The 45,331-nt window shown below is 64.6% G+C and carries 37 protein-coding genes; 9 read left to right on the forward strand and 28 right to left on the reverse strand.

Translation table 11 applies throughout. The annotated features are described in order from the left end of the window. Positions 1 to 390: 390 nt before the first annotated feature. From HV765_RS30715 to HV765_RS30795, 17 genes are all read right to left on the reverse strand, one after another. Complete coding sequence (locus tag HV765_RS30715; protein WP_175172021.1) at positions 391 to 804, reverse strand: RidA family protein; 414 nt, start codon at positions 802 to 804, stop codon at positions 391 to 393. Between the two features lie 51 nt (positions 805 to 855). Continuing rightward, positions 856 to 1,281 carry an acyl-CoA thioesterase gene (locus tag HV765_RS30720; RefSeq protein ID WP_054423257.1) on the reverse strand — a complete coding sequence of 142 codons (426 nt, stop codon included), beginning with the start codon at positions 1,279 to 1,281 and terminating at the stop codon, positions 856 to 858. 21 nt (positions 1,282 to 1,302) lie between these two features. After that, a complete protein-coding gene (locus HV765_RS30725; RefSeq protein WP_175172022.1) occupies positions 1,303 to 2,943 on the reverse strand; it encodes an AMP-binding protein in 1,641 nt (546 codons plus the stop codon). A 68-nt stretch (positions 2,944 to 3,011) separates the two neighbouring features. Then, positions 3,012 to 4,181 (reverse strand): acyl-CoA dehydrogenase family protein, encoded by a 1,170-nt coding sequence (locus tag HV765_RS30730; RefSeq protein ID WP_054423370.1) that lies wholly within the window; start codon positions 4,179 to 4,181, stop codon positions 3,012 to 3,014. Between the two features lie 2 nt (positions 4,182 to 4,183). Continuing rightward, positions 4,184 to 5,041, reverse strand: a complete 858-nt coding sequence (locus HV765_RS30735; protein ID WP_054423255.1) for an enoyl-CoA hydratase family protein — start codon at positions 5,039 to 5,041, stop codon at positions 4,184 to 4,186. Positions 5,042 to 5,085: 44 nt separating this feature from the next. Then, positions 5,086 to 5,877 carry an SDR family NAD(P)-dependent oxidoreductase gene (locus HV765_RS30740; protein ID WP_175172024.1) on the reverse strand — a complete coding sequence of 264 codons (792 nt, stop codon included), beginning with the start codon at positions 5,875 to 5,877 and terminating at the stop codon, positions 5,086 to 5,088. Next, positions 5,874 to 8,225, reverse strand: a complete 2,352-nt coding sequence (locus HV765_RS30745; protein ID WP_054423253.1) for a bifunctional salicylyl-CoA 5-hydroxylase/oxidoreductase — start codon at positions 8,223 to 8,225, stop codon at positions 5,874 to 5,876. Before HV765_RS30745 ends, HV765_RS30740 begins: the two co-directional genes overlap by 4 nt. A 1,164-nt stretch (positions 8,226 to 9,389) precedes the next feature. Beyond that, entirely contained in the window at positions 9,390 to 11,966 is a 2,577-nt protein-coding gene (locus tag HV765_RS30750) for a sensor domain-containing protein (RefSeq protein ID WP_254600789.1), read from the reverse strand. 39 nt (positions 11,967 to 12,005) lie between these two features. Beyond that, positions 12,006 to 12,803, reverse strand: a complete 798-nt coding sequence (siaD, locus tag HV765_RS30755; RefSeq protein WP_175172027.1) for a biofilm regulation diguanylate cyclase SiaD — start codon at positions 12,801 to 12,803, stop codon at positions 12,006 to 12,008. Further along, positions 12,800 to 13,177, reverse strand: coding sequence for a biofilm regulation phosphoprotein SiaC (gene siaC, locus HV765_RS30760; protein WP_175172029.1), 378 nt, complete (start codon positions 13,175 to 13,177; stop codon positions 12,800 to 12,802). Before siaC ends, siaD begins: the two co-directional genes overlap by 4 nt. A gap of 41 nt (positions 13,178 to 13,218) precedes the next feature. Beyond that, on the reverse strand, positions 13,219 to 13,758 hold the full coding sequence (siaB, locus tag HV765_RS30765; protein WP_054421327.1) for a biofilm regulation protein kinase SiaB: 540 nt from the start codon (positions 13,756 to 13,758) through the stop codon (positions 13,219 to 13,221). Positions 13,759 to 13,781: 23 nt separating this feature from the next. Then, positions 13,782 to 15,770, reverse strand: coding sequence for a biofilm regulation protein phosphatase SiaA (siaA, locus tag HV765_RS30770; RefSeq protein WP_217483409.1), 1,989 nt, complete (start codon positions 15,768 to 15,770; stop codon positions 13,782 to 13,784). Between the two features lie 232 nt (positions 15,771 to 16,002). Beyond that, on the reverse strand, positions 16,003 to 16,707 hold the full coding sequence (locus tag HV765_RS30775; protein WP_054421326.1) for an ABC transporter ATP-binding protein: 705 nt from the start codon (positions 16,705 to 16,707) through the stop codon (positions 16,003 to 16,005). Then, entirely contained in the window at positions 16,707 to 17,510 is an 804-nt protein-coding gene (locus tag HV765_RS30780) for an ABC transporter ATP-binding protein (protein WP_420840202.1), read from the reverse strand. Before HV765_RS30780 ends, HV765_RS30775 begins: the two co-directional genes overlap by 1 nt. After that, positions 17,507 to 18,466 carry a branched-chain amino acid ABC transporter permease gene (locus tag HV765_RS30785; protein ID WP_054421324.1) on the reverse strand — a complete coding sequence of 320 codons (960 nt, stop codon included), beginning with the start codon at positions 18,464 to 18,466 and terminating at the stop codon, positions 17,507 to 17,509. Before HV765_RS30785 ends, HV765_RS30780 begins: the two co-directional genes overlap by 4 nt. After that, the gene (locus HV765_RS30790; RefSeq protein WP_046807392.1) at positions 18,466 to 19,386 is read right to left on the reverse strand and encodes a branched-chain amino acid ABC transporter permease; all 921 of its coding nucleotides are present in this window, start codon (positions 19,384 to 19,386) and stop codon (positions 18,466 to 18,468) included. The genes HV765_RS30785 and HV765_RS30790 overlap by 1 nt, the downstream gene beginning before the upstream one ends. A 126-nt stretch (positions 19,387 to 19,512) precedes the next feature. Then, a complete protein-coding gene (locus HV765_RS30795) occupies positions 19,513 to 20,676 on the reverse strand; it encodes an ABC transporter substrate-binding protein (protein WP_054421323.1) in 1,164 nt (387 codons plus the stop codon). A gap of 328 nt (positions 20,677 to 21,004) precedes the next feature. Here HV765_RS30795 and HV765_RS30800 point away from each other — a divergent pair, with 328 nt between their 5' ends. The 6 genes from HV765_RS30800 to HV765_RS30825 all read left to right on the forward strand — a co-directional run bounded on the left by HV765_RS30800 (position 21,005) and on the right by HV765_RS30825 (position 26,655). Beyond that, positions 21,005 to 21,499 (forward strand): MarR family winged helix-turn-helix transcriptional regulator, encoded by a 495-nt coding sequence (locus HV765_RS30800; protein WP_054421322.1) that lies wholly within the window; start codon positions 21,005 to 21,007, stop codon positions 21,497 to 21,499. Between the two features lie 62 nt (positions 21,500 to 21,561). Next, positions 21,562 to 22,638, forward strand: a complete 1,077-nt coding sequence (locus HV765_RS30805; RefSeq protein ID WP_175172030.1) for a hypothetical protein — start codon at positions 21,562 to 21,564, stop codon at positions 22,636 to 22,638. A 155-nt stretch (positions 22,639 to 22,793) separates the two neighbouring features. Continuing rightward, entirely contained in the window at positions 22,794 to 24,020 is a 1,227-nt protein-coding gene (argJ, locus tag HV765_RS30810; RefSeq protein WP_175172032.1) for a bifunctional glutamate N-acetyltransferase/amino-acid acetyltransferase ArgJ, read from the forward strand. 6 nt (positions 24,021 to 24,026) lie between these two features. Beyond that, the gene (locus HV765_RS30815; protein ID WP_054421319.1) at positions 24,027 to 24,893 is read left to right on the forward strand and encodes an ATP-binding protein; all 867 of its coding nucleotides are present in this window, start codon (positions 24,027 to 24,029) and stop codon (positions 24,891 to 24,893) included. After that, positions 24,886 to 25,848 carry a Nudix family hydrolase gene (locus HV765_RS30820; RefSeq protein ID WP_175172034.1) on the forward strand — a complete coding sequence of 321 codons (963 nt, stop codon included), beginning with the start codon at positions 24,886 to 24,888 and terminating at the stop codon, positions 25,846 to 25,848. Before HV765_RS30815 ends, HV765_RS30820 begins: the two co-directional genes overlap by 8 nt. Before the next feature lie 141 nt (positions 25,849 to 25,989). Beyond that, positions 25,990 to 26,655, forward strand: coding sequence for a TetR/AcrR family transcriptional regulator (locus HV765_RS30825; RefSeq protein ID WP_175172036.1), 666 nt, complete (start codon positions 25,990 to 25,992; stop codon positions 26,653 to 26,655). A 12-nt stretch (positions 26,656 to 26,667) separates the two neighbouring features. Here the strand turns inward: HV765_RS30825 and HV765_RS30830 are convergent, their stop codons facing one another. From HV765_RS30830 to HV765_RS30860, 7 genes are all read right to left on the reverse strand, one after another. Then, positions 26,668 to 28,182 carry an efflux transporter outer membrane subunit gene (locus HV765_RS30830; protein ID WP_175172038.1) on the reverse strand — a complete coding sequence of 505 codons (1,515 nt, stop codon included), beginning with the start codon at positions 28,180 to 28,182 and terminating at the stop codon, positions 26,668 to 26,670. Continuing rightward, positions 28,179 to 31,292: a multidrug efflux RND transporter permease subunit gene (locus tag HV765_RS30835; RefSeq protein ID WP_054421315.1), complete on the reverse strand. Its 3,114-nt coding sequence runs from the start codon at positions 31,290 to 31,292 to the stop codon at positions 28,179 to 28,181. The genes HV765_RS30830 and HV765_RS30835 overlap by 4 nt, the downstream gene beginning before the upstream one ends. Then, a complete protein-coding gene (locus tag HV765_RS30840; protein WP_175172039.1) occupies positions 31,289 to 34,387 on the reverse strand; it encodes an MdtB/MuxB family multidrug efflux RND transporter permease subunit in 3,099 nt (1,032 codons plus the stop codon). The genes HV765_RS30835 and HV765_RS30840 overlap by 4 nt, the downstream gene beginning before the upstream one ends. Positions 34,388 to 34,399: 12 nt before the next feature. Continuing rightward, entirely contained in the window at positions 34,400 to 35,677 is a 1,278-nt protein-coding gene (locus HV765_RS30845) for an MdtA/MuxA family multidrug efflux RND transporter periplasmic adaptor subunit (protein WP_054421313.1), read from the reverse strand. Between the two features lie 140 nt (positions 35,678 to 35,817). Next, complete coding sequence (zapD, locus tag HV765_RS30850; protein ID WP_054421418.1) at positions 35,818 to 36,570, reverse strand: cell division protein ZapD; 753 nt, start codon at positions 36,568 to 36,570, stop codon at positions 35,818 to 35,820. Positions 36,571 to 36,641: 71 nt separating this feature from the next. After that, positions 36,642 to 37,259 carry a dephospho-CoA kinase gene (gene coaE, locus HV765_RS30855; RefSeq protein ID WP_175172041.1) on the reverse strand — a complete coding sequence of 206 codons (618 nt, stop codon included), beginning with the start codon at positions 37,257 to 37,259 and terminating at the stop codon, positions 36,642 to 36,644. A 176-nt stretch (positions 37,260 to 37,435) separates the two neighbouring features. Beyond that, positions 37,436 to 38,293: a prepilin peptidase gene (locus HV765_RS30860; RefSeq protein ID WP_175172043.1), complete on the reverse strand. Its 858-nt coding sequence runs from the start codon at positions 38,291 to 38,293 to the stop codon at positions 37,436 to 37,438. A gap of 193 nt (positions 38,294 to 38,486) precedes the next feature. Between HV765_RS30860 and HV765_RS30865 the strand changes: the two genes are divergently transcribed. Further along, complete coding sequence (locus tag HV765_RS30865) at positions 38,487 to 39,254, forward strand: copper resistance protein NlpE N-terminal domain-containing protein (RefSeq protein WP_054421311.1); 768 nt, start codon at positions 38,487 to 38,489, stop codon at positions 39,252 to 39,254. Positions 39,255 to 39,378: 124 nt separating this feature from the next. Here the strand turns inward: HV765_RS30865 and HV765_RS32085 are convergent, their stop codons facing one another. The 4 genes from HV765_RS32085 to HV765_RS30885 all read right to left on the reverse strand — a co-directional run bounded on the left by HV765_RS32085 (position 39,379) and on the right by HV765_RS30885 (position 42,020). Then, a complete protein-coding gene (locus tag HV765_RS32085; RefSeq protein ID WP_276529737.1) occupies positions 39,379 to 39,897 on the reverse strand; it encodes a response regulator transcription factor in 519 nt (172 codons plus the stop codon). 136 nt (positions 39,898 to 40,033) lie between these two features. After that, positions 40,034 to 40,888, reverse strand: a complete 855-nt coding sequence (gene panC / locus HV765_RS30875) for a pantoate--beta-alanine ligase (protein ID WP_054421309.1) — start codon at positions 40,886 to 40,888, stop codon at positions 40,034 to 40,036. 36 nt (positions 40,889 to 40,924) lie between these two features. Next, positions 40,925 to 41,815, reverse strand: coding sequence for a segregation and condensation protein A (locus HV765_RS30880; protein ID WP_054421308.1), 891 nt, complete (start codon positions 41,813 to 41,815; stop codon positions 40,925 to 40,927). 16 nt (positions 41,816 to 41,831) lie between these two features. Next, the gene (locus HV765_RS30885) at positions 41,832 to 42,020 is read right to left on the reverse strand and encodes a DUF3460 family protein (RefSeq protein ID WP_050447026.1); all 189 of its coding nucleotides are present in this window, start codon (positions 42,018 to 42,020) and stop codon (positions 41,832 to 41,834) included. A 99-nt stretch (positions 42,021 to 42,119) separates the two neighbouring features. Here HV765_RS30885 and HV765_RS30890 point away from each other — a divergent pair, with 99 nt between their 5' ends. Together HV765_RS30890 and glpK are read left to right on the forward strand one after the other, a co-directional pair. Then, positions 42,120 to 43,574 (forward strand): DHA2 family efflux MFS transporter permease subunit, encoded by a 1,455-nt coding sequence (locus HV765_RS30890; RefSeq protein ID WP_175172045.1) that lies wholly within the window; start codon positions 42,120 to 42,122, stop codon positions 43,572 to 43,574. Continuing rightward, the gene (gene glpK, locus HV765_RS30895; protein ID WP_175172046.1) at positions 43,561 to 45,090 is read left to right on the forward strand and encodes a glycerol kinase GlpK; all 1,530 of its coding nucleotides are present in this window, start codon (positions 43,561 to 43,563) and stop codon (positions 45,088 to 45,090) included. Before HV765_RS30890 ends, glpK begins: the two co-directional genes overlap by 14 nt. Positions 45,091 to 45,331 lie beyond the last annotated feature (241 nt).

The raw sequence follows: 45,331 nt of genomic DNA on the forward strand, positions 1-45,331 counted from the left end.
CACCGCCTCGAGCTTGAACTCCGCCGTAAAGGCACGCCGTTTTATCTTGGTCATGACTCACCTCCTAGGTTCAACCTATCTGGGTGTCCACCAAAATTAAACCACCACAGCCGGCATGGGGCGGGCCCCGCAAGATCATCCACCAGCCACCATTGACGAACGAAGCCCTAAGAAAGCCGCCCGCCCCCGCTGACGTCAAGTTTGCACTGGCGGAGCCTGGGGGTTCGGCGGCCTGGGGTGCGCGGGGCGTCGATAAGCCCGAGGGAATCGGAAGGCAGTCGCCAAAGGCGACAACGACGATGACAAGGGGGAAGTCCGGAGCGAAGGCTCCGGACCGCAATCGTTGCCCCGCGCACCCCAGGCCGCCGAACCCCCAGGCGTAAAAAGAACCTAACCCCCAACAGCCGGCACCACAGCAGTGACCTCAATCTCCACCTTAGCCCGATCCTCAACCAGATCCGCCACTTCCACCGCCGTCATCGCCGGAAAATGCCGTCCGATGAACTCCCGGTAGTGCTTCCCGATCGCCGGATACGCCGCCACGTACTCATCCTTGTCCACGACATACCAAGTCATCCGGACAATATGCTCAGGCTTCGCCCCGCCCTCGGCCAAGATGGCGACAATGTTCGACAGCGTTTGGCGGACCTGGTCCGCCAGATCATCCGATTCGAACTGCTGCTGCCCATTCCACCCCACCTGCCCGCCCACGAACACGAGCTTGCTGCCCACCGTCATTTCGGTGAGCACACCATTCGAATAGCCCCGTGGCGCCATCCAATCCGGCGGTTGCAGAATCTTCATAACGTCTCATCCTATTTTTAAGAAAACAAACTACAGGGTGGCCCCCGCCGCTTACGCCGCGGGCGCCAGATAATCCTGCATGCGTTCCCGCAGGTCCGCAGGCATGGGCATGGACTTCATCGTCCGCAAATCCACCGTCACAATCGTCAGCGTTGCCGACAAGCGCAACTGGCCGTCCGGCCCTTCGAAACGCACCAGCGCCTTGAACGACGCGCCGCCAATCCGCTGCACGGAAAGCGTCTGACGCAAGCGTTCGTGCCAGCGGCTGGGCGCGCTGAAATCGCACGTCACCGACGCCATCGGCGTACCGATGTGCCGGTCCACATGCAGCGCATGAAACGGCAACCCCATGCCCTTGTCGAACCATTCTTCGACAAAGTCATTGATCATCTCGAAATAGCGCGGGTAGAAAACAATGCCCGCCGGATCGCAATGACGGAAGCGGACTTCGACCTGGCTGGTGAAAGGTGCGGCCATGATGATTTCCTGATTGCCTGTTCAAGCCATATTGCGCAACGCAAACCGTTGCAGCTTGCCGGTCTCGGTACGCGGCAAGGCCGCCACGAATTCAATCGCGCGCGGGTACTTGTAAGGCGCAATGTTGGCCTTCACGAACGTCTGCATCGCCGCGACCAACTCATCGCTGGGCGCAAAGCCCGGCTTCAGCACCACGAACGCCTTGACCACTTGGCCGCGCTCGTCGTCCTGCGCACCCACCACCCCGCATTCGGCCACGGCTTCATGGCGCAACAACGCGTCTTCCACTTCCGGGCCGGCAATGTTGTAGCCCGCCGACACGATCATGTCGTCGTTGCGCGCCTGATAGAACAGATAGCCGTCATCGTCCTGCACAAACGTATCGCCCGGCAGATTCCAGCCACTTTGCACGAAACGGCGCTGGCGTTCATCGGCCAGATACCGGCACCCCGTGGGGCCCTTGATCGCCAGACGGCCCACCGTGCCATTGGGCACCGGGTTCATATCGTCGTCCACCACCTGCGCCACATAGCCCGGCACCACGCGGCCAATGGCCCCGCGCTTCACGGCTTCGGGCGGGCTGGACACAAACACGTGAATCATTTCGGTGCCGCCAATGCCATCGATCATCTCGATGCCGCTGGCCTGCTTCCACAGCTGGCGCGTCGCGTCCGGCAAAGCTTCGCCCGCCGATACGCTCTTCTTCAAAGACGACAAATCAAACTTGCCCACCAGCGCCGCCATCTGACGGTAGAACGTGGGCGCCGTGAACACGATGGTCGCGCGGAATTCCTGGATCAGTTCCAACAGGCTTTCCGGCGTCAGCTTTTCCGCCAGCACCGTGCTTGCGCCCACGCGCAGCGGGAAGCACAGCAAACCACCCAAGCCAAAGGTAAACGCCAACGGCGGCGTGCCGCAGAAGATGTCGTCCGGGCCGGGCTTGATCACGTGCTTGGGGAACAAATCGCACATCGCCAGCACATCGCGGTGAAAGTGCATGCAGCCCTTGGGCGAACCCGTCGTGCCGCTGGTGAAGGCGATCAAGCACACGTCGTCAGCCGCGGTGTCGCAGGCGGTGAAATCGTCAGGCTTGGCTGCGGCCAACGCGTCCAGCGCATCGGGCGCGGCGTCGTTGAAATACATGATCTGCGACAGGCCCGCGCAGTGATGTTCGTGCTCGGGCTGGGCGCAGAATTGGGCTTCGTCCTTCAGGCGCGCATCGCACAGCACCGCCTGAATCTGCGCCTTCTCGATGATCTGCTTGAGCTCTTTGGCGCGCAGCAGCGGCATCGTGGGCACCGTCACCAGGCCCGCCTTGATGGCGGCCAGCCACGATGCGGCCATCATCGGATTGTTCGGCCCGCGCAACAGCAGACGGTTGCCGGGAACCAGCTTCATGTCCTCGGTCAGCACGCGTGCGATGCGGTTGGTCAGCGCGGCCAGTTCGCGATACGTCATCGTGGCCGGCTTGCCGTCCTGGCGCCAGCGCAGCGCCACGCGGTCGCCAAAGCCGCGGTCGGCCATGGCGTCCACCAGTTCAACGGCGCAATTGAAGCGCTTGGGATACGCCACGTCGGGCCCGTCGAGCAAGAACTCTGGCCATTGTTCGCCCGGGGGCAGATTGTCCCGGGCAAAAGTGTCGATGTGGGCGGAGCTTTCCATGTCATTCCCCTTGGAGTGTGCGGTGCGGTGTGGTTTGCTTTGCGGAAGGTCGAGGGCTCGCTGGCCCCTTACGCCTTCAACAGTTCACGGGCGATGATCAACTTCTGCACTTCGGTGGCGCCTTCGTAAATACGCAGCGCTCTGATTTCCCTGTAAAGCTTCTCCACCGGCATCCCCGACACCACGCCTGCGCCCCCGAACATCTGAAGCGCGCGGTCGATCACGGTCTGCGCCGATTCCGTGGCCATCATCTTGGCCATCGCTGCTTCACGCGTGGTGCGCAGCTTTTGCACGTCGCGCATCCACGCGGCGCGATACGTCAACAACGCCGAGGCATCGATGGCCGTTGCCATGTCGCCCAGCGCCGCTTGCGTCAGTTGCAGGTCGGCCAACGTCTGGCCGAACATGCGGCGTGACTTGGCGCGCGCGAGGCCTTCATCCAGCGCGCGGCGGGCAAAGCCCAGCGCGGCCGCGGCCACCGACGCGCGGAAAATATCCAGCGTCATCATGGCCAGCTTGAAACCCTGCCCGGCATCGCCCAAACGGTGCGACAGCGGAACGCGGCAGTTGTCGAACGTGATCGTGGCCAGCGGATGCGGCGCGATCAGTTCAATGCGTTCGCTGACCTCGAACCCAGGCGTGTCGGCATCCACCACGAAGGCGCTGATGCCACGCGCGCCCGGCGCTTCGCCCGTGCGGGCAAACACCACATAGAAGTCGGCGATGCCGCCGTTCGAGATCCAGGTCTTGGCGCCGTTCAACACGTAGTGATCGCCGTCGAGCTTGGCTTCGCAAGCCAGCGCCGCCACGTCCGAGCCCGCGTCGGGTTCGGACAGCGCAAAGGCGGCAATGGCTTCGCCTTGCGCCACGCGCGGCAGATAACGCTGGCGCAATTCGTCCGAGCCCATCAGCGAGATAGCGCCGCTGCCCAAGCCCTGCATGGCGAATGCGAAATCCGCCAGCCCTTCGTGGCGGGCAAACGTTTCGCGCAAAATGCAGACCGCGCGGGAATCCACTTCAGGCAGCGCGCCGCCCCAGGCGCCGCCCGGGCCGCCCGCCACGGCGTAGCGCAGCCAGCCTGCCTGGCCCATGGCCTTCACCAGTTTCTTGCAGGCCGCATCCGCGTCGTGATGGTCAACATCGCCCAGCGACTTTTCGCACCAGGCGTCAACGTCATGCGCCAGCTTGCGGTGCGCGTCGTCAAAGAAAGGCCAGTCCAGCCAGCTTGCGTCACGCATCATCAGTTCCCCTCGAAGACCGGCTTTTGCTTGGCCACGAAGGCCTCGTAGGCGCGATGGAAATCGCGCGTCTGCATGCAGATGGCCTGGGCTTCGGCTTCGGCCTCGATGGCTTCGTCCACGCCCATGTTCCATTCCTGATGCAGCAGCTTCTTGGTGACGCCATGCGCAAACGTCGGGCCGGCGGCCAGTTGGGCGGCCAGCGTCTGGGCGGCATCCGCCAGCGCGCCGGATTCGTGCAGCGCGTTGAAGAAGCCCCAGCTGGCGCCCTCTTCCGCCGTCATGGCACGGCCCGTGTACAGCAGCTCAGACGCGCGGCCCTGCCCGATCATGCGCGGCAGCAAGGTGCATGCGCCCATGTCGGCGCCAGCCAAACCCACACGCGTGAACAGGAACGCGGTGCGCGCGGCGGGTGTGCCCAAGCGCATGTCGGCGGCCAGCGCGACCATCGCGCCGGCGCCGGCGCACACGCCATCCACCGCGGCCACGATGGGCTGCGGGCAGGCGCGCATGGCTTTGACCAGGTCGCCCGTCATGCGCGTGAAGTCCAGCAGTTCAGGCATCGTCATCTTGGTCAGCGGACCAATAATCTCGTGCACGTCGCCGCCCGAGCAGAAGTTGCCGCCCGCGCCCGTCACGACCACAACCTTGACGTCGGTGGCATACACCAGCGAACGGAACAGGTCGCGCAGTTCAGCGTAGGAATCGAACGTCAGCGGGTTCTTGCGTTCCGGACGATTCAGCGTAACCGTGCCGATCTTGCCGTCGGCCGACACCTGCCACAGGAACGTCTTGGCCTGATAGCCGGCCATCGGACGTTTGTGGTGCTTCATGGTGTGCTCTTCGGACTGGGTGCTCATGGTGTCTCCGTTCGTTATCCAGGGGTTGATGGGGCGCGCCAGCCTTAGCCGGTCATGACTTCGCCGCCGTCCACGGCGATCGCCTGGCCGTTGATGGAGGCGGATGCCGGCAACGCCAGCCAGGCCACCGTCTCGGCCACTTCCTCGGGCTGCACCAGGCGGCCCTGCGGGTTGCGCTCGGCGAGTTTTGCCCGAGCGGCTTCCGGCGTCATGCCGGTCTTGTCCACGATGTTCGTGACCGCGCCGCGCACGATGTCGGTCTCGGTGTAGCCGGGGCACACCGCGTTCACGGTGACGCCCTTCGTGGCGGTTTCCAGCGCCAGCGAACGGGTCAGCCCGATCACGCCGTGCTTGGCGGCGCAGTAAGCGCTGACATAGCCGTAACCGATCAGCCCCGCCGTGCTCGCCACGTTGATGACGCGGCCCCATTTTTCTTGCAGCATGCCCGGCAGCGCGGCCTGGATGCAGTGGAACGTGCCGGTCAGGTTGACGGCAATCATCTGCTGCCACAGCGCCGAATCCGTGCGGTCAAAGCGCTGGCTGACGGCTTGGCCGGCGTTGTTCACCAGCACCAGTACCGGGCCGAATTCGCCTTCGGCCTGCGTGAAGGCCGCGCGCACCGACGCTTCGTCCGCGATGTCGGCACTGACGGTTTGCACCTGCCCCAAGCGGGCCAGAGTGTCGGCGGCGGCGTCCAGCGCCGCGCCATCGCGGCCCAGCAGCGTGACGCGCGCACCGCGTTCAAGCAGCGCGCGGGCGCTTGCCAGACCGATGCCGCGCGCGCCACCCGTCACCAACGCATGGCGGCCGGCGAGCGGTTGCGCAAGTGTTGTCATTTGATATCCAGTTGCGCCATGGCGGCGGCGCGTTCGAAGTTGGTTTCCAGTTGGCGCTTGCCCGCAAAATACTGGTTGGGCCACGCCACATCACGGTAGCCGACTCGCGCCGCCTCGCGTAGCGTCCAAGAGGCGTCAGCCAAATGGGGACGCGCCAGCGCGCACAGGTCGGCACGGCCCGAGGCGATGATGCCGTTGGCATGATCGGCTTCGAAGATGGCGCCCACGGCGATGGTGGGAATGCCCGCTTCGTTGCGCACGCGGTCGGCGAACGGGGTCTGGAACATGCGGCCGTAGACCGGCTTTTCTTCCTTGCTGACCTGGCCCGACGAGCAGTCGATCATGTCGGCGCCCGCTGCCTTGAAGTAGCGCGCGATCTCGACGGCGTCGTCGGCGGTGATGCCGCCTTCCACCCAGTCGCTGGCCGAAATACGCACCGACATGGGTTTGTCTTCGGGCCACACTTCGCGCACGGCGCGGAACACTTCCAGCGGGAAGCGCAAACGGTTTTCCAGGCTGCCGCCGTACTCGTCGCCGCGGTGATTGGTCAGCGGCGAGATGAAGCTGGACAACAGGTAGCCGTGCGCGCAGTGCAGTTCCAGCCAGTCGAAACCGGCTTCCTGCGCCCGGCGGGCGGCCGAGATGAAGTTGTCGCGCACGTCGTCCATGTCGGCGCGCGACATGGCGCGCGGCGTCTGCGACACGCCTTCGATATAGGGCAAGGCCGAGGCCGACAGCAGCGGCCAGTTGCCTTCGGCCAGCGGATGGTCGATCTTCTGCCAGCCCAGCTGCGTGGAGCCCTTGCGCCCGGCATGGCCCAATTGCACGCCGATGCGGGCGTCGCTGTTGCCATGCACAAAATTCACGATGCGGGCAAAGGCCTGCGTTTGGTCGTCGTTCCACAAGCCGGGGCAGCCCGGGGTGATGCGGCCATCCGGCGACACGCAGGTCATTTCCACCATGACGAGCCCGGCGCCGCCCATGGCGCGCGCGCCCAGGTGCACCAGATGGAAGTCACCCGGCACGCCATCGGTGCAGGAATACATGGCCATCGGCGACACCAGGATGCGGTTCTTCAGCCGCACGCCGCGCGCTTGGTAAGGCGTCAGCATGGGGATGGCCGGGCGCTGTCCGGATTCAGTGGGCGCGCCAGCGCGTTCGGCGATCCAGCGCTCGAAACCTTCAAGCCAGGCCGGGTCGCGCAAGCGCAGATTTTCGTGCGAAATACGCTGCGAGCGGGTCAGCAGCGAATAGGCAAACTGTTCGGGTTCCAGTTCGGCATAGCGTTCGACGTTTTCGAACCACTCGGTGGAGTTGCGCGCGGCGTTCTGGATCTTCAGCACTTCAACGCTGCGCACTTCTTCGTAGTGCTTCAGGCCGGCTTCCACACTGCCTTCGGCGCCGCTCAGGCAGCGCGCGAGTTCGATGGAATCTTCCAGCGCCAATTTGGTGCCGGAGCCAATCGAGAAGTGGGCGGTGTGGGCGGCGTCGCCCATCAGCACAACCGGCACGCGGCGCTGACCACGCGCGGTATCCAGCGTGTTCCAGTGCACCCAGGTGTTGCAGATGACGCGCGGGAAACGAATCCAGATGGCAGAGCCGCGCAGGTGCGAGGCGTTGCTGATCAGCGCATTGCCGTCCAGCCAGGGCGCAAACAGCTTTTCGCAATAGGCGATGCCCTCTTCCTGGCTCATCTGCTCGATGCCGGCGGCTTGCCACGTTTCTTCAGGCGTTTCCACGATGAAGGTGGACATGCCATCTTCGTAGCGATACGCATGCGCCTGGAACCAGCCATGTTCGGTCTGGACGAAGGCGAAGGTGAAGGCGTCAAACACTTTCTTGGTGCCGAGCCAGACGAAGCGGCAACGGCGCTGGTCGATGTCGGGATGAAAGGTGTCGGCGTAGCGGGTGCGGATCTGGCTGTTGATGCCGTCGGAGGCAATGACGAGGTCAGCGTCGTATTCGCGGGCGATGGATTGATCGTCCTGGACGAAGTTCTCAAACACCAGCTTGACGCCAACTTCTTCGCAACGCGCTTGCAGGATGTTCAGCAGCTTCTTGCGGCCAATGCCGATGAAGCCGTGGCCGCTGCTGCGAATGCTGCGGCCTTTGAAGTTGATGTCGATGTCATCCCAATGGTTGAACGCATCGCCAATGGTTTGAGCGGAAACGGGATCGGCTTCACGCAGGTTCTGCATGGTGGCGTCGGAGAACACCACCCCCCATCCAAAGGTGTCATACGGACGGTTGCGTTCGATGACGGTAATGTCGTTGGCAGGGTTCTGCAGTTTCATGAGCAGACCGAAATACAGGCCGGCGGGACCGCCGCCGATGCAGACTATTTTCATTGCCGTATACGCTCCGAGGTACGCGACAGTCGCTCGTTTATCTAGAGCGGGGGGCCGCGGATATTTAGGTCTGGATAGTTTAGGCTTGAAATATATACCTGAAGTTGAGGGTTCGCAAATGGGGGAAAGCTATTAGGTGCGGGAGGGGGAAAGGGGGACGGCTTCTGGGGGGTGTGGGGTGGGCGGGCGCAGGGGGCTCGGGGGTGGGGGGTGTGTCGGGTGGGCGCTCGTAGGGGCTTCGTGGGATGAGGTTGTTTTGGGCGGGCGGGCGTGGGAGCTTCGTAGGTCGCCCATCGTCGGGGTGGGCGTGACGGCGCGCGCCCACGATTGCGGTCCGGAGCCTTCGCTCCGGACTGCCCCGTCGTCATCTTCGTCCAGGCCTTCGGCCTTCCCTTCAGATTCCCTCGGGCGCATCAAGGTTGCGCGCCGTCACGCCCACCCCGACGACGGGCTGCCGATGTCTTGGATCGGGGCGCTGCTAGGGTGTGCATTAGTGACGAGTGCTGCGATGCCCGCCGAGTGGCGGCCGCGCGGGCGGCCTTACTCGGCATACGCGGTGGTGCGCGATTGGATGGGGTTCGCTTTCGCGAATGTGGGGGAGTCGTTTGCTAGTGGAGCCCCCGCACGTTTTTGGGGGGGTAGAGGGGTGGCGCGCGTCCGGCACGGCCTTGCGCGTGCCGACCCGTCGCGCGCCACCGCACCGGAGTTCAACGGGTGACCGTGCCTCGTGGGATGGATGAAGCGTGGCAACCGTCAAGAAGAACCCGAACAAAGCCGCCACACGCGAAGCGAAAAGCATCACCGCGCACCACGACGCGTAAGCTCCACAAGGCCGCCCGCGCGGCCGGCATGGAGCGGGCCCCGCAAGATCTTCCATCACTCAAATCCCCGTGGCGAGAACCTCAAAGACCCTGACCGTCCCCGCTGACGTGAGATTGCAACTTCCAGAGCCCGTGGGTTCGGGGGCCTGGGGTGCGCGGGGCGTCGATAAGCCCGAGGGAATCCGTAGGGAGCCGAAGGCGTACGAGGATGACGCAGGGGGGGGCCGCCTAGGCAAGTCCGGAGCGAAGGCTCCGGACCGCAATCGTTGCCCCGCGCACCCCAGGCCCCCGAACCCACGGGCGTCTTAAGAACCCATGTTTAATGCAGTCTGACACCCGACTGCTACGGCCTGCCCCGCAGCCACTCCTCAAGATCATTGGCTGGCAACGGCGGCGAAAACAAGAAGCCTTGACCCGCCGCACACCCCTGCTCGATCAAGAATCGCCGCTGTTCCTCGTTCTCCACACCCTCGGCAACCACCGGCAGACTCAAACTTTCCCCGATACGAATCACCGCACTCGTCAGCGCGCGCGCGGCATCATCGCTTTCCAAGCCTTGGACAAAGCTTCGATCCAGCTTCAGTTCATCCACGATCAGCCGCCGCAAGTGACCCAGGCTGGAATACCCCGTCCCGAAGTCATCCATCGACAAGCGCACGCCTAAGCGATGCAGCTCCGCGATCGTCCGCAACGTGCCCGCCGTCGCATCCAGCACCACGCCTTCGGTGATCTCCAGCATCAAATCCGCCGGGGCCAGGCCGAACTCGGCCAGCGTTGCCGCGATCATTCTCGGCAAATTTAAATTGTGGAAGTTGGTCGCCGACAGGTTCACCGACACCGACGGCACGCGCAGGCCGTTGTTGCGCCAGATCGACAGTTGCGAACACGCCTCGCGCAGCGCCCAGTCGCCCAGGTCGCCGATCAGCCCGCACTCTTCGGCCAGCGGCACGAAGCGCACGGGCGAAATGTCGCCCAGCGTGGGATGGCGCCAGCGGGCCAGCGCTTCCACCCCGTACAAGCTGCCGTTCTTCAAGCCCACTTGCGGCTGATAGTGCAAGCGCAGCGCCTTGGCTTCCAGCGCGTCGCGCAGCGCGGCTTCCAGGGCCAGACGCTCTTGCGCCTGGCGGTTCATCTCGGCGCTGAAGAACGAAATGCGGTTGCGGCCCGCCGTCTTCGCCTGGTACATCGCCATGTCGGCGTGGCGCAGCAGCGTATCCATGTCGCGCCCATTCTCCGGGAACACGCTGATGCCGATGCTGACCGATGGGTTCAGCGTAATGCCGCCCACCGAAAACGGCTGCGCCAACGCCACCAGGATGTGCTCAGCGGCGGCGGTCAGGCGGCCGTGTTCGAAGTCCGGCATCAGCATCACGAATTCGTCGCCCGACAGCCGGCCCACGATGTCAGCCGGCCGCGCCAGGCGGCGCAGGCGTTGGGCCACATCGCGCAGGAGCGCGTCGCCGATGGGATGGCCCAGCGTGTCGTTGACCTGCTTGAAGCGGTCCAGGTCCAGGAACAGCACCGCCACGCGCTTGCGCTCGGGTTCGGCGCGCGCGATGGCCTGCTCGGCTTGCGCCAGCAGCAGGTTGCGGTTCGGCAGGCCCGTCAGTTCGTCGTAGAACGCCAGTTGGCGGATGCGGGCGCGGGCTTCCTCGCGCTCCAGCGCCAGGGCGCACAGATAGACGCAGACATCCACCAGGCGATGATGGAAATCGTCGGGCAGACGGCGTTCGCGGAAATAGAAACAGAAGGTGCCGATCACCCGGCCGTCGCTCGACTTGATGGGCGACGACCAGCAGGCCTTCACGTCCTCCGGCAACGGCAGGTGGCGGTAGTCGTCCCAGAGCGGGTCGGTGGCGATGTCCGGCACGATGACCGGGCGGCCCAGGAATGCGGACGTGCCGCAGGCGCCGGCTTGCGGGCCGATCTTCACGCCGTCCAGCGCATCGGTATAGGGGGCCGGCATGCTCGGGGCCGCCAACGGCCGCAGGTGGCCGGTGTCGTCCACGCGCAGCACGGTGGCCGCCACTTCGGGCGCCAGGCGCTCAACCTCGCGGCACACCATGTTCATGACCTCGACCACCGAGGCCTCGTTCACCATGGCTTGCAGCACGCGGCGTTGCAGCACCTCGTGCACCTTGGTCGGCGTGATGTCGGTCAGCACGTCCACGACATTGACGAGCGTACCGCGGTCATCGAACACGGAGTTCGCCATGACCGACACCCACAGCGGCTTGCCGCCGCGGTCGTAGACCAGGACGTCCTTGTGGAACCCTTCGCGGCAGGCGATGCGGCGGTCCAGCTCTTCGCGGGTGCCGCCGTCGGGGCGGCCACCAGCCAGCAGTTCGCCCAATTCCTGGTGCAAGGCGTCGCCGCGGGCGAAGCCCAGCATGCGCTGAAAGCCGTCGTTCACATAGACGATGCGGCCATCGCAACCGGAGACCGCCACCGCGTTGCCCGTTTCGTTGATGCCCAAGAGCAGCAGGCGGACTTCTTCCTGGCGCTCGGCGTCCGCGATGGATTTGCGCGAAATGACCGAGATGCGCGCGACGTCGCCCTCATCGTTGCGCAGCGGCATATACGTGGCTTCGATCCACAGCGTGCCGCCATTTTTCATGCGGTAGCGGCAGGTGCCTGAAAAGTGTTCGCCCTGGAGCAATCGGGTCCAGATCTGCTCCCCGCTGGCGATGCCCTTGCCCTCGTCCATGCTGTCGCACAGCATGTCGTGGCGCAGCGCCAGGGCCTCTTCGCGGGTATAACCCACGGCGGCCAGGAAATTGGCGTTGGCGTTCATCAGCGAACCGTCGGCATCGAAATCGAACAGCAACAGCGCCCGATCCATCGACGTCAGATAATTGCCCGCATGCCACGCGGCGCCCTGGGGGCCCGCGCTCGAAACGCTTACATGAGTATCAAGCATAAGGGGCTCCATACCGGAATACAGCTGATCCGGTTTCATTCAGCGCTTTGGAAAGCCTAGCGTCACGCGGTCGCGTCCGTCCTGCTTGGCCAGGTACAGCGCCTGGTCAGCACGGCTGAGCGTTTCCGAGAAGGTCTCGCCCAACTGGTGATGCGCCATGCCGATACTGACCGTCAACCTCAATACTTCGTCGCCCGCCTCAACCGCCAGCCCGCGCACCGCGCCGACCAGCCGGTCCATGACGCCTTGCGCGGCTTCGGGCCGCGTGTTGGGAAGCAGCACCAGAAATTCCTCCCCGCCCCAACGGCCGCACAAATCATATTCACGCAGGCTCTTGACCAGCACGCCGGCCAGCTCAACCAGCGCGCGGTCGCCCGCTTCATGGCCGAAGCGGTCATTGACCGCTTTGAAGTGGTCCACATCCAGCATCGCCACGACAAAGCTCTCGCCGCTGCGTGCCGCGCGCCCGACTTCCTGCTTGATCATTTCCATCAAGGCGCGCCGGTTCAGCAAACTGGTCAGCGGATCGCGGTTGGACGTTTCTTCCAGCGCCACATTCAGGTCGCGCATCATGCTCTGGTAGTGATCGGAAATGCGTGCAATGCGCGTCAAGCGCCGCAACTGGCGGTCAAACTTGTCGTACAGGCCCAGCTCGCGCTCATGCGCCATGGTCTGATAGGCGTCCGACAGCTGGGTCACGCGTTCGATACGCGCCATCTGCTCGGCGGTGTGCTGCCACAGCGACTCCAGGGCTTCCCGCAAGGGATGGCCGGCATAGGCCGGGTCCGCCAGCAGCGCGACGATGCGGCGATCCAGTTCGGCGGCGCCCGGTTTCATTCTCGGCCAACCACCGAGAACGGAAACGTGCAGTCTTCCTTGAATTCTTCGGCCAGTTCGCCGACGCGTTCATTGCGGCTGTCATAGAACCAGGTCACGCTGACCTGGCGGCCCTTGCCGTGGGCGGCTTCGAGCAGATCGAAAATGTCCATGACGGACTTGATGCTGCTGGTGTTCAGGTACAGCAGCTCCAATTCCAGGCTCAACGGGGCGGCCGAACCCAGCAGGTAGGCCTCGACCCATTCGATCACCGGGCCAAACAATTCAAAGGAATTCTCGGGGTAGGAGTCGCCGCGCATCACCAGCACGCCGGCGTCGGCGTCGGCGGTGATGGCAGGCGTGGACTGCGTCCCGGGAATGTTCAACTCTTTCATCAGATACTCCGAAAATGATTCTGGAATGCGCGCGGGCGCCCTCAGATCACGACGCTCAGGCTGAAGAACGCCCGGCCCTCGCCCGCGGCGGGCGTCAGGCTGGCTTCCAGCGGAGCGCCGGCGCGGCGCGCGATGTCGATCAGCCCAAGGCCCGCGCCCGAAGCCACGCCCTGGGTGCGCGGCTTGTGCAGCTGCATCTTGTATTCGGCCTTCAGCGCCGCCTTGTCCAATGCGGCCAGCTCGCGAATCCGGGCGACCAGCGCATGGCCGTCCTCGGTCTTCACCAGGTTGCCCGCCGACACCACGTAGCGGCTTTCATCGCGGCGGCCGATCACCACCGTGGCCGAGGCTTCAGCGTCGCCATTGGCGGCGGCGTATTGGCGGATGTTCTGGATCATTTCGATATAGACCGAAAAAACGTCCATGGCCTCCGCCGGCCGTGCGTGTTCCGCGTTCAGGTAATTTTTGAGCGCATTGCCGATTTCCTCGATCAGGCTGCGGGAGATCGGCCCGTTGAAGCACAGCAAGGTGCGGTTCTGGTTGAACCGTTCACCCAGCGCGTAGAGATCGGAGGCATTCATAGGGGTTATCACCCGGAAAACGTTTAATCGAAACGGAAAGACAGCAGGGTGATGTCGTCACGCTGGGGACGGCCACCCTGGTACTCGGCCAGCGCTTGCGTAAATGCGGCGGCCTGTTCAGTTAACGGCTGCCGGGCGTGTCTCTTGAGCATTCCTGCAAAACGCGTGTTGCCGAACCCGAATCCGTGCTCGCCGCCTGCCTGGTCCAGGAAGCCGTCCGTCGCCAGGTAATACGTCCAGCCCGGTTCCATCTGCAAATCAATATTTTCGTAAGCGCCCGTGCGTTTGTCGCCCAATGCCCGCTTACCGCCGGGAATCTCGCGCAGCGTCTCGCCATCGCTGGCGTACAGGCTGATCTTGGCGCCCGCGTAGCGCAGGCGCCCGGACTGCCGGTCAATATATACCAGGCCCGCGTCGGTATTCGTGGCCAGTGCGCGGGGCAGTTGCGCATCCGCAAGCATGGCGCGGATGGCGGTGTCGGTGCGGGTCAGAATGCCGGCCGGATCGGCGGGGCCGGCCTCGGTAATGGCCAGATCGATGGCGGCGCGCGCCAGCATCGTCATCAATGCGCCCGGCACGCCGTGACCCGCGCAGTCCATGATGCCCAACAGGCAATTGGCGCCGTCGGAACGGAACACATAGAAGTCACCCCCCACCACATCACGCGGCTTCCACAGCACGAAGTGATGCGCACCGAGCGACTGCGTCAACTGGCGGTCTGGCAGGATGGCGCGCTGGATCAGGCTGGCGTAGTCGATCGAGTCGCCGATCTTCTTGTGCGCGGCGGCCATGGCGCGGTTGGCGTCTTCCAGTTCCGACGTGCGTTCGCGCACCTTGCTTTCGAGTTCGGCGGTGTGTTGGCGAACCTTGTCGGCCATCACGCCAAAGGCGCGGCTCAGGTCGCCGATTTCGTCCTGCCCGCCCGGCGGCAGGCGCACGTCGTAGCTGCCGTCGGCGATGGCGCGGGCTGACTGCTGCAAGCGGCGCAATGGGCGCAGCATCAAGCGTTCGATGGCGAAGCCGAAGCACAGCAGCATGGCGGCGAACAACAACACCAGGCCGATCGCGGCAGGCCACAGCCAGCCCGTGTCCAGCACGCGGGCCGCGCCCAGGTCCACCACCGTCAGCACGTGCCAGTGCAGTTCGGGCATGTAGGCGACCGACACCAATTGGCGCGTGCCGTCCATATTGACCCAGGCGGTCTGCACCGATTGCGGGTCGGCCTGGGCCGCGTGCATGGCGGCACGCAGTTCGTCGCGGCTGGGGCCAGCGTCCAACAGGTTGAACACCTGGCCGCGCGTGCCTGCGCCGCCGCCCGCGCCCGAGTTGTACGCGATCAGCGACGCGTCCATATGCGCCTGGATCGCGCCGTCCTCGTCAACGATGATCGGTGTCACGCCCGGCTGGCCGCTGTTGACGAATTCGCGCAGGAAGCCGCCCACATCCAGACCGGCGCCGGTCAGGCCCACGACCTTGTCGCCGTCGCGCACCTGGGCGTTGATCCACACCTTGGTGGTCTGGAGCTTCAGGTCGGGATTGACGTTGATGTTGTATTTGGCCGGTGACTTCAGCGTGGCGTAGAACCAGCCGTCGTCGGCGGCGCTGCGGCTCAGCGTGTAGCGCGGCGTCTCGGACAGCGGCTTGTCGTCGTTGAAGTAGTAGTGGCCGGACTCGGCGCTGGCAATGAAATATGCGCGGCCCAGCAGGTCACGGCGGTAGCCGTCGGCTTCGCGAAAGAACAGTTCACGCGCGGCCGGGTCGTCTTCGTTGCGCAACCAACGCCGCGTGACTTCGCTGTCGGCCAGCCGCAAGGACAAGGCCAGCTCGCGCGACACCGGCGCCAGGATGCGTTGACGGTTCAACTGCGTGAAGTTGTCGGCGAAGGCGCGCCCGAAGTGGTCGCGGACCCCGTCCAGCACCAGCCAGCCGATCACGGCAGCGGGCGCTAAAGCGACCACGCACGCCAACAACAGCGCCATCAATGATTTTTTGCGCAAACCCCATTTCGCCATGCGAAGTCTTCCCTGACAGCTTGATAAGACGTGACGTGCGTGCCCACCTTGGTAGGCACGCGATGGGCCCGGCGCTGCAAGTGTAGAGAACAGTGGGGGCAATTGAAACAGGTGCAAACGTCTGGATGCGTTCTAGACACCTTAAGTTTCAACGCAGCAATGTAAATGCCGCTTTATTGCGATTTATATCGTGCTTTTTACGTGCTCGCCCACGCTTCTTGCGGCTTTATTACTACACGCCCAGATAGCGTTCCCATAGGGCGCGGTCGGCATCCAGCGACGGGGAGTCGCCCGTCCAGACCACTTTGCCGCGTTCCAGAATGACGTGCTGATCCGCGAGGCTCAGCAACCTTTCGACATATTTGTCGATGACGAGAATGGTCTGCCCCGCTTCGCGCAGCCGCGCCAGGCAGTTCCAGATTTCTTCGCGGATCTTGGGCGCCAGGCCTTCGGTGGCCTCGTCCAGAATCAGCAGGCGCGGGTTGGTGACCAGCGCCCGGCCGATGGCCAGCATCTGCTGCTCGCCGCCGGACAGTTGATTGCCCATGTTGCGCGCACGCTCGCGCAGCCGGGGGAACAGATCGAACACGCGGTCGGGCGTCCAGGGGTCGCCGATGTCGGGGTTGCGCGCGGCGACGAATGCCGTCAGGTGCTCACGCACCGTCAGGTTGGGAAAGCACTGCCGCCCTTCAGGCACGATGGCCACACCCAGCCGCGCGATGCGGTCAGAGCTCCAGCCGCTGATGTCCTGCCCTGCGAAATGGATCTTGCCGCCGCGCAGCGGCAACTGGCCGAACAGCGTACGCAGCAGCGTCGTCTTGCCCATGCCATTGCGGCCCAGCAAAGTCACGACCTGGCCAGCGCCAATCTGCAAATCCACGCCGAACAGCACCTGACTGGCGCCGTAGCCGCTTTTGGCCGATTCGATGGTGAGCATCACGCGGTCTCCTCGTCGCCCAGATAGGCTTGCCGCACTTCCGGATTGGCGCGGATTTCGTCGGGCGTGCCGGTCGCGATCACGCGGCCATACACCAGCACCGACAGGCGATCAGCCAAGCGGAACACCGCCTGCATATCGTGTTCTACCAGCAGCATGGCGGCGCGGCCCCGCAGCGTTTCAATCAGTTCGGTCAGGCGGACGGTTTCGTCCGGCCCCATGCCGGCCATGGGTTCGTCCAGCAGCAGCACGCTGGGCCTTGCGGCCAGCGCCAGCGCGAATTCCACCTTGCGCTGCTCGCCATGCGGCAGCGTGCCGGCCGGGCGTTCGAGCAAGCTGGCGTCGATGGCGCATTCACGCGCGAGTTCGCGCGCCTGTTCATACAGCGCGGATTCGGCCGCGCGCGGCTTCCAGAATCGGAAGCTCGAGCCCGCGTGCGCCTGCACCGCCAGCACCAGGTTGTCCAACACGGTGGACTGCTTGAAGATATTGGTGATCTGATACGAGCGCGACAGCCCTGCCGCCACGCGCTGGTGTGCGTTCATGCTGGTCACGTCGCGCCCGCCCACGGTGAGCGTGCCGGAATCGGCCGCCAGCGTGCCGGACAACAGGTGGATCAGCGTCGACTTGCCTGCGCCGTTGGGGCCGATCAGGGCGTGGATCTCGCCCGGGTTCAAAGACAGCGACACATTGTCGGTGGCGACCAGCGCGCCGAAGCGGCGCACCAGGCCCGTCGCCTGCAAGACCGGGCTAGCCGTGGAATTGCCGTTCATGGTGGAACTGCCATTCATCACTGCGCTCATGATCCCACCTTGCCCGATGCGGCACGGCCGCCAAACCACGGGCCAAACAACCCGACCAAACCGCGCGGTGCGCCAAACACCACGCACAGCAGCAGCACGCCCAGCGGCAGATGCCAGTATTCCGTCCACAGACGCAGCACTTCTTCCAGGGTCAGCATCACAACCGCGCCGGCCACACCGCCCCAGCGCAGGCCGATGCCGCCCACCAGCACCATGATCAGCAGGTTGGCCGACTGCGTCCAATGCATCAGGCTGGGCGAGATGAAGAGGTTATGGTTGGCCAGCAGCGCGCCCGCCAAACCCGCCGCCGCCCCGCTTAGCGTGAAGGCCACGAGCTTGATGCGGTAGACCGGGTAACCCATGGACTCCATGCGCGATTCGTTTTCGCGGATGCCCTGCAAAGCCGTGCCAAAGCGCGAAGACACCACCCGGCTGAACACCCACATCAGCAGCGCAAACAGCACCAGCACCAAGTAATAGAAGCTGACGTCATTGGCCAGATCGATGCCCGGCAGCGTGGAATAGCCGGGCAGGTTCAGCCCGTCTTCCCCGCCGTACTGGCGCAACGAAATGAAGATGTAGAACAGCATCTGCGCGAACGCCAGCGTGATCATGATGAAGTACACGCCACGGGTGCGCAGCGAGATCGCCCCGGTAATGGCCGCCAGCACGCCCGCCAGCAGCATCGCCACCGGCCAGACGATCAGCGCCGACGTGATGCCCGACATCGCCAGAATGCCCACGGCGTAGGCGCCCGCGCCGAAGAAGGCCGCGTGCCCCAGCGCCACCATGCCGCCGTAGCCCAGAATCAAATTCAGGCTGGTCGCGGCCAGCGCGTAGATAAGCACGCGGCGCACGAACGAAATGTAGAAGTCCAGGCCCAGTGCAGGCGCCACCAGCGGGAACGCCGCCAAGGCCGCCAGCAGGACCACCGTCCAGAGTGTGGTTCTCATCATCAACCCCGCGCCGGAAACAGGCCAGAGGGCCGGAACACCAGCACAGCCGCCATCAAGACATAAATGGCAATGGCGGCCAGCGTCGGGCCGACGCTGGATGCCACGGCCGGCGAAAAGACCTGGCGCAACAGCATCGGCAGAAACGCGCGCCCGGCCGTGTCCACCATGCCCACCAGCAAGGCGCCAACGAACGCACCGCGGATCGAACCGATACCGCCGATGACGATGCACACCAGCACCAGAATCAGGATTTCTTCACCCATGCCCACCTGCACCGAGGTGATCGGCCCCAGCAGCGCGCCGGCCACGGCGGCCAGCATGGCGCCCAGCACGAACACGCCCAGGAACAGCAGCGGCACGCGCACGCCCATCAGCGTGGCCATCTGGCGGTTGGACGCGCCGGCCCGCACCAGAACGCCCGCGCGGGTGCGCGTCACGAACCAATACAGCCCAGCGGCCGCGGCCACGCCGAACACGATGATCATCAGGCGGTAAGCGGGGTACAGCAGATCGGGCAACAGGCGCACCGGGCCGGACAGCACGGCGGGCATGTTGAGCATGACGGGCGCGGGGCCCCAGATCATCTTGACCAGATCATTGGCGATAAGGATGACGGCATAGGTGCCCAGCACCTGAGCCAGGTGGTCGCGCAGCGCCAGGCGGCGGATGAGCGTCAGTTCCAACACCACGCCAACCAGGCCGGTGGCGACGGCCGCCACCAGAACGGCGGCGGTGAATGAACCTGTGCGCTGCATGGTTTCGGCGGCGACATAGGCGCCGGCCATGTAGAGCGAGCCGTGAGCCAGATTCATGATGTCCATGATGCCGAAGACCAGGGTCAGCCCGGCCGCGATCAGAAACAACATCAACCCAAACTGCAGACCGTTCAGCAATTGCTCGACGATCAGCGTAAACGTCATGAACACTTCCCCCTGCCGCGGACCTTGCGAGCGGTGCGCGTGCGATTCGAACCTGCGATGGCTGGCGGCGCGGGGCGGGTCAGTCCGGCATGGCCGGACGCCCCCACGCACGCGTAGCGTCTTACCTTAGAGCTTGCACTCGCCGACGTAGACGTCCTGGTACTTGTCAAACACCTTGCCCACCAGTTTGTTGGTGATGCGGCCGTTGCCGTCCTTGTCGACCACGCGCAGGTAGTAGGCCTGGATCGGATAGTGGTTCTTGCCGTAGGTGAAGCTGCCGCGCACCGACGGGTAGTCGGCCTTCTCAAGCGCCTTGATGATGGCGTCGCGGTCAGAGGCCTTGCCGCCTGCCTGCTTGACGGCGGCGTCCATGGCCATGATTACGTCGTAGGCCTGGGCGGCGTACACGGACGGGTAGCGGCCGTTGTATTCCTTGCGGAAGGCGTCAACGAAGATCTTGTTCTGCGGCACGTCCAGGTCATGCGCCCATTGCGCCGTGTTGTACATGCCCAGCATGGGGTCGCCCACGGCCTGGATCACGTCTTCGTCAGCCGAGAAGCCCGGGCCGATCAGCTTGACGTTTTGCGACAGGCCGGCGGACACGAACTGCTTGACGAAGTTGATGCCCATGCCGCCCGGCAGGAAGATGTAGACGGCGTCCGGCTTGGCGGCGCGGATCTGGGCGATTTCCGCCGCGTAGTCGATCTGGCCGAGCTTGGTGTAGACCTCGTCGCCCGGGGCGGTCTTGTAGCCGCGCTTAAAGCCCGTCAGCGCATCTTTGCCGGCCGGGTAGTCCGGGGCCATGATGAACATTTTCTTGAAGCCACGGTCAGCTGCGACCTTGCCGGCGGCTTCGTGGAAGGCGTCGTTCTGGTAGGACGTGCCGAACCAGTAGTTATTGCACTGGGCGCCAGCGAACTGGCTGGGGCCCGGGTTGTTCGACAGGTACGGCACCTTGGCGGCGAACAGCGCGGGGCCGACGGCCAGCGCCACGTTGGAACCAATGGGGCCAGTGAAGAAATCAATCTTGTCGCGCTGGATGTAGCGCGTGACCAGTTGGCGGGCCTGATCCGGGTTGCCGCCCATGTCGGTCTGCACGAATTCGGCGGGCTGCCCGCCGAGCTTGCTGCCCAGTTGCTTGATGGCCAGGTTGAAACCGTCGCGGGCTTCAGCGCCCAAGGCCGAGAACGGGCCGGAGATATCGTTGGCGATGCCGACTTTAACGGCGTCGGCCAGGGCCACGGCCGGAACCAGTGCGGCGGCGGCGATAAGGGAAGTGATCAAACGCATGGTGGTGTGCTCCGTGCGCGAGCCCGCGCAGAGGGTGTTCTTTTTGAGGGTGCGATTCGAAAGACTTCTATGCCCGGCCTGCCGGCGCCATTGCGCCGCCGTCAAACGCGTGCGGCAAGATATTGCTTGCCACACCACAATCCCCTTGTGCAGCATAGGGAAAACTGGCGTGGTTCATAGTTTAGGTTTAAAGTATTCTTCAAAACAAGACTAGGGTTTTTACCGAAGGGTTTTCCCTCCACCTCAACGATGACCGCGTCGGATGGGTCGCCCGGTGCAACGCACGCGACAGTACCCGACATCCCGCCGAACCTCAAGAAAACCGACGATGACTGACGCTCCCGATCTGGAATCCCGCGCCGCGCCCGATGACCACCACGCGTTGCGTCTGTGGCTGCGCATGCTCACCTGCGCCAATCTCGTCGAAAGCGAGATCCGCAGCCGGTTGCGCAATGAGTTCGACACCACGCTGCCGCGCTTTGACCTGATGGCGCAATTGCAGCGCGCGCCCAAGGGCATGAAGATGGGCGAATTGTCGCGCCACATGATGGTCACCAACGGCAATATCACCGGCATCACCGACCAGCTCGAAAAAGAAGGCCTGGTGGTGCGCACCAAAGTGGAGTCAGACCGCCGCAGCTCGCTGATCAAGCTCACGCCTCAGGGCAAGAAGAGCTTTGCCCGCATGGCGCGCGCACATGAAACCTGGGTCAAGTCCATGTTCGGCGACTTGCCCGAATCCACCCGCAACGCGCTGTTCCAGGCGCTGGGCGAACTCAAGCTCCAGGTGGTCGCCACCCGGTCGGAATCGGCCAAGGGCTAACGCTTGTGAAGAGACGCCCCGGGCGCTGAAATCCGCGCCCGGTTTGGCGCATAATTGCCGCCATGATTCCGGTATCTCTTCCTGGCGGTAATTTCTATGTGCTGATGGCGGCCTCGCTGGCCTGCCTGGCCACGTTGCTGACTTGGCTGGCGGTGTTGGCCACCACCCGCAGCGCCCGGCTCTGGCTGGGCGGCCACCGCCGCGTCGGCTCCACGCTGATGACCTTCCTGGCGCTTATCGGCGCCATCTTTCCCTATCAGCAGTTCAGCCTGTGGTTTGCCGCCCAGCGCGATGCCCAGGCCGACGCCGACCGCAAGACGACCTTGCCGCACGCGACCCGGCTGGCGGGCGTGGACATGCCGGCTGGCACTGTGCTCAGCCTGACGCGCGCAGGCGAGCTGGCGTCGTTCGATCGCGCCGTCTTCCCCGAGACCCATCCTGCGCCCGTGCTCGGGGTCAACGCCACGCAGCTCTTCCGCTACGCCGCCACGCCCAAGCAGCCCGAAACCCTGTCCGTTGAAATCGCCCGCGACCAGGCGCAGGAAGGCTGGCTGTGCGCCCATGGCCATCGGCTTGAATTCGTGATGCAGGGCGGCCAGCCCCGCTTTTCCAGCTGCCATCTGGCGATTGGCAACACGCTGGACAAGCAGCCCGTACCGGCCGGCGCCTGGCTGAAAGTTGACGAAGCGGCGCGCGGCACGCCGCTGGATACCAACGCCAACGCCAATACCAACGCCAACACCGACACCACCGCCACGTCGCCGCGCTGGCTGCTGCGCACCGAGGGCAGCGACGCGTTGAGCCTGCACCAGATGCCGCTGCTGAAAGTCGACATGCGGCTGGACGCCCAGCGCCGGATGTTGAATTTCGAAGGCCTGCTGGCGCGCGAAGCGATCCTGGGCAGCATGACCTACCCGCCCGGCACCCGCGTGCTGTCCGCGCCCCCTCGCCTGCCCGGCGCGCAGCCAGGCGACCTGCTGTTTTCCCCGTCGCGGGGCCGGACGGCCCGCCGCGAGGGTGGTGAAGAAGTCTCAGCAGGCAATTCGGTGCTGCAAGCGCCGGACGGCACCGTGCGCAGCGTGTTGAGCAACCGCGAAGCGGGCGTCCTGGACGTGGCCGCCATGCGAATGGCCCCCTGATTACCGATGATGGCCGCGGATGCCCCCAGGGCATGCCCCTGGCCGCCCCCCTGACAAACCCCTGCCGCAAAGCGGTGGGATAATACGAAGCTTTCACCCACCCGCCGCCTATTTTCGGGCGGCGATTCCGTCCTGCCTACTCAAGAGACGAAGTCATGGCCGTTAATTTGCAGATCCCCTCCGAGTCCGAAATTTTTCCTGTTGCCGGCGTTGAAATCGGCGTCACCGAGGCCGGCATCCGCAAAGCCAACCGACGTGACCTGACCGTCTTCCGTCTGGCCGAAGGCACGAGCGTGGCGGGCGTGTTCACGCGCAACCGCTTCTGCGCCGCCCCGGTGCAGGTCTGCCAGGCCCATCTGGCCGCTGGCGGCCCCATCAGCGCGCTGGTCATCAACACCGGCAACGCCAACGCTGGCACCGGCGAAGAAGGCCTGAAGAAAGCCAAAGATACCTGCGACGCGCTGGGCAAATTGCTGGGCGTGCCTGCCAGCCAGATCCTGCCGTTCTCAACCGGCGTCATCCTGGAGCCGCTGCCGCTTGACCGCCTGGTCGCCGGCCTGCCGGGCGCCATCGCCAACCTGGCGGCCGACCACTGGTCCAGCGCCGCCCACGGCATCATGACGACCGACACGCTGCCGAAGATCTCGTCGGCCAAGGTGCAGATCGACGGCAAGACCGTCACCTTCACCGGCATCAGCAAAGGCGCGGGCATGATCCGCCCGAACATGGCGACGATGCTCAGCTTCCTGGCCACCGATGCCGGCATCGCCCAGCCGCTGCTGCGCAAGCTGGCCGTCGAAATCGCTGACGCGTCGTTCAACCGCATCACCGTTGACGGCGACACGTCCACGAATGACTCGTTCATCATCGCCGCCACCGGCAAGTCGGGCGTGACCGTCAACAGCGAATCCGACGCCGCCTACGCCGCCGTGCGCGATGCGCTGACCGCCGCCGCGCTGGAACTGGCTACGAAGATCGTGCGCGACGCCGAAGGCGCCACCAAGTTCATGACCATCCGCGTCGAAGAAGCCGGCACCACCGAAGAAGCGCTGAAGGTGGCTTATGCCGTGGCCCACTCGCCGCTGGTCAAGACCGCCTTTTTCGCATCCGACCCCAACCTGGGCCGCATCCTGGCCGCCGTCGGCTACGCCGGCATCGACGATCTGGACGTGTCCAACATCCGCCTGTGGCTGGACGATGTGCTGGTGGCCAAGAACGGCGGCCGCAACCCCGACTACCAGGAAGCCGATGGCCAACGCGTGATGAAGCAGGCCGAGATTTCGGTGCGCATTGCGCTGGGCCGCGGCCAGGTGTCGGACACGGTCTACACCTGCGACTTCTCGCACGAATACGTGTCGATCAACGCCGACTACCGTTCTTGATCCGCCATGAGCGCTAGCGAGTTCACCACCCTTATCCAGCGCGCCGAGCGCGTGCTGGCGCAGCTTGAAGCCTTTCTGCCGCCCGCCACGCCCGAGATCGACTGGAGCGCGCATGCGTTCCGTTGGCGCAAGCGGGGCGCGCGCGGCTGGCTGGATGCGGTGCGCCACGTGGCGCGCATCGACATGGAAGACCTTCAGCACATCGAGCGCCAGAAGGCCACCATCGACCGCAACACGGTCCAGTTTCTGGAACACAAACCGGCCAACAACGTGCTGATGACTGGCGCGCGCGGCACCGGCAAGAGTTCGCTGGTGAAGGCCATGCTGGCCGCCTACGGCGAGCGCGGCTTGCGTTTGATCGAAGTCGACAAGTCTGACCTGGGCGACCTGGCCGACATCGTCGAACTCGTCGCCGCGCGCCCCGAACGCTTCATCGTCTTCTGCGACGACCTGTCGTTCGAAGAAGGCGAACCCGGCTACAAGGCCCTGAAGTCGGTGCTGGATGGTTCCGTGTCGGCCTCGGGCGACAACGTGCTGATCTACGCCACGTCCAACCGGCGCCACCTGATGCCGGAATACATGAGCGAGAACTTGCAGGCCAAGCATCAGCCCGATGGCGAAATCCATCCGGGCGAGACGGTCGAAGAGAAGATCTCGCTGTCCGAGCGCTTCGGCCTGTGGCTGTCGTTCTACCCCTTCAAGCAAGACGACTATCTGGACATCGTCTACCACTGGCTGCGCGAGCTGGGTTGCCCGGAGGCGCACATCGCGCCGTCGCGCACCGAAGCGCTGCAATGGACGATCGAACGCGGTTCGCGTTCCGGCCGCGTGGCGTATCAGTTCGCACGCGATTGGGCGGCCCGCCATGTCTGAAAAAATCGTCGACGTTGCCGCCGGCTTGATCCTGCGCCCCGATGGCATGCTGCTGCTGGGCCAACGCCCCGAAGGCAAGCCGTGGTCGGGCTGGTGGGAATTGCCGGGCGGCAAGCTGGAGCCGGGCGAGACCGTGCTGGAAGCGCTGGCGCGCGAGTTGCAGGAAGAACTGGGCATCCGCGTCACGCAATCGCGTCCGTGGGTGACCTATGTGCACGTCTATCCGCACACCACCGTGCGCCTGGCGTTCTGCCATGTCACGGCGTGGGAAGGCGAACCGCAAGGGCTGGAAAACCAGCGCCTGGAATGGGTCAACCCCGCCAACGCGGCATCGGTCGGCGATCTGCTTCCCGCCACCCTGCCCCCGCTGCGCTGGCTGCAACTGCCCACCACTTATGGCATCAGCTCGATCGGCTCGCGTGCCGGCGTGGCCGCGTTCCTGGGCCGGCTGGACGCGGCGCTTGCGCGTGGCGTGAAGCTCGTGCAACTGCGTGAACCTCAATGGCCCGATGGCGCCGGCGCAGCATCGCTGCATGAAGTTTTTCAGCAAGTGATCAAGCGCTGCCACGCCGCTGGCGCGCGTGTGCTGGTCAACAGCGCGCACCCCGCGGCATGGTGGAAAGAAGCCGACGGCGTGCACCTGCGCACGGCGGACGCCGCCCGCTTGCACGCACGGCCCGAATTGCCGGCCGGCGCGCTGGTTGGCGTGTCCGCGCACGACAACGCGCAAGTCGTCCACGCCCGTGAAATCGGCGCCGACTTTGCCGTGCTTGGCCCCGTGCTGGACACGCCCAGCCACCCTGGCGCCGCAACGCTCGGCTGGGAAGGCTTTGTCGCGGGCAATCGCGATGCGGGCATTCCCGTCTTCGCGTTGGGCGGCCAGTCCACCACCACCGTGTCGCACGCACTACGCCACGGTGCGCACGGCATCGCGGGTATACGTGGCGTGATCTGACTGACCTGCGGGGCCGGAAGTCTGGCAAGATGTAAGTCTTATCGGCCCCGCCGCCGGCTCCTCCGGCGCCGCTCCGGTCCTGATAGCCGGGTGTCCCGCGTGACGGGCCACGACAGCTCTCTCGTCATGAAGGAACATGTCATGTCCCGCCGTGCGAATACCGAGCGCCAAATACTCCAAGCCCTTGAAGCCCAGATCCTGGAAACAGGCATGGGCGGAGTCGGCATCAACGCCATCGCCAAACGCGCAGGCGTCAGCAAAGAACTCATCTACCGCTATTTCGACGGCATGCCGGGCCTGCTGCTGGCGTGGATGAAAGAACAAGATTTCTGGACACGCAACCCCGGCTTGTTGGCCGCAGAGGAATCCAGCCAGCGCACGCCGGCCGATCTGATTCTGACGATGCTGCGCGCGCAGATCGAAACGCTATTAGGCAATGAAACCCTGCGCGAAGTGCGGCGCTGGGAACTGATCGAACAGAACGACGTCACCGCAACGCTTGCCGAACGCCGCGAAAATGCCGCGCGCGGATTCATCGAGCGCGTTGACGAACTTGCGCCTGACGTAGACGTGCCTGCTGTGGCGGGCGTGATACTGGCCGGGGCGGTGTACCTGACATTGCGCGCCAAAACCGCCACGCATTTTTTAGGCTTGCCGCTGCATGAGCCGGAAGGCTGGGCGCGCATCGACAAAGCGCTGGAATACCTGGTTGCGCACAGCTTTCCGGATGAGCTCAATGCCGAAGCGTTATCGGCATTGGAAGCGCGCCGCCAAAGCAGCGCGGCGTCCGGCGAACCCGTCGTGTGACCCGCTGCGCGTTCAGTTCACAGGGGCTGTCGTCGAGGCAGGCGCAGGCGCTGCATCGGCCTGCTGCACCGCCGGCAGGCCATCCCAACCCCCGCCCAACGCCACAATCAAATTCACGCTGGCCACCAGACGCGTGCCCAACAGGCTCAGCGCGTTGCGCTCGCTGTTGAGCGCGGTGGCGTCCACCACCGCCACACTCAGGTAATCCACCAGCCCGGCCTGGTACTGGTTCTGGATCAAACGCAGCGATTCGCGTGCGGACTCCAGCGCACGGCGTTGCACGACCTGTTCGTTCTCCATGACCCGCAGCTGGATCAGATAGTCCTCAACTTCACGCAAGCCCACCAATGCGGCTTGGCGGTAAGCGGCGGCCTGCGAGTCATAGGACGCGCGCGCCTGTTCGACTTGCGCCGCGCGCGCGCCGCCGTCGAAGATCGTCATGGCCAGCGCTGGCCCCAAGGACCAGAAGCGCGCGGGCGCGGTCAGCAGCTCGGCAAACTGCCCGTTGCGAAAACCGCCATCGGCCGACAAGGTCAGCGACGGGAACCACGCGGCCTCGGCCACGCCGATCTGCGCATTGGCCGCCGCCGCACGGCGTTCGGCTGCCGCCACATCAGGACGGCGCTCCAGCAGTTCAGACGGCAGGCCCACCGGAATCTGCGGCAGTTGCAGCGTGAAGACGGCGGGCGGCAGGCTGAAGTGCGACGGCGCCTGCCCCATCAGCACCGCAATCGCGTGCTCGTACTGGCCGCGCTGCCAGTCCAGGTCGATCGATTGGGCGCGCGTGCTTTCCACCTGCGTGCGCGCCACGGCCACATCGGCCTGCCCCGCCACACCGACGGCATAGCGGTTCTGCGTCAGCTGCAATGACTTCTCGTACGCCGCCACCGTGGCGTCCAGCAAGCGCTTTTGTTCATCCAGCACGCGCAGTTGCAGATAGGTCTGCACCAGCGCCGCCTGCGCGCTTAAGCGCGTGGCGGCCAGGTCGGCCAGGCTTGCGGCCGCGCTGGCTTCAGACGATTCGGTGCTGCGCCGCACGCGGCCCCACACGTCCAATTCCCAACTGACGCTGCCGGTCACCGTGTACTGGTTCGACACGTTGCTGCCGTTGGACACCGACGACGACCCGTTGCCGTTGCCGCTGCCCGCACGCGACATGCCGGCGCTTGCGCCCACCGTGGGGTAGAAACCAGCGCGTGCGGCGCGCACCAAACCCAGCGCCTGACGGTAATTCGCTTCGGCTTGGGCGATGGTCTGGTTCGACGTATTCAAGCGGTCGACCAGCCCATTCAAGGTGGCGTCGTCATAGACGAGCCACCAGGCGCCACGGTCTGCGTCGTCGCGCGGTTGCGCGCGCTTCCAGCCTTCCACCTGATCCTGGCCTTGCGCTTCTTTATAGGACGCGCCCACATCGAGCTCGGGGCGTTGGTAGTCGGGGCCAACCGCGCAGGCGCCCAACAGCGCGCACAGCGCGATCGTGGCGGCGCTGCGGGGAAAGAAGGCGTGCAAAGGCGTGATGCGGATCATGTGTGTTCTATGGAATCAGGGGCGGCGTTCCGCGTGCCGCGCCCGCGCGCGGCCCAGAGACGGAAACGGTCCAGGTAGAGATAGACCACAGGCGTGGTGTACAGCGTGAGGATCTGGCTTAGCACCAGGCCACCCACGATGGTAATGCCCAGGGGCTGGCGCATTTCAACGCCTGCGCCGGTGGCAAGCACCAGCGGCAGCGCGCCGAAAATAGCGGCCATGGTCGTCATCATGATGGGGCGAAAGCGTGTCAGGCACGCCTGAAAGATGGCGTCGCGCGGCGCCATGCCCTGGTTGCGCTCGGCATCCAGCGCAAAGTCCACCATCATGATGGCGTTCTTCTTCACGATGCCGATCAGCAGGAACACCCCGATCAGCGCGATCAGTGTGAAGTCATATCGCACCAGCAGCAGCGCCAGCAACGCGCCCAACCCCGCGGACGGCAGAGTCGACAGAATCGTCAGCGGATGCACGAAGCTTTCATAGAGGATGCCCAGCACGATATACATCGTGACCAGCGCGGCCAGAATCAGCCAGGGCTGCTGCGCCAAGGTCTGCTGCAAGGCGGCGGCGGTGCCTTGGAAGCCCGCCTGGATCTGATCCGACGGCAAGCCGATGCGCGCCACCGCGGCATCAATGGCGGCGGTGGCCTGGCCCAGCGAGACGCCGGGCGCCAGGCTGAAAGACACGGTGTCGGCCACGAACAAGCCCTGGTGTTGCACGCTGAGCGGCGCGTTACCGTTTTCAAGCGTGGCGAATGACAGCAAGGGCACGCGCGCGCCCGTCGACGTAATCACCTCGACCTGCTTCAGCGATTCAATGTCTTCCGCAAACTTCGGCGCCAGCCCCAGCACCACGTGATACTGGTTCAGCGGGCCGTACATCACCGACACCTGACGCTGGCTGAACGAGTTGTTCAACACCGTCGAAATCGTGGACATGCTGACGCCCAGGCGTGTCGCGGCCTCGCGGTCGATCACCAGATTGATCTGGCGGCCCTTGTCCTCGACGTCGGTATCCACGTCGGTGATTTCGGGAATCTTGGCCATGGCCTGCTGCACCTTCGGCATCCACGTGCGCAGCAATTGCAGGTCGCCCGACATCAGCGTGTAGTCATACGAGCCCTGGCTTTGCCGTCCGCCGATGCGGATATCTTGCTGCGACACCAGGAACATGCGCGCGCCCGGCATGTTTTGCAGCTTGCCGCGCAGGCGGTTGATGACGACATCGGCCGACACCTTGCGTTCTTCCAAGGGCTTCAACTGAATCTGCATGAAGCTGCTGTTGCTGCCGCCCCGCCCGCCCGCATAACCCGTCATGCTCTGCACCGCCGGGTCCGCCAGCACGATCTTGCGCAAGGCGTTCAGTTTCGGCACCGTGGCCTGGAACGACGTGCCCTGATCCACGCGGAAAAAGCCCAGCAACTGGCCCGTGTCCTGCTGCGGGAAGAAGCCCTTGGGCACCACCATGTACAGGTAAACGTTCAAGCCCACGGCCACGGCCAGAATCACCATCATCAGCCGGCCGTGCGCCAGCGCCCAGCGCAGGCTGCGGCGGTAGCCATCCAGCATGGCGTCGAAGCCGCGTTCGGACCAGCGCGACAGCCGTCCGGGCGGCTTCTGCTCCTTGGGTTCGGGCCGCAGCAGACGCGCGCACATCATCGGCGTCAAGGTCAGCGACACAACCAAAGACACCATGATGGCGGCCGACAAGGTCACGGCAAATTCGCGGAACAAGCGGCCGACGACACCGCCCATCAACAGGATGGGAATGAACACCGCCACCAGCGACAAGCTCATCGACAGCACCGTGAAGCCGACTTCGCGCGAGCCGCGCAAGGCCGCGCGCATCGGCGACATCCCGTTCTCAACGTGCCGCATGATGTTCTCAAGCACCACGATGGCGTCGTCCACGACAAAGCCCGTGGCCACGATCAGCGCCATCAGCGAGATCGTATTCAGCGTGAAGCCGCACAGGTACATGATGCAGAACGTGCCGATCAGCGACACAGGCACAGCCACGCTGGGAATGATGGCCGCGCGCCACCGCCGCAAGAACAGCAGCACCACCAGCACCACCAGCCCCACAGCGATGATCAGCGTAAGTTCGGCCTCGTGCAGCGACGCCCGGATGCTGGGCGTGCGGTCTTGCGCCACGGTCATGTTCACATCCGCCGGCATCAGCGCTTGCAACACGGGCAGCTGCGCGCGCACGGCGTCCACGGCTTCGATGATGTTGGCGTCGGCCTGCCGGCGCACGATCATCAGGATGGCGTTGCGGTCGTTGTAGAAGCCGGTCTGGTACAGGTCTTCGACGGAATCTTCCACGGTAGCCACGTCCGACACGCGCACCGGCGCGCCGTCGTTCCACGCCACAATCAGCGGCCGGTATTGCTCGGCGCGGCTCAACTGATCACTGACCATGATCTGCCAGTGGTAGCGGTCGTTCTCCAGCACGCCCTTGGGCCGGTTCGCGTTGGCGTTGGCAAGCGTGGCGCGCAGCTGGTCCAGCGATACGCCGCGGTTGGCCAGCGCCCCCGGCAGCACGGTCACGCGCACGGCTGGCAGCGAGCTGCCGCCCACAGTGACTTCGCCCACCCCATCCACTTGCGCCAGTTTCTGCGCCACGATGGTGGACGCGATGTCGTACAGCTGGCCCTGGCTGAGCGTGTCAGACGTCAGCGCCAGCGTCATGATGGGCGCGTCGGACGGGTTGGACTTGTGATACGTGGGGTTGCTGCGCAAGCCGCTGGGCAACAGCGAACGCGCGGCATTGATGGCGGCCTGCACGTCGCGCGCCGCACCGTTGATGTCGCGCGACAAATCGAATTGCAGCGTGACTCGGGTGGACCCCTGCGAGCTGCTGGACGTCATTTCCGTCACGCCCGCAATGCTGCCCAACGACCGCTCCAGCGGCGTGGCCACGCTGGAGGCCATGGTTTCAGGGCTGGCGCCCGGCAGGCTGGCCGACACCGAAATCGTGGGGATGTCCACCTGCGGCAACGGCGCCACCGGCAACAGGAAAAACGCCAGCATTCCCGCCATCACAACCGCCACGCTCAGCAGCGTGGTCGCCACTGGCCGGACGATGAAGGGCGCCGACAGGATCATGACGCGTCCCCGGCGGCCGGTTCGCGCACGCCACGCCAGCGGCGCGACATGCGGTCGAACATCAGATAGATGACCGGCGTGGTGAACAGCGTGAGCACCTGGCTGAGCAGCAAGCCGCCCACCATCACCAGGCCCAGCGGCTGGCGCAGCTCAGCGCCCGTGCCGGTCGACAGCATCAGCGGCAAGGCGCCGAACAGCGCAGCCAGCGTCGTCATCAGAATCGGGCGAAAGCGCAACAACGCCGCTTCGTGGATGGCCGCGCGCGGGCTCAAGCCCCGCTTGCGCTCGGCGTCCAGCGCGAAGTCGATCATCATGATGGCGTTTTTCTTCACGATGCCGATCAGCAGAATGATCCCGATGATGCCGATCATGTCGAGCTCGGTGCCGCTGATCAACAGCGCCAGCAACGCGCCCACGCCGGCCGACGGCAAGGTGGACAGGATCGTGATCGGGTGGATATAGCTTTCATACAGCACGCCCAGCACGATGTACATGGTGACGACAGCCGCCAGGATCAGCCACAACGTGCTGGTCAGCGAATTCTGGAACGCCAGCGCCGCGCCCTGGAAGCGCGTTTCCACACCGGCCGGCATGCCGATTTCCGCTTCCGCCGCGGTGATGGCTTCAACCGCATTCGACAAGGACGCGCCCGGCGCCAGGTTGAACGACACCGTCACCATGGGGAATTGATCCAGCCGGTTCACGGCCAGTACGGTGCGGCCTTCGCTGATGTGCGCCACCGACGACAACGGCACTTGCCCGCCAGACGACGTCGGCACATGAATCTGGCCGAGTGACGACGGGTTCATCTGAAACTGCGGCTGCACTTCCAGCACCACGCGGTACTGGTTGGACTGCGTGAAGATGGTGGAGATCAGCCGCTGGCCGAAGGCGTCGTACAGCGCCTCGTCGATCACCGCGGCCGTGATGCCCAGGCGGGACGCCGCATCGCGGTCGATTTCAACCCAGGTCTGCAAGCCGTCGTCCTGCAGATCGTCGGTCACGTCTTTCAAGCCCGGCACCTGGCGCAACCGGTCCACCAGCTTGGGCGTCCATTCGCTCAGCACTTTCAGGTCGGGGTTGGACAGCGTCATCTGGTATTGCGTGCGGCTGACGCGGTCTTCGATCGTCAAGTCCTGCACGGGCTGCATATAGACGGTCAGCCCGTCTTGCTTAGACAGCGATTCCTGCAAGCGCGCCATCACCGCGCGCAAGTTGCCGCTGCGTTCGGCTTGGGGTTTCAGCGAAATCTGCATGCGGCCGGCGCTGAGCGTGGCGTTGCTGCCATCCACCCCGATAAACGAGGACACGGCCTGCACGTCAGGGTCTTCCAGCACCAATCGCGCCGCGGCCTGCTGGCGTTCGGCCATGGCGGGGAACGAGATGGACTGCGGCGCCTGGGTAATGGCCTGGATCAAGCCGGTATCCTGCTGCGGGAAGAAGCCCTTGGGCACGACCATATACAGCACCACCGTCAACGCGAACGTGCCCAACGCCACCAGCAGCGTCAGCGGCTGATGGCGCAGCACCACTTGCAGCATGCGGTCATAGCCGGCGATGACGCGGTCGATGAAATTGCCCGTGGCCGTGTGAAAGCGGCCATGCTTCTGTTCCGATTCGGCGCGCAGCAAACGGGCGCACATCATTGGCGTGAGCGTCAGTGATACGACCAGCGAAATCAGTATCGACACCGCCAGCGTAATGGCGAACTCGCGGAACAAACGGCCCACCACTTCCGTCATGAAGAGCAGCGGAATCAGCACGGCAATCAGCGAGAACGTCAGCGAGATCAGCGTGAAGCCGATCTGGGAGGCGCCTTTCAGCGCGGCCTGCAACGGCTTTTCGCCCTCTTCGATGTGGCGGGCGATGTTCTCGATCATGACGATGGCGTCGTCCACGACGAAGCCGGTGGCGATCGTCAGCGCCATCAGCGTCAGGTTGTTGATCGAGAAACCCGCCAAATACATGATGCCGAACGTGCCCACCAGCGACAGCGGCACCACCACACTGGGGATCAGCGTGGCGGTCAGGCTGCGCAGGAACACAAACGTCACCATGACCACCAGCGCCACGGCCAGCAGCATTTCGAACTTCACGTCTTCGACCGAATCGCGGATGGTTTGCGTGCGGTCAGACACCACGGTCACGTCAAGCGTGGCCGGCAGGGCCGCGCGCAGCTGGGGCAGCAGCGTCTGGATGCGGTTGACCACGTCAATGACGTTGGCGCCCGGCTGGCGCTGGATGTTCAGCAGGATGGCGGGCTTGTCGCCGGCCCACGCCGCCTGCCGCGTGTCTTCGGCGCCTTCGACCGCGCGCGCCACGTCAGACAAACGCAGCGGCGCGTTGTTCTTGTAGGCGATGATCAGGTCGTTGTAGTCGGTGGGCGACTTCAGCTGATCATTGGCGTTGATGGTGGTGGAGCGCTGCGGGCCGTCAAGATTGCCCTTGGGCTGGTTGACGTTGGCGCCCACGATGGCGGTGCGCAGGTCGGACAAGGCCAGCCCGTTGGCCGCCAACGCTTGCGGATTCACCTGCACCCGCACTGCCGGCCGCTGCCCGCCCGCCACACTGACCAGGCCCACGCCCGGAATCTGCGACAACTTCTGCGCCACCCGCGTATCGACCAGGTCGCGCACCTGCGGCAAGGGCATGGTGGGCGAGGTGATGGCCAGCGTCAGCACAGCCGCATCAGCCGGGTTCACCTTGTTGTAGGTGGGCGGCACGGGCAGGTCGCTGGGCAGCAGGTTCGATGCCGCGTTGATGGCGGCCTGCACCTGCTGCTCGGCCACATCCAGTGGCAGCGTCAGGTTGAACTGCATCGTGATGACCGACGCGCCGCCCGAACTGGTGGACGACATCTGGTTCAAGCCCGGCATCTGCCCGAACTGGCGTTCTAGCGGTGAGGTGACCAGCGAGGTCATGACGTCGGGGCTCGCCCCCGGGTACAGCGTCACCACCTGAATCGTCGGGTAGTCCACCTCGGGCAGCGCCGACACGGGCAGCATCCGGTACGCGATGAAGCCAGCGATCAGGATGGCCACCATCGCAAGGGTGGTGGCCACGGGGCGGAGGATGAACAGACGCGACGGGCTCACGATGGTCTCGGCTTACTTGGTGGCGGGCGTGGTGCCGGCCGGCGCACCCGCGCCCAGCGTCTTGTCACGCGTGGCGGGAATGACTTCGGCGCCACCCACGATTTCCACCTTGGCGCCTGCGCGCAGGCGGTCGGTGCCTTCGGTGACAACCCGGTCGCCCGGCTGCAAACCTTCGTTGACCGCCACCATGCCGTTGTTGATGGCGCCCAGCTTCACCTGCCGCACCACGATCGTGTTGTCAGGCTGCACCAGGAATACGAACGCGCCGGCCGAACCCTGCTGAATGGCGGCGGTGGGAATGGCGGTGACGTCTTTGCGCGTCAGCACATGCAGGCGCACGTTGACGAACTGGTTCGGAAAGAGCGCGTCGTCAGCGTTGTCGAACTTGGCTTTGAGCTTCAACGTGCCAGTCGTGACGTCGATCTGGTTGTCCAGCGTTTCCAGCACGCCGGTGGCGATGCGGCGGGTGTCGGCACGGTCATAGGCGTCAACCTTCAAGGTCTGGCCGGCCGCGATTTCGCCGCGCACTTCAGGCAACTGGGTTTCGGGCAGCGTGAACACCACGGAAATGGGTTGCGTCTGCGTGATCACGACCAGGCCATTGGTGTCGGCGCTGGACACGAGGTTGCCACGATCAACTTGACGCAGGCCCAGACGGCCGCTGATCGGCGCGGTGATGCGCGCGTAGTCCAGTTGCAGCTTGGCGTTGTCCACGTTGGCCTGATCGCTCTTGACGGTGCCTTCGTACTGGCGCACCAGCGCGGCTTGCGTGTCGACCTGCTGCTTGGCGATGGAGTCCTGCTTGAACAGGGCCTGATAGCGTTGCAAATCGCGGCGCGCGTTTTCCAGCTGCGCCAAATTCTGCATCTGCGTGCCGCGCGCCTGATCCAGCGCCACCTGGAACGCGCGCGGGTCGACTTGGGCGAGCAGGTCGCCTGCTTTGACTTGCTGGCCTTCCTGGAACGCCACGTCGACCAGTTCGCCGCTGACGCGGCTGCGCACGGTAACGGTGTTGTAGGCAGTGACGGTGCCCAGGGACTTCAGGTAGATGTCGATGTCCTGCGTGGACGCGGTCGCAATCCGAACCGGCACAGGCAGATTGGCCATGGCAGCCATCGGGGGCCGCCCGCCCGCAGCGCGCCCGCCTGGGCCGGCCGGGCCGCCTTGCTTGGCTGAGGGCCGCAGCACCAGCCAGGCAATGCCCGCCACGACAAGCAGCAACACCACACACACCACGATGCGGCGGCGGGTCCAGCGGGAGGGCGGGGAAACAGGACGACTTTCGGACATGGAACGGTTCCGGGCACTGACGGAGGAAAGCCGTATTGTCTACTAGTCGGTCGGGATTTCTACCATTGCGAGGCCGAGTTGAAACTGGCCGCAACAGGAATCGGTCTCAAGAACTGGGGGGATAAGCGCTGGGACCCGCCCTACGAACTACACAGCGTCATTTGAAACGCCACATCACGGGCGACTTGCTGGGGTTTGAATTCGCCGTCTTGCGTGGAAAAACGTATCCAGATCATGTACTTATTGGCGCTGATCTCGGGAAATACGCCTTCGGTGGGGTCAACCCACACCCGCAACAGGTGGAACTGCTTGCCACCCATCATCTGCTGGTAGGCCCCCTGCTCGGCGACGATATCGGTCTTGCGGCCGGACTCGCGCAACAGACGCAAGGCCAGGGTCAGGCCGTCGTAGAGGGCGGTGAAGGGCGAGAGCCAGGCCTGCAAGTCCGCGCAGCGGGCGGCTTCGGATTTGTTCTGCCAGGCGAAATAGGAAGGCATGTCCACTTGGGTGGCGCTGCCTGGCACCGACAGGCGGCCGCGCAAGCTGGTCAACCATTCGTTTTCGCGCAAAGACTGGCCGGTCTTGCCGGGTGCGGCCAACGCGCTGGCCACTCTCTCCAGTTCGCGCAACATGCCTTCCAATGCGTCTTGCGCTACGCCGGGGTGGTCGCGCAACCCAACAAGCGCCATGCGCTGGCGCTCAAGGTCTTGCAGCACGGCGCCTTTGACGTCGGTGCGTTCACATGCGTCGAGCAGATCGAACAGGGATGTGACGGCAACCTGATGTTGGCGTGAGTCTCCCTCGCGAGCAAAGAAGAACAACCTGTCGAACAGGTATTCCAATCGCAGATAAGCGCGGATGCGCTCATTGAAGGGATATTCGTAAACGATCACGCTTTTTGACAGGCCCATCAGTGGTCGGCCAAGCGGCCGAGAGATTCAGGGGTGCCGGCCAAGCTTGTCGCTTACCGGCCCGTTGTGGTCGCCAGCAACAGCCAGCGGTCATGCAAGGTCTTCGCCTGCGCGCGCAATTGCTCTGGAGTCGTTGCGCCGTCGTTCGTGATGACGTCGTCTGCAGCCTCCAGGCGGCTTGCCCGCGCAGCCTGTGCCGCCATAATACGCCTGATGGCTGGCTCCGTCAGCCCGCTACGCGACTGCACGCGCGCGACCTGTGTGTCGGGGTCGCAGTCCACCACGCAGATGCGATCCACACGCCCTCGCCAACGCGGCAAGGACTCCACCAAAAGCGGCACAACAAACACCAGATACGATCCGGTTGCAGCCACTGCCTGACGCTTGGTTTCTTCAGTAATGGCAGGATGCAAAACCGCTTCCAAACGCAACCGGACTTGCGGGTCAGCGAACGCGCGCTCGCGCATCCATTCGCGGTTCAAGGCGCCATCGGGCGTCAAGGCATCGGGGCCGAATTCGCGTTCAATCGCGGGCATGGCCGCGCCGCGCGCAGCGGTCAACGTCCGCGCGATTTCGTCGGTGTCGACCAGCGTCGCGCCCCATTCGCCCAGCATGTCCGCCACGCGGGACTTGCCCGAGCCGATGCCCCCCGTCAGACCAATCTTGAACATGCCATTCATCCCTTTCTTGGTATCCGTCTTGCTATCCGTCTTGCTATCCGTTGTCGCCAGCCGTTACTGCCGGCCGGTATTGCCGGCCGGTATTGCCAGCCGTTCTTGCCAGCCGTTCTTGCCAGCCGTTATTGCTGCCCGTTCTTGCTGCCCGTTCTTGGCGATGCCGCGTTTGCCTAGCGCAGGAATTGCCATATGCCTTGATCGCCGCCCAGCAGCAGCATCACGATACCGGCCAACGCCAGATAAGGCCCGAACGGTAAAGGCTGCCCCCGGCTGGCGCGGCCGCTTAACGTCAAGGCGCCCCCGATCACCACGCCCACCAGCGATGCGGCCAACAACAACATGGGCAAGGACTCAACGCCAAACCATGCGCCCAGCGCCGCCAACAGTTTGAAGTCGCCATAGCCCATGCCCTCGCGCCCCGTCAGCAGGCGGAACACATGGAAGATAACCCACAAGAAAACATAGCCCGCGACCGCGCCGATGACGGCTAGCGGCAGCGTGGTGAACGTGTCGAACAGATTGATCAGCAGGCCCGCCCACACCAGCGGCTGCGTCAGCACGTCGGGCAACAGCGTGGTTTCGAAATCGATCCATGCCAGCGCCACCAGCATCGCCGTCAAGCCCATGGCGAAGAGCGCGATGGGCGTTGCGCCGTAGCGCCATGCACAGGCGGCGAACAAGATGCAGGTAAGCAGTTCGATGGCCGGATACCGCAAGCTGATCCCAATCCCGCAAGCCGCGCATCGGCCGCGCAGTATCAACCAGCCCACTAGCGGCAGCCGGCGCCAACCGGTAATGGGTGCGTGGCAAGCAGGACAATGCGACGCTGGCCGAAACAAACCATCGGGGCTGTCGGGACGCGCCTTGCCCACCGCGTCCAGGCATTGCGCTTGCCATTCGCGTTCCATCATGCGCGGCAAGCGATACGTCAGCACAGTCAGCCAATTGCCCACGGCCAGCCCTGCCAGCGCCGCGATACCAATGAAGAGCCCCAAGGGCATATCAAAGACCTGATGCACGATGCTCATGCTCCGGCCGAACGCGCGCGCGCGCTCGGCTCAACCCTTGGGCTGATAACCAAAAGGCAGGCGGCCTGACCACGGCCTTGTCGTAAATTGTGCATAAAGTGCTGACAACACCCAAGAGTGGCTAAGGGAACGTATCGAATCTTCGCATAAGTGCGTAAAATCGGAGACAGACTCAATTCACGGATAAGCTGCCATGACCGCCCGCGTCGACATCGTTACCCGATCCCGCAAACTTAGCGTCATGGGGCTGCTGCTGGCAGGTACCGTACTAGGCGCCGCAGGTTGCGCCCAGCAGAAAAGCGAAGGGTATTACGACCCGCCCGTTGAAAGCACAGTGACCGATGCCCAATACCAGGGTTCGGGCGCTGGCTACCGCAGCGTCATCCGCGCGCCGTCGCAAGTGCAAATCGCCCTGAAGCCTGATGCGCGCAAGCCGCAAAACCAGTCTGGCCAACCCGCCGCTGGCGCTCAGACCACCGAAGACGGCCAGGCCGTTCCGGAAGGCGCGGAGAACACCAGCTCGAATACTTCCCCCGCCCCGGCTCCGGCCGCCGCACCCAATGCCGCCGCGCACAGCCTGGTGCCGCAGCCGCAAACCTACATGGGCACGCTGCCGTGTTTCTCGCCGGCCATGCAATGCACGGCGCAGCGCGTCACGCTGACCTTGGCGCCCAATGGCCGGTGGCGTGGCCGCACGGCCTATCTGGAAAATGACCCTAACAAGGGCCCCGCCGTTACCGAGCAAGGCTGCTGGGACGCCACCGACGAGCGCCCGCCGCGCGTCATCCTGATGGACGGCAAGGGCAACGCCCGCGCGGAATTCCTGGTGGCCGCCAACAACGTGCTGCGCGTGCGTTCCATCGCGGGCCAGACGCCGAACCTGAACTACAACCTGACCCGCCAGCCGGACCTTGACCCGATTGACGAGTTGGCCAAGGCACAAGCGCCGCAGTGCCCTTGAGGGCTTGACGGCCAGCCGCCAGCAATCTGGCAGCTTGGCTGAATCAGCACCTGCCTGAGCCAGTATCTGCCGGGCCCGCCGAACTCCCTGTTCGGCGGGCCCGATTCTTTTGGCGCGAACACATTCAGGGATCATGGTTCTGGGCTCCTGATTCAGCGGGGCACGCGCCATATTCCGCCGGCGGTTCGTGCAGCACATGGCGGGCCATTGCGGCGGACTGGACCGGGATCGCAGCGGGAGCAGGAACAGCAGCATGAGCAGCAGCAGCAGCAGCAGCAGCAGCAGCACCAGTGGCAGTGGCACCAGCATTGGCAGTGGCAGCAGCAGTGACAGTAGCAGTAGCAGTAGCCCCCGCCCCATCCGCCACATCGTCACCCGCGGCGTCCAATTCCACTGCATTCAGAATCGGCGACGACCCTGAACGCCCGTGGGCGCACAGCCGGCACGCCAGCTGCATGGCATTGCGGGCGTCGAGCTTGGCGAAGATGCGGGCGCGATGGGCTTCGGCGGTGCGCAGCGAAATGCCCAGGTCGATGGCGATGACCTTGTTGGGCCGGCCCGCCGCCACCAGGCCGACGATTTCTCTTTCGCGAGGCGTCAGTGCGGACAAGACCGATTCAAGATCGTGACGGGGAACTTGCATGGGCGACTCATTTTTGCAATGTAGGATTACAAGAAGTCTGCCCGGCCCCCTAAAACGGCGGAAGCTAGCAATTCTGTCAGGGTCGGGCCGCCGCAATGGCCAAAAGACCCTCGCGCGCCCCGCCCTGAACCGGATATCAGGCCTTGTAGACCAGTTCCAGATTGTCGATCAACCGCGTGGCGCCCAGCTTCGCAGCCGCCAGCACCACCACGGGTTCGCCGGCTTGCAAGTCGGCGGCTTCGGGGCGTTTCAGATCACGTTGACGGCGCAGCGCCACGTAGTCCACCTTCCAGCCGCGCTGGGTCAGATGCGCAGCGGCGTCGCGTTCCAGGGCCAGCGCGTCGCGCTCGCCTTGCGCCAATCGATGGCCGATGTTTTGCAGCGCGGCATACAGCGCCGGCGCCTCGGCGCGTTCGCCTTCGGTCAGATAGCGGTTGCGCGACGACAGCGCCAGGCCATCATCAGCGCGCACGGTCTCATGCGCCAGCACTTCCACGGGCAGCTGGAACTGGCGGCACATGTTGCGCACCACCATCAGCTGTTGATAGTCCTTCTTGCCGAACACGGCCACACGCGGCTGCACGCAAGAGAACAGCTTCAACACCACCGTGCTGACGCCTTCGAAGAAGCCCGGGCGGAACTCGCCTTCCAGGATGTCGCCCAGATCGTCAGGCGGCTGGACGCGGTAGTTCTGCGGCTCGGGATACATCTCGCGCTCGTTCGGCGCGAACAATACGTAAACGTCGCGCGCCTGCTCCAGCTTTTCGATGTCGGCCGCCAGCGTGCGCGGGTACTGGTCGAAGTCTTCGTTGGGCCCGAATTGCAGGCGGTTCACGAAGATGCTGGCCACGACAGGGTCGCCGTGCTGGCGCGCCAGCTTCATCAGTGACAGGTGGCCTTCGTGCAGGTTGCCCATCGTAGGCACGAACGACACGCGGTTCTGTCCGCGCAGGTGATCGCGCAATTCCTGGATGGTGTGTACGACTTTCAAGGGGACTCTCCGGGGTTGGGTGCAGCCCGGTCAGGATCAGGCCGCGACCGCCGCCACGCTGGTATAGGCCAGGCGCACGTAGATGGGCGCATAGGGCTCGGCCTGCGTGATCTCAAGCAGGGATTCGCGGGCCAGCTCCAGCATGGCGATGAAATGCACAACGACGACCGCCGCGGGCGCGCCTTCGCGGACGCGCTCCATGAACAGGTCGCCGAATTCCATGAAGCGCACATCGTTCAGGCGCCGCAGGATATGCGTCATGTGATCGCGCACGGACAGCTGTTCGCGCGTGATGTGGTGATGCTGGTTCAGCTTGGCGCGCTTCATGATGTCGGCCCACGCCTGGCGCAGGTCGTCCACGCTGACTTCGGGCATCATGCGCTCGACGCTCAGGTCGGCCACGGCCTGGCTGCTGACGAAGTCGCGGCCCAGCTGCGGCAGCTTGTCCAGCTTTTGGGCGGCCAGCTTCATCTGTTCGTACTCGAGCAGGCGGCGAACCAGTTCAGCGCGGGGATCTTCGGGCTCTTCGCCGGTGTCGGTCTTTTTCACCGGCAGCAGCATGCGCGACTTGATCTCGATCAGCATGGCGGCCATCAGCAGATATTCGGCCGCCAGCTCCAGATTGGTGATGCGGATCTGGTCCACATATGACAGGTACTGCCGCGTGACATCCGCCATCGGGATGTCCAGAACGTTGAAGTTCTGCTTGCGGATCAGGTACAGCAGCAGGTCCAGCGGCCCTTCAAACGCTTCCAGGAAGATTTCCAGCGCATCCGGCGGAATGTAAAGATCCGTCGGCATCTGGAACAGCGGTTCACCGTACAGGCGCGCGAACGCCACGCTATCGACGGTGTCAGGCGTGCTGTCCACAGGCGGCGCCACCAGCTTGGCTAACGCCTCGCCAGGAACTGAAGGGTTTTGGGACATGTCTGCCGCAATGCGATCAGTCTGCCGAATACACGTAGGGTTTTTGCGGCACGCGGGCGGCGCGGAAGCCTTCCAGCAGCTCCGAATCTTGCGGTTTATCCCAAAGACGCGCGCGGCCTTCGCGCTGGCGTTCTTCCGTGCCAGGGTGCGACTGCTTGAAGTCTTTCAGGAAAAGGGTGATCTCGGATTCGTAGTTGGTCGCCATGGCACCAATTTCAGTAGGTTGCAGATGTGGGGAGTTTACTTCACGCGGCGCCAATCCCCCGGCGTTACAATCGTCAGGCATCCAACGCCCCCTCCCGCCATGTCAGCCGAATCCGCAGCAGCCGCCAATCCCGCTCCGCCCTCAACCCCGGACGCGGTGCGTGCGGCTCGCATGATCCCCTTTATTGTGGGCTGTGCGCTGTTCATGCAGATGCTGGACGCCACCGTCGTAGCCACCGCCCTGCCGGCCATGGCCCGCGCGCTGGGGTCCACACCCGTACGGCTGAATGTGGCCATTACGTCCTACCTGTTGTCGGTGGCCGTGTTCGTGCCGGTGAGCGGCTGGGCGGCCGACCGCTACGGCGCCCGCCGGGTGTTCGTGGCCGCGATCGGCCTGTTCACGCTCAGCTCGGTCGCCTGCGCAATCTCGCAAGACCTGCCCCAGTTGGTCGCCGCCCGGGTCATCCAGGGGATGGCGGGCGCGATGATGGTGCCGGTGGGCCGCATCATCCTGCTGCGCACGGTGCCCAAGCAGGACTTGCTCAAAGCCATGTCGTTTTTGTCCATCCCGGCCCTGCTTGGCCCGGTGATCGGGCCGCCGCTGGGCGGCTTCATGGTGACGTACATGTCGTGGCACTGGATTTTCCTGATCAACATCCCCATCGGCGTGCTGGGCATTGCGCTGGTGCTGCGCTACGTGGCCGAGATCAAGGAAGAGACCGCCCCGCGCCTGGACTGGCTGGGCTTTCTGCTTAGCGCCGTTTGCCTGGCGGCGCTGGTCAGCGGTTTCGAGGCGATTGGCCGAGACATCATGCCGCTGCCGATGCTGCTGGGCCTGATCGCCGTGGGCGCGGCTTGCGGCTTTTTGTATGCATGGCACGCCCGCCGTATTGAACATCCCATCATCGACCTGTCGTTGATGCGTATCCCCACCTTCGCCATTTCCACGCTGGGCGGCAATCTGTGCCGCTTCGCCGTGGGCGCCACCCCGTTTTTGCTGGCCATGCTGCTCCAAGTGGGCTTTGGTCTGAGCCCGTTTTCGGCAGGGCTGATCACGTTCGCCAGCGCCGCGGGCGCGCTGCTGATGAAGTTCGTGGCCACCCCCATCGTGCGCCACTTCGGATTTCGCCGCGTGCTGACCGTGAACGCGCTGCTGACGGGCGTGTTCATCATGGTGTGCGCCACGTTCACGCCCGCCACGCCAGTGTGGCTGATGATCGCGATTTTGCTCGTGGGCGGCTTCTTCAGGTCGTTGCAGTTCACGGGGGTAAATACGCTAACCTATGCCGATATTCCCCCGGCCAAAATGAGCCGCGCCAGCAGCTTCGCCGCCATGGCGCAGCAACTGGGCATCAGTCTGGGCGTGGGGGTGGCCGCGGTTACGCTGAATGTCAGCATGACCCTGCGCGGCGCCGAGACGCTTGCGGTCAGCGACGTCGTCGCCGGCTTCATCGTCATCGGCCTCATGTGCATGGCCTCGACCTTCTCCTTTAGACGCCTTGAGCCGCTGGCCGGGGCACACCTGAACGGCGCCAAACAAAGTGACGACGAATGAATTTGTCCTAGCCCTGGACCAGGGCACGACCAGCTCCCGAGCCATCGTATTCGACCGCGAAGGCGTGGTGCGCGGCGTCGGCCAGCGTGAATTCCGCCAACACTACCCGCGTCCGGGCTGGGTGGAACATGACGCGAGCGAGATCTGGCACAGCCAGCTGGACGTGGCGCGCGAAGCCCTGCGCAACGCCGCGGCAACCGCCGCCGACATCGCCGCCATCGGCATCACCAACCAACGCGAAACCACGTTGATCTGGGAGCGCTCGACGGGCCGCCCGCTGGCGCGTGCCATCGTCTGGCAAGACCGCCGCACCGCGCCAATGTGCGATCAGCTGCGGCAGGACGGCCATGCCGATTTCCTGCAATCGCACACGGGGCTGGTGCTGGATGCGTACTTCTCAGGCACGAAGCTCGCCTGGCTGCTGGACCACGTGCCCGGCGCGCGCCAGATGGCCGAGCGCGGCGAACTGGCGTTCGGCACCGTCGACACCTGGCTGATCTGGCAACTGACCGGCGGCGCGGTGCACAGTACCGACCCGAGCAACGCCTCGCGCACGATGCTGTTCGACCTGCACACGCAAGACTGGAACGACGAGATCCTGGCCCTGCTGAAAATTCCCCGCAGCGTGCTGCCGCAGATCGCGCCCAGCAGCGCGGTGGTGGGCAACGCACTGCCGGAATGGCTGGGCGGTTCGATCCCGATCGCAGGCGTGGCCGGCGACCAGCAGGCCGCCACCTTCGGCCAGGCCTGCTTCACGCCAGGCATGGCAAAGAACACCTACGGCACCGGCTGCTTCATGCTGATGAACGTGGGCGACAAGCCGGTGCAATCGAAAAACCATCTGTTGTCGACGGTGGGCTGGGGTTTGCCTTTGTCTGGCGCCGACAGCTGGAAGCCGACGTACATGCTGGAAGGCGGCGTGTTCGTGGCGGGCGCGGCGGTGCAATGGCTGCGCGACGGCTTGGGAATCATCCAACGTTCTGAAGAGATTGAATCCCTGGCCGCAAGCGTGTCAGATACTGACGACGTGTTCATGGTGCCGGCTTTCGCGGGCTTGGGCGCGCCGCACTGGGACCCGTACGCGCGCGGCACGCTGGTCGGCCTGACGCGCGGCACCACCCGCGCCCACATCGCACGCGCAACGCTGGAATCCATCGCACTGCAAAGCGCCGAACTGCTGACCTGCATGAACGGCGACAGCGGCATCGCGCTGACCGAACTACGCGTAGACGGCGGCGCCGCCCGCAACGACCTGCTGATGCAAATGCAGGCAGATCTACTAGGAGTGCCGGTGGTGCGTCCACGCGTGTCGGAGTCGACGGCGTTGGGGGCCGCTGGGTTGGCGGGGCTGGCGGTGGGGTTCTGGTCTGGACTGGATGAATTCGCGTCGAAGTGGCAGGCGGAACGGACGTTTGAGCCGACGTGGCCGGAGTCGGTTCGTGCGGCGCGGATGAAGCGGTGGAGACAGGCGGTGGAGTTGTCTAAGGGGTGGGCTGCGGGGAGTGGGAAGGCGTAGTTTTGTTTGGGGCGATTGGTGTTTTGTAGGTCCGTGTTTTTTTGTAGGTCCGTGTTTTTATAGGTCCGTGTTTTTATAGGTCCGTGTTTTTGGGGCGGTCGAAGATCTTCGTAGGTCGCCCATCGTCGCAGTGGCCCTGACTGCGCGCGCCCACGATTGCGGTCCGGAGCCTTCGCTCCGGACTTCCCCCTCGTCATCTTCGTCCAGGCCTACGGCCTTCCCTTCAGATTCCCTCGGGCGC

The organism is Achromobacter kerstersii (assembly GCF_902859595.1).
GTDB classification, from domain to species: domain Bacteria; phylum Pseudomonadota; class Gammaproteobacteria; order Burkholderiales; family Burkholderiaceae_B; genus Achromobacter; species Achromobacter kerstersii.

Bases quoted from the DNA above. Each gene is read 5' to 3' on its own strand.
- HV765_RS30715 (WP_175172021.1), bottom strand. From the start codon at position 804: ATGAAGATTCTGCAACCGCCGGATTGGATGGCGCCACGGGGCTATTCG.
- HV765_RS30720 (WP_054423257.1), bottom strand. From the start codon at position 1,281: ATGGCCGCACCTTTCACCAGCCAGGTCGAAGTCCGCTTCCGTCATTGC.
- HV765_RS30725 (WP_175172022.1), bottom strand. From the start codon at position 2,943: ATGGAAAGCTCCGCCCACATCGACACTTTTGCCCGGGACAATCTGCCC.
- HV765_RS30730 (WP_054423370.1), bottom strand. From the start codon at position 4,181: ATGCGTGACGCAAGCTGGCTGGACTGGCCTTTCTTTGACGACGCGCAC.
- HV765_RS30735 (WP_054423255.1), bottom strand. From the start codon at position 5,041: ATGAGCACCCAGTCCGAAGAGCACACCATGAAGCACCACAAACGTCCG.
- HV765_RS30740 (WP_175172024.1), bottom strand. From the start codon at position 5,877: ATGACAACACTTGCGCAACCGCTCGCCGGCCGCCATGCGTTGGTGACG.
- HV765_RS30745 (WP_054423253.1), bottom strand. From the start codon at position 8,225: ATGAAAATAGTCTGCATCGGCGGCGGTCCCGCCGGCCTGTATTTCGGT.
- HV765_RS30750 (WP_254600789.1), bottom strand. From the start codon at position 11,966: ATGCTTGATACTCATGTAAGCGTTTCGAGCGCGGGCCCCCAGGGCGCC.
- siaD (WP_175172027.1), bottom strand. From the start codon at position 12,803: ATGAAACCGGGCGCCGCCGAACTGGATCGCCGCATCGTCGCGCTGCTG.
- siaC (WP_175172029.1), bottom strand. From the start codon at position 13,177: ATGAAAGAGTTGAACATTCCCGGGACGCAGTCCACGCCTGCCATCACC.
- siaB (WP_054421327.1), bottom strand. From the start codon at position 13,758: ATGAATGCCTCCGATCTCTACGCGCTGGGTGAACGGTTCAACCAGAAC.
- siaA (WP_217483409.1), bottom strand. From the start codon at position 15,770: ATGGCGAAATGGGGTTTGCGCAAAAAATCATTGATGGCGCTGTTGTTG.
- HV765_RS30775 (WP_054421326.1), bottom strand. From the start codon at position 16,707: ATGCTCACCATCGAATCGGCCAAAAGCGGCTACGGCGCCAGTCAGGTG.
- HV765_RS30780 (WP_420840202.1), bottom strand. From the start codon at position 17,510: ATGAGCGCAGTGATGAATGGCAGTTCCACCATGAACGGCAATTCCACG.
- HV765_RS30785 (WP_054421324.1), bottom strand. From the start codon at position 18,466: ATGATGAGAACCACACTCTGGACGGTGGTCCTGCTGGCGGCCTTGGCG.
- HV765_RS30790 (WP_046807392.1), bottom strand. From the start codon at position 19,386: ATGACGTTTACGCTGATCGTCGAGCAATTGCTGAACGGTCTGCAGTTT.
- HV765_RS30795 (WP_054421323.1), bottom strand. From the start codon at position 20,676: ATGCGTTTGATCACTTCCCTTATCGCCGCCGCCGCACTGGTTCCGGCC.
- HV765_RS30800 (WP_054421322.1), top strand. From the start codon at position 21,005: ATGACTGACGCTCCCGATCTGGAATCCCGCGCCGCGCCCGATGACCAC.
- HV765_RS30805 (WP_175172030.1), top strand. From the start codon at position 21,562: ATGATTCCGGTATCTCTTCCTGGCGGTAATTTCTATGTGCTGATGGCG.
- argJ (WP_175172032.1), top strand. From the start codon at position 22,794: ATGGCCGTTAATTTGCAGATCCCCTCCGAGTCCGAAATTTTTCCTGTT.
- HV765_RS30815 (WP_054421319.1), top strand. From the start codon at position 24,027: ATGAGCGCTAGCGAGTTCACCACCCTTATCCAGCGCGCCGAGCGCGTG.
- HV765_RS30820 (WP_175172034.1), top strand. From the start codon at position 24,886: ATGTCTGAAAAAATCGTCGACGTTGCCGCCGGCTTGATCCTGCGCCCC.
- HV765_RS30825 (WP_175172036.1), top strand. From the start codon at position 25,990: ATGTCCCGCCGTGCGAATACCGAGCGCCAAATACTCCAAGCCCTTGAA.
- HV765_RS30830 (WP_175172038.1), bottom strand. From the start codon at position 28,182: ATGATCCGCATCACGCCTTTGCACGCCTTCTTTCCCCGCAGCGCCGCC.
- HV765_RS30835 (WP_054421315.1), bottom strand. From the start codon at position 31,292: ATGATCCTGTCGGCGCCCTTCATCGTCCGGCCAGTGGCGACCACGCTG.
- HV765_RS30845 (WP_054421313.1), bottom strand. From the start codon at position 35,677: ATGTCCGAAAGTCGTCCTGTTTCCCCGCCCTCCCGCTGGACCCGCCGC.
- coaE (WP_175172041.1), bottom strand. From the start codon at position 37,259: ATGTTCAAGATTGGTCTGACGGGGGGCATCGGCTCGGGCAAGTCCCGC.
- HV765_RS30860 (WP_175172043.1), bottom strand. From the start codon at position 38,293: ATGAGCATCGTGCATCAGGTCTTTGATATGCCCTTGGGGCTCTTCATT.
- HV765_RS30865 (WP_054421311.1), top strand. From the start codon at position 38,487: ATGACCGCCCGCGTCGACATCGTTACCCGATCCCGCAAACTTAGCGTC.
- HV765_RS32085 (WP_276529737.1), bottom strand. From the start codon at position 39,897: ATGCAAGTTCCCCGTCACGATCTTGAATCGGTCTTGTCCGCACTGACG.
- HV765_RS30880 (WP_054421308.1), bottom strand. From the start codon at position 41,815: ATGTCCCAAAACCCTTCAGTTCCTGGCGAGGCGTTAGCCAAGCTGGTG.
- HV765_RS30885 (WP_050447026.1), bottom strand. From the start codon at position 42,020: ATGGCGACCAACTACGAATCCGAGATCACCCTTTTCCTGAAAGACTTC.
- HV765_RS30890 (WP_175172045.1), top strand. From the start codon at position 42,120: ATGTCAGCCGAATCCGCAGCAGCCGCCAATCCCGCTCCGCCCTCAACC.